The organism is Bradyrhizobium sp. AZCC 1577, assembly GCF_036924575.1.
In the GTDB taxonomy this organism is placed as follows: Bacteria; Pseudomonadota; Alphaproteobacteria; order Rhizobiales; family Xanthobacteraceae; genus Bradyrhizobium.
Genome location: NZ_JAZHRQ010000001.1, coordinates 1083260 through 1140930, shown reverse-complemented (window position 1 = coordinate 1140930; position 57671 = coordinate 1083260). Strand labels below are relative to the sequence as shown.

At 63.5% G+C, this 57671-nt stretch carries 49 protein-coding genes, 3 pseudogenes and 1 riboswitch (2 of these 53 running past the window's edge); of the genes and pseudogenes, 33 read left to right on the top strand and 19 right to left on the bottom strand.

Translation table 11 applies throughout. The annotated features are described in order from the left end of the window. From soxX to V1278_RS05215, 8 genes are all read left to right on the top strand, one after another. Nucleotides 1-50, top strand: the end of a protein-coding gene (gene soxX, locus V1278_RS05250; protein WP_334369055.1) for a sulfur oxidation c-type cytochrome SoxX. 271 nt of this gene lie to the left of the window's left edge; 50 of the gene's 321 nt are visible here — the last part of the coding sequence; the start codon falls outside the window, past its left edge; it ends in the stop codon at nucleotides 48-50. A 56-nt stretch (nucleotides 51-106) separates the two neighbouring features. Then, a complete protein-coding gene (gene soxY / locus V1278_RS05245) occupies nucleotides 107-601 on the top strand; it encodes a thiosulfate oxidation carrier protein SoxY (RefSeq protein WP_334379924.1) in 495 nt (164 codons plus the stop codon). A gap of 16 nt (nucleotides 602-617) precedes the next feature. After that, on the top strand, nucleotides 618-929 hold the full coding sequence (soxZ, locus tag V1278_RS05240; RefSeq protein WP_057841279.1) for a thiosulfate oxidation carrier complex protein SoxZ: 312 nt from the start codon (nucleotides 618-620) through the stop codon (nucleotides 927-929). Next, the gene (soxA, locus tag V1278_RS05235) at nucleotides 926-1792 is read left to right on the top strand and encodes a sulfur oxidation c-type cytochrome SoxA (RefSeq protein ID WP_334379923.1); all 867 of its coding nucleotides are present in this window, start codon (nucleotides 926-928) and stop codon (nucleotides 1790-1792) included. Before soxZ ends, soxA begins: the two co-directional genes overlap by 4 nt. After that, nucleotides 1789-2106 carry a hypothetical protein gene (locus V1278_RS05230; RefSeq protein WP_334379922.1) on the top strand — a complete coding sequence of 106 codons (318 nt, stop codon included), beginning with the start codon at nucleotides 1789-1791 and terminating at the stop codon, nucleotides 2104-2106. The genes soxA and V1278_RS05230 overlap by 4 nt, the downstream gene beginning before the upstream one ends. A 26-nt stretch (nucleotides 2107-2132) precedes the next feature. Continuing rightward, nucleotides 2133-3881: a thiosulfohydrolase SoxB gene (gene soxB, locus V1278_RS05225; RefSeq protein ID WP_334379921.1), complete on the top strand. Its 1749-nt coding sequence runs from the start codon at nucleotides 2133-2135 to the stop codon at nucleotides 3879-3881. Next, entirely contained in the window at nucleotides 3878-4339 is a 462-nt protein-coding gene (locus V1278_RS05220) for a DsrE family protein (protein WP_442893686.1), read from the top strand. Before soxB ends, V1278_RS05220 begins: the two co-directional genes overlap by 4 nt. Nucleotides 4340-4462: 123 nt before the next feature. Further along, complete coding sequence (locus tag V1278_RS05215) at nucleotides 4463-5503, top strand: MBL fold metallo-hydrolase (RefSeq protein ID WP_334379920.1); 1041 nt, start codon at nucleotides 4463-4465, stop codon at nucleotides 5501-5503. Nucleotides 5504-5543: 40 nt separating this feature from the next. Here V1278_RS05215 and V1278_RS05210 read toward each other — a convergent pair whose 3' ends face one another. The 4 genes from V1278_RS05210 to V1278_RS05195 form a co-directional block, all read right to left on the bottom strand. Next, a complete protein-coding gene (locus tag V1278_RS05210; RefSeq protein WP_334384105.1) occupies nucleotides 5544-6788 on the bottom strand; it encodes an IS4 family transposase in 1245 nt (414 codons plus the stop codon). Between the two features lie 418 nt (nucleotides 6789-7206). Continuing rightward, on the bottom strand, nucleotides 7207-7947 hold the full coding sequence (locus V1278_RS05205) for an ABC transporter substrate-binding protein (protein WP_334379919.1): 741 nt from the start codon (nucleotides 7945-7947) through the stop codon (nucleotides 7207-7209). 93 nt (nucleotides 7948-8040) lie between these two features. Further along, entirely contained in the window at nucleotides 8041-8823 is a 783-nt protein-coding gene (locus tag V1278_RS05200; protein ID WP_334365435.1) for an ABC transporter ATP-binding protein, read from the bottom strand. After that, complete coding sequence (locus V1278_RS05195) at nucleotides 8820-9863, bottom strand: FecCD family ABC transporter permease (protein WP_334365436.1); 1044 nt, start codon at nucleotides 9861-9863, stop codon at nucleotides 8820-8822. The genes V1278_RS05200 and V1278_RS05195 overlap by 4 nt, the downstream gene beginning before the upstream one ends. Nucleotides 9864-9997: 134 nt before the next feature. Next, a riboswitch (cobalamin riboswitch) is annotated at nucleotides 9998-10197 on the top strand. Between the two features lie 113 nt (nucleotides 10198-10310). Here V1278_RS05195 and V1278_RS05190 point away from each other — a divergent pair. The 10 genes and pseudogenes from V1278_RS05190 to V1278_RS05150 all read left to right on the top strand — a co-directional run bounded on the left by V1278_RS05190 (nucleotide 10311) and on the right by V1278_RS05150 (nucleotide 18308). Then, nucleotides 10311-12605 carry a TonB-dependent receptor gene (locus tag V1278_RS05190; protein WP_334379918.1) on the top strand — a complete coding sequence of 765 codons (2295 nt, stop codon included), beginning with the start codon at nucleotides 10311-10313 and terminating at the stop codon, nucleotides 12603-12605. Nucleotides 12606-13016: 411 nt separating this feature from the next. Then, nucleotides 13017-14060 carry a methyltransferase gene (locus V1278_RS05185; protein WP_334379917.1) on the top strand — a complete coding sequence of 348 codons (1044 nt, stop codon included), beginning with the start codon at nucleotides 13017-13019 and terminating at the stop codon, nucleotides 14058-14060. 23 nt (nucleotides 14061-14083) lie between these two features. After that, on the top strand, nucleotides 14084-15262 hold the full coding sequence (gene pobA, locus V1278_RS05180; protein ID WP_334379916.1) for a 4-hydroxybenzoate 3-monooxygenase: 1179 nt from the start codon (nucleotides 14084-14086) through the stop codon (nucleotides 15260-15262). Nucleotides 15263-15699: 437 nt separating this feature from the next. After that, nucleotides 15700-16044, top strand: a pseudogene (locus V1278_RS36825) (ABC transporter substrate-binding protein); the annotation flags it as partial. 32 nt (nucleotides 16045-16076) lie between these two features. Beyond that, complete coding sequence (locus V1278_RS05175; RefSeq protein WP_334379915.1) at nucleotides 16077-16505, top strand: ABC transporter substrate-binding protein; 429 nt, start codon at nucleotides 16077-16079, stop codon at nucleotides 16503-16505. Between the two features lie 94 nt (nucleotides 16506-16599). Next, nucleotides 16600-16782: a methyltransferase gene (locus V1278_RS05170; RefSeq protein WP_334379914.1), complete on the top strand. Its 183-nt coding sequence runs from the start codon at nucleotides 16600-16602 to the stop codon at nucleotides 16780-16782. After that, on the top strand, nucleotides 16739-16966 hold the full coding sequence (locus tag V1278_RS05165; protein WP_334379913.1) for a methyltransferase: 228 nt from the start codon (nucleotides 16739-16741) through the stop codon (nucleotides 16964-16966). Before V1278_RS05170 ends, V1278_RS05165 begins: the two co-directional genes overlap by 44 nt. Before the next feature lie 191 nt (nucleotides 16967-17157). Further along, nucleotides 17158-17397, top strand: a complete 240-nt coding sequence (locus V1278_RS05160; protein WP_051379883.1) for a hypothetical protein — start codon at nucleotides 17158-17160, stop codon at nucleotides 17395-17397. Between the two features lie 6 nt (nucleotides 17398-17403). Beyond that, complete coding sequence (locus tag V1278_RS05155) at nucleotides 17404-17694, top strand: hypothetical protein (protein ID WP_334365442.1); 291 nt, start codon at nucleotides 17404-17406, stop codon at nucleotides 17692-17694. 452 nt (nucleotides 17695-18146) lie between these two features. After that, nucleotides 18147-18308 carry a hypothetical protein gene (locus V1278_RS05150; RefSeq protein ID WP_334365443.1) on the top strand — a complete coding sequence of 54 codons (162 nt, stop codon included), beginning with the start codon at nucleotides 18147-18149 and terminating at the stop codon, nucleotides 18306-18308. Between the two features lie 103 nt (nucleotides 18309-18411). Here V1278_RS05150 and V1278_RS05145 read toward each other — a convergent pair whose 3' ends face one another. Further along, nucleotides 18412-19713: a hypothetical protein gene (locus tag V1278_RS05145; protein ID WP_334379912.1), complete on the bottom strand. Its 1302-nt coding sequence runs from the start codon at nucleotides 19711-19713 to the stop codon at nucleotides 18412-18414. Nucleotides 19714-19887: 174 nt separating this feature from the next. Between V1278_RS05145 and V1278_RS05140 the strand changes: the two genes are divergently transcribed. Beyond that, entirely contained in the window at nucleotides 19888-21102 is a 1215-nt protein-coding gene (locus tag V1278_RS05140; protein ID WP_334379911.1) for an MFS transporter, read from the top strand. Nucleotides 21103-21204: 102 nt separating this feature from the next. After that, nucleotides 21205-22947: pseudogene (locus tag V1278_RS05135) on the top strand (N-acyl-D-amino-acid deacylase family protein). 165 nt (nucleotides 22948-23112) lie between these two features. Here V1278_RS05135 and V1278_RS05130 read toward each other — a convergent pair. Continuing rightward, on the bottom strand, nucleotides 23113-24399 hold the full coding sequence (locus V1278_RS05130) for an MFS transporter (protein WP_334379910.1): 1287 nt from the start codon (nucleotides 24397-24399) through the stop codon (nucleotides 23113-23115). Between the two features lie 257 nt (nucleotides 24400-24656). Between V1278_RS05130 and V1278_RS05125 the strand changes: the two genes are divergently transcribed. From V1278_RS05125 to V1278_RS05110, 4 genes are read left to right on the top strand one after another with little or no spacing between them, the layout of a single operon-like run. Continuing rightward, on the top strand, nucleotides 24657-25343 hold the full coding sequence (locus tag V1278_RS05125) for an ABC transporter ATP-binding protein (RefSeq protein ID WP_334365448.1): 687 nt from the start codon (nucleotides 24657-24659) through the stop codon (nucleotides 25341-25343). After that, on the top strand, nucleotides 25340-27802 hold the full coding sequence (locus V1278_RS05120; RefSeq protein ID WP_334379909.1) for an ABC transporter permease: 2463 nt from the start codon (nucleotides 25340-25342) through the stop codon (nucleotides 27800-27802). The genes V1278_RS05125 and V1278_RS05120 overlap by 4 nt, the downstream gene beginning before the upstream one ends. Further along, entirely contained in the window at nucleotides 27792-28877 is a 1086-nt protein-coding gene (locus V1278_RS05115) for a lipocalin-like domain-containing protein (protein WP_334379908.1), read from the top strand. Before V1278_RS05120 ends, V1278_RS05115 begins: the two co-directional genes overlap by 11 nt. A gap of 30 nt (nucleotides 28878-28907) precedes the next feature. Continuing rightward, a complete protein-coding gene (locus tag V1278_RS05110) occupies nucleotides 28908-29300 on the top strand; it encodes an MAPEG family protein (protein ID WP_334379907.1) in 393 nt (130 codons plus the stop codon). 164 nt (nucleotides 29301-29464) lie between these two features. Here V1278_RS05110 and V1278_RS05105 read toward each other — a convergent pair whose 3' ends face one another. The 3 genes from V1278_RS05105 to V1278_RS05095 form a co-directional block, all read right to left on the bottom strand. After that, nucleotides 29465-30658, bottom strand: coding sequence for an ABC transporter substrate-binding protein (locus V1278_RS05105; RefSeq protein ID WP_334379906.1), 1194 nt, complete (start codon nucleotides 30656-30658; stop codon nucleotides 29465-29467). Between the two features lie 119 nt (nucleotides 30659-30777). Further along, nucleotides 30778-33957 (bottom strand): efflux RND transporter permease subunit, encoded by a 3180-nt coding sequence (locus V1278_RS05100; protein WP_334379905.1) that lies wholly within the window; start codon nucleotides 33955-33957, stop codon nucleotides 30778-30780. Then, nucleotides 33954-35165, bottom strand: coding sequence for an efflux RND transporter periplasmic adaptor subunit (locus tag V1278_RS05095; RefSeq protein ID WP_442893783.1), 1212 nt, complete (start codon nucleotides 35163-35165; stop codon nucleotides 33954-33956). The genes V1278_RS05100 and V1278_RS05095 overlap by 4 nt, the downstream gene beginning before the upstream one ends. 402 nt (nucleotides 35166-35567) lie before the next feature. Here V1278_RS05095 and V1278_RS05090 point away from each other — a divergent pair, with 402 nt between their 5' ends. From V1278_RS05090 to V1278_RS05060, 7 genes are all read left to right on the top strand, one after another. Next, complete coding sequence (locus V1278_RS05090) at nucleotides 35568-36722, top strand: iron-containing alcohol dehydrogenase (RefSeq protein ID WP_334379903.1); 1155 nt, start codon at nucleotides 35568-35570, stop codon at nucleotides 36720-36722. A 16-nt stretch (nucleotides 36723-36738) separates the two neighbouring features. Further along, on the top strand, nucleotides 36739-38289 hold the full coding sequence (locus V1278_RS05085) for an AMP-binding protein (RefSeq protein ID WP_334379902.1): 1551 nt from the start codon (nucleotides 36739-36741) through the stop codon (nucleotides 38287-38289). 292 nt (nucleotides 38290-38581) lie between these two features. Next, nucleotides 38582-40183 (top strand): ABC transporter substrate-binding protein, encoded by a 1602-nt coding sequence (locus tag V1278_RS05080; protein WP_334379901.1) that lies wholly within the window; start codon nucleotides 38582-38584, stop codon nucleotides 40181-40183. A gap of 182 nt (nucleotides 40184-40365) precedes the next feature. Then, nucleotides 40366-41313, top strand: coding sequence for an ABC transporter permease (locus V1278_RS05075; protein WP_057841301.1), 948 nt, complete (start codon nucleotides 40366-40368; stop codon nucleotides 41311-41313). Nucleotides 41314-41317: 4 nt separating this feature from the next. Then, a complete protein-coding gene (locus V1278_RS05070) occupies nucleotides 41318-42211 on the top strand; it encodes an ABC transporter permease (RefSeq protein ID WP_334365458.1) in 894 nt (297 codons plus the stop codon). Next, a complete protein-coding gene (locus tag V1278_RS05065) occupies nucleotides 42211-43224 on the top strand; it encodes an ABC transporter ATP-binding protein (RefSeq protein ID WP_334365459.1) in 1014 nt (337 codons plus the stop codon). Before V1278_RS05070 ends, V1278_RS05065 begins: the two co-directional genes overlap by 1 nt. Then, nucleotides 43221-44213 (top strand): ABC transporter ATP-binding protein, encoded by a 993-nt coding sequence (locus V1278_RS05060; protein ID WP_334365460.1) that lies wholly within the window; start codon nucleotides 43221-43223, stop codon nucleotides 44211-44213. The genes V1278_RS05065 and V1278_RS05060 overlap by 4 nt, the downstream gene beginning before the upstream one ends. Before the next feature lie 140 nt (nucleotides 44214-44353). Here V1278_RS05060 and V1278_RS05055 read toward each other — a convergent pair whose 3' ends face one another. The 9 genes and pseudogenes from V1278_RS05055 to V1278_RS05015 form a co-directional block, all read right to left on the bottom strand. Next, nucleotides 44354-46315 carry an acetyl/propionyl/methylcrotonyl-CoA carboxylase subunit alpha gene (locus tag V1278_RS05055; RefSeq protein WP_334379900.1) on the bottom strand — a complete coding sequence of 654 codons (1962 nt, stop codon included), beginning with the start codon at nucleotides 46313-46315 and terminating at the stop codon, nucleotides 44354-44356. A gap of 11 nt (nucleotides 46316-46326) precedes the next feature. Then, nucleotides 46327-47943: an acyl-CoA carboxylase subunit beta gene (locus tag V1278_RS05050; RefSeq protein WP_334379899.1), complete on the bottom strand. Its 1617-nt coding sequence runs from the start codon at nucleotides 47941-47943 to the stop codon at nucleotides 46327-46329. Between the two features lie 92 nt (nucleotides 47944-48035). Beyond that, a complete protein-coding gene (locus V1278_RS05045; RefSeq protein WP_334379898.1) occupies nucleotides 48036-48902 on the bottom strand; it encodes a 3-keto-5-aminohexanoate cleavage protein in 867 nt (288 codons plus the stop codon). A gap of 63 nt (nucleotides 48903-48965) precedes the next feature. Continuing rightward, entirely contained in the window at nucleotides 48966-49787 is an 822-nt protein-coding gene (locus V1278_RS05040; protein ID WP_334379897.1) for an AraC family transcriptional regulator, read from the bottom strand. 113 nt (nucleotides 49788-49900) lie between these two features. Next, nucleotides 49901-50557, bottom strand: a complete 657-nt coding sequence (locus tag V1278_RS05035; RefSeq protein ID WP_334379896.1) for a glutathione S-transferase family protein — start codon at nucleotides 50555-50557, stop codon at nucleotides 49901-49903. Between the two features lie 87 nt (nucleotides 50558-50644). Further along, nucleotides 50645-51862, bottom strand: a complete 1218-nt coding sequence (locus tag V1278_RS05030; protein ID WP_334379895.1) for an ABC transporter substrate-binding protein — start codon at nucleotides 51860-51862, stop codon at nucleotides 50645-50647. 181 nt (nucleotides 51863-52043) lie between these two features. Next, nucleotides 52044-52199, bottom strand: a pseudogene (locus V1278_RS05025) (acyl-CoA dehydrogenase family protein); the annotation flags it as partial. A 16-nt stretch (nucleotides 52200-52215) separates the two neighbouring features. Further along, complete coding sequence (locus V1278_RS05020) at nucleotides 52216-53376, bottom strand: acyl-CoA dehydrogenase family protein (RefSeq protein ID WP_334379894.1); 1161 nt, start codon at nucleotides 53374-53376, stop codon at nucleotides 52216-52218. Between the two features lie 142 nt (nucleotides 53377-53518). After that, the gene (locus tag V1278_RS05015) at nucleotides 53519-54673 is read right to left on the bottom strand and encodes an acyl-CoA dehydrogenase family protein (RefSeq protein WP_334365467.1); all 1155 of its coding nucleotides are present in this window, start codon (nucleotides 54671-54673) and stop codon (nucleotides 53519-53521) included. 192 nt (nucleotides 54674-54865) lie between these two features. Here V1278_RS05015 and V1278_RS05010 point away from each other — a divergent pair, with 192 nt between their 5' ends. Continuing rightward, complete coding sequence (locus V1278_RS05010; protein WP_334379893.1) at nucleotides 54866-56413, top strand: acyl-CoA synthetase; 1548 nt, start codon at nucleotides 54866-54868, stop codon at nucleotides 56411-56413. 228 nt (nucleotides 56414-56641) lie between these two features. On the opposite strand, the gene V1278_RS05005 is transcribed toward V1278_RS05010, so the two are convergent. After that, complete coding sequence (locus V1278_RS05005) at nucleotides 56642-57406, bottom strand: helix-turn-helix domain-containing protein (protein ID WP_334384104.1); 765 nt, start codon at nucleotides 57404-57406, stop codon at nucleotides 56642-56644. Between the two features lie 256 nt (nucleotides 57407-57662). On the opposite strand from V1278_RS05005, the gene V1278_RS05000 reads away from it, so the two are divergent. Further along, nucleotides 57663-57671 carry the 5' end (the start) of a marine proteobacterial sortase target protein gene (locus V1278_RS05000; RefSeq protein ID WP_334379892.1) on the top strand. 2262 nt of this gene lie beyond the right edge of the window, so 9 of the gene's 2271 nt are visible here — the first part of the coding sequence; it begins with the start codon at nucleotides 57663-57665; the stop codon falls past the right edge of the window.

Below are 57671 nucleotides of genomic sequence, written 5' to 3'. Positions count from 1 at the left end.
TGACCGAGAAGGAAATCGACGCGGTGGTGGATTTCCTGCAGACGCTTTAACGCAAGACGAGAGATCAAGCCTGTGACGTGCCAACGCAGGCTTTAGGAGATTTTCGATGAATAAGACTGATGTTGGATTTTCGGCCACGCGGCGACTGATCCTGCAGGGTGCAGGCGCAGTCGCGCTCATCGGCCTCGGCAACCTTCCCTTCGGCCTGACGCCGGCGCTCGCCACGGCCAACGACAAATACCCGGAAGAGGCGTTCAAGCAGAAGAGTGACGCCGACGTCATCAAGACGCTCTACGGCAAGACCGCTGAGCCATCGGACAAGGTCAAGATGGACGCGCCCGAAATCGCCGAGAACGGCGCCGTGGTGCCGATCTCGGTCTCTACAACCCTTGCCGACGTAACCTCGGTTGCGTTCCTCGTCAGCGAGAATCCGAACGTGCTGATCGCAAAGTACAACATCCCGGCCGGCACGCTGCCGAGCGTCGCCAACCGCATCAAGATGGCCAAGACCAGCAACGTGACCGTGCTGGTGGAAGCCGGCGGCAAGCTCTACAGCGCCTCTAAGGAAGTCAAAGTCACTGTCGGCGGTTGCGGCGGTTAAGGCAGGGAGAACTCACATGGCATCCACCATTCGCGTGCGCGCTTCTTCGAACGGCGATATCACCGAGGTGCAGGCACTGATCCAGCACCCGATGGATTCCGGGTTCGTCAAGAACGCCAAGGGCGAGACCATTCCGCCGCACTTCATCCAGCAGCTCACCTTCGAGCATGACGGCAAGAACGTGTTCGCCGCCGATTGGGGCGGTGGTATCTCCAAGGACCCCTATGTGAAGTTCGCGTTCAAGGGAGCCAAGAAGGGCGACGAGCTGAAGATCAGTTGGGTCGATAACAAGGGCGCGACCGACACCACTACGGCGAAGATCCAATGAAGCTGCGATCCGCGATCTTTCTGGCATCCGCCACGATTGCGCTGGCCGCGCTGACGCTGGCGGGCGCGCCGCTGTTGGCAGCTGACGACAAGATCGATCCTGTCGCCGACGCCAAGGCGTTCCAGAAGTTCTTCAGAGACAAATTTCCCAAGGTAAAGTTCGAGGACTTCGTCAACGGCCCCTATTCGATGAACGAGGACCTTTATCGGCAGTGGCAGGAGAAGGAACAGTTCCCGCCCTACGAGTTCTCGCTCGAAATGGGCAAGGAGATGTTCTCCAAGCCGTTCAAGAACGGCAAGACCTATGCGGACTGCTTCCCGAACGGCGGCATCGGCATCCGCCAGAACTACCCTTACTTCGACGAGAAGGAAGGCAAGGTCATCACGCTTGAATTGGCCTTGAACCGCTGCCGCGAGGCCAATGGCGAACCGCCGTTCTCCTATGTGAAGGACGAAATGGCGGCGCTGACCGCCTACATGGCCTTCACCTCGCGCGGCAAGCCGATGGACATCAAGATCCCGAACGATCCGCGCGCGCTCGCGGCTTACGAAAGCGGCAAGGAATACTTCTACACCCGGCGCGGGCAGCTCAACTTCTCCTGCGCCACCTGCCATGTGCAGAGCCCGGGCGAGCGCATCCGCGCCGAAATCCTGGCGCCCGCGCTTGGCATCGTCAACGCGATGCCGATCTACCGCTCGGAATGGAGCGGCATGGGCACTACCAGCCGGCGCTTCACCACCTGCAACAGCCAGATCCGCGCAGTGCCGCTCAGCCCGCAGGACGACGAATATCGCAACGTCGAATATTACCTGTCCTATGTCAGCAACGGACTGCCGATTTCAGGTCCGGGAGCGCGGCCATGAGGAACTTGATACAGAAATCCGCATTAGTTCTGGCGCTATTTGCCGCGGGTGCTGTGCCCGCGCTCGCCTTGGGCTCCGAGGACGAATTCAAGGCAGCCTACGCCGCGGCTGAAGCCGCCAACAAGGAGGCCGGCAAGCTACGCAACCAATGGACCACCACGGCGAACACGCTGGCGGCGGCGAAGAGGGCGGCGGACGCGGGTGATTTCGATAAGGCCACCGCGTCGGCCAAGGAAGCGGAGGCGCTGGCCAAAGCTTCGATCTTCCAGGCCACCAGCGAGAAGACCCGCTGGAAGGATCTGGAAATACGCTGACACCGTTACGACGCGCGAAGACCCGCATGACCATCCACCGCCGCGATTTTCTGACGCTAGCGGGCGCTGCCACCCTGTCCGGCAGCCTGCCACGGCTGGCGCGCGGCGCCGACAACGCAGGCGTTTACGACCTCGAGCGGTTCGGCAATGCACGCATCCTGCACATCACGGATACGCACGCGCAGCTTCGGCCGGTGTTCTTCCGCGAGCCGAGCGTCAATCTCGGCGTTGGACCGATGCAGGGCAACCCGCCGCATCTGGTCGGACGCGCCTTTCTCGATCGCTTCGGCATCCGCCCGGACAGTGCCGATGCCTATGCTTTCACCTGCATCGAGTTCGAGAAGGCCGCCGGCCGGTTCGGCAAGCTCGGCGGCTTCGCGCATCTGAAGACGTTGACTGATCGCATGCGGAGCGAAGCCGGCTCCGGCCGCTCGCTGCTGCTCGACGGCGGCGATCTCTGGCAGGGCACCGGTCTCGCTAATACCATGCGTGGCGTCGACATGGTGGAGGCCGCCAACCTGCTCGGCATCGAGGCGATGACCGGCCATTGGGAATTCACCTATGGCGAGAAGGCGCTGCGCGCCAACCTCGAACGCTTCAAGGGCGAATTCCTGGCGCAGAACGTCTATCTCACTGAAGAAGCCGCCTTCAATGACGCCAAGGCGTTCGACCCGGCATCGGGGCGCGTGTTCAAGCCATCCGTCATCAAGGAAATCGGTGGCCATCGAGTTGCCGTAATCGGACAGGCGTTCCCCTACGTGCCGATCGCCCATCCGAAGCGCTTTACGCCGGACTGGAAGTTCGGCATCCGCGACGAGGAGCTGCAGAAACTCGTCGATACGCATCGTAACACCGACAAGGTCGACGCCGTCATTCTGCTCTCGCACAACGGCATGGATGTCGATCTCAAGCTCGCCAGCCGCGTCACCGGCATCGACGTCATTCTCGGCGGTCATACCCATGACGCCGTGCCGCAGCCGATTGCCGTCACCAACGCAGGCGGCACCACGCTCGTCACCAATGCCGGCTCGAACGGCAAGTTTCTGGCGGTGCTCGACCTCGACATCGGCAAGGGCAAAATCAAGGATGTGCGCTACCGGCTGCTGCCGGTGTTTTCCGAATTGCTGAAGCCCGATCCGGCGATGCAGGCGCTGATCGACAAGACTCGCGAGCCCTATGCGGCCACGCTCAACGAGAAGATCGCAGCAGCCGACCGACTGCTCTATCGCCGCGGCAATTTCAGCGGCAGCATGGATCAACTGATCTGCGACGCGCTGCTCGGCGAATTGAACGCGGAGATCGCGCTGTCGCCGGGTTTTCGCTGGGGTACCACGGCGCTGGCCGGCCAGCCGCTGACGATGGAGGACGTGATGGCGCAGACCGCCGTCACCTATCCGGAGACCTATGTCCAGACCATGACCGGCGGCCAGATCAAGGACGTGCTGGAAGACATCTGCGACAATCTCTTCAACACCGACCCCTATTACCAGCAGGGCGGCGACATGGTCCGCGTCGGCGGGCTCGCCTACACCTGCACGCCGACTGAAACCGTGGGCAAGCGGATTTCCGAACTCAAGCTCGACAACGGCCGCACGCTGGAGGCCGACAAGCATTACAGAGTGGCGGGCTGGGCCTCGGTCAACGAACAGACCGGCGCGCCAGTCTGGGATGTGGTCGCAAGGTATCTGAGGTCGGGCAAACCGCCCAACCGCTCGCCGCCGGGCGTAACGCTGAAAGGCGTTGAAGGCAATCCGGGCATTGCGGGACAGGCATGACGGGCTTTTCGACCATCCTTCGCGCGATGGCCGCGGCGCTTCTGATCGCAACCGCCGCGCCCGAGGCCCGTGCCCAGCAGGCGCCACTGCAGGACAAGCCGTTCGCGGAGCACAAAATCGTGCTGCAGCTCTCCGACAACGATCCGCGCAAGCAGGGCCTCGTGCTCAGCGTCGCCAGCAACCTGATGAAGCATTACGATCCCGACAAGGTGGCGATCGAGGTCGTCGCGTTCGGCCCCGGCATCGACCTGCTGCGCCCGGAAAATCCCAACCGCAAGATGGTCGAGAGCCTGGTCGCGCAAGGCGCGCGTTTCGACGTCTGCCTCAACACCGTCGATACGCTCGAACGCGAGGCCGGCAAACGGCCGGAGTTCATCGCCGCGGCCACGCCGGTGCAGGTCGGCGTCGCACAAATTCTGTTTCTGACGGAGAACGGGTACACGCTGGTACGGCCGTGACCGCCTGCGAGCGAGCCGTAATTTCATCGCGCCCTCAGGCGTGGTAAAGTGGATGGAATTGCAGGAGCGGGCTGGAGCTACGTCCGGCCCTGATCGAACCTGAGTTAACGCGGACGTGTAGCCATGATCTTTCGTCAACTCTTCGACAGCGTGTCCGGCACCTACAGTTATCTGCTGGCGAGCCGCGCCGGCGGCGAGGCGTTGATCCTCGACCCCGTGCTGGAAAAGGCCGATCGCTACTGCCAGCTTCTGCGCGAGCTCGATCTGCGGCTGGTGAAGGCGGTCGACACCCATCTGCACGCCGACCACGTCACCGGCCTCGGCGAATTGCGCGACCGCACCCAGTGCATCACCATCATGGGCGAGCAGAGCAAGGCCGACGTGGTGTCGATGCGGGTGTCCGAGGGCGATAAGGTGACGATCGAGGGGTTGTGCCTGGATGTCATGTACACGCCCGGCCACACCGACGATTCTTACAGCTATTTGATGGGCGACCGCGTCTTCACTGGCGACACGCTATTGATCCGCGGCACCGGCCGCACCGACTTCCAGAACGGCTCTTCCCGGGCGCAATATGAATCGATCTTCAACCGGCTTCTGAAACTGCCGGACGAGACGCTGGTATTCCCCGCCCATGACTACAAGGGCGACACGGTTTCCACCATCGGCGAGGAGCGCCGCTATAATCCACGGCTGCAGGTACGCAGCGTCGACGAATATATCGAGCTGATGGCGAACCTGAAGCTGCCCAACCCCAAGATGATGGACGTCGCGGTGCCCGCCAACATGCATGTCGGCCTGCACCAGGAGGAGCTTGCCAAGCAGGGACTCGCGCTCTGTGCGCGCGACGCGATTGCGAGCCTTGGCCGGCCCGATATCCTGCTGGTGGATTTGCGCGAGACCAGCGAGCGCGCCAAGCATGGCACCATCTCGGGCGCGCTGCATGCGCCCTACCCCGGCATCGCCGAGAGCCTCAAGCCCGGCGGCATGCTGCGCGAAGTCGCCGCCGCCACCGGCCGCCGGGTCGTGTTCTTCTGCGCGTTCGGCGAACGCTCGGCGATGGCGGTGGCCGCGGCAAAGAACGCGGGGCTGGCCAACACCGCCCATATCGAAGGCGGGCTGGACGCGTGGAAGAAGATAGGTGGGCCGGTGGTGCACGAGTAGTCTTTATGGTGTCGTCGTCCCTGCGAACGCACTAGGGCATCTACACGCTTGCCGGGCCATATACGAGGAGTTGGAAGCGAGCCATTCCCATGTGGAAGGTGATTGGTCCAGGTGGGCGATGAGAGGCGTAACCGGTCCATCCGCCGAGCTTTGCGATGATCCATGCCGCCCAGGCGACAGTGTTGGGGCGATGGTGGTTCTTCTGGAGCTCGGTGCGGCCTTTCAGGGTTTTGTTGATGGCCTTGAGCGCTTCGATCTCGTCCGGCGTGAACACAAATTCGACCTGCAATTGTTCGCCGCCATTGCGGGCTTGAACGAGCTGGATGACGATACATGCTACTCTGGTGGCGATCGCCACGAGTTTGATCAGGCCTTCAGCGCTGTCGAGCTGACTATCCTCGATGCGCAGACCCTGGCTCTTCAGCGAGCGAAAGAGCTGTTCGATGATCCAGCGCTGCTTGTACCAGGAGACGATCCGCCAGGCATCGGCGGCGGTGACGACCGGATGAGTGGTCAGGAGCAACCAATGAATGGGCTTGGCGCTCTTCGGGGGGTGCAACTCGACGACCTCCACGAAGCTGACTTTGACGCCCTGTGGCAGGTCTTTCACGCCGGGGCGCTGCGGTCGTTTGAGCACAACGGTTCCGAGGCGCATGGAGAGGTGGGCCTGGCGACCGTGGCGATCCATTCGCTTTGGTAGATCGATCACCGCCTTGTCGCAGAAGCGGGCCCGCTCGACTGCCTGATAAAGCGTGCCGCCATCGACCAGCGCATGGTCGTGCATGGCGCGCGACAGGAGGTGGACATTGTCAGCGGGTGTCAGCGACCAGTGAGCAAAGAAATCCCCCTCGCGGTCGTTGACGACGGTGATCATACGAGCAGCGACCAGAACCTCGCAGCCTTGCTTAGCCGTCGTCACCCAGCGCGCCGATTCCTTGTCGGCCAAGGCGCGCTTCTCGTGAGCGATCCTGGCCTTGCGCTTGCGCGTCCACACCTCACCGCCGGTGAGCCCGAGACAGACCCCGCTATCGGCATCGACCGCCATCATGGCATGCAGCAGCACGCCGCGAGCATTGCCTTTGCCGACCTTGCCCAAGTCGCGCCGATGTCCCGGACGAGTGTGGAAGTTGATCTCGCTGGTGTCCTGGATCGACAGCACATGACGCCCGCTGACCGCCATCGACGTCTGCAGGCTCCAGCCTTCAATCAGCTTGTCGATCGTGACTTGCGGATTGTTCACAAACCGCCAGAACGCCATGTTCGCGGCCCAGTTGCCCTGCGCCATCTGGCGCAAACAGACACTGCGCGTGCAAAGCATAGCCCGGAGAAGCGCCGCCCCCTTTTATCGAGGCGAACGTCTCCAAACTTACCCAGGGACAAATCCGGTTCCTGCTGCATCTCTGGCGCTCCTTCGAATCAAAGCGCCAGAGAGAGAATCATACAAAACGCTGCGGCGAACGCACATCATGCCGCCCCGAGTCAATCTGTCGCGTCCCCAAGACGTGTAGATGCCCTAGTGCGAACGCAGGGACAACGGGATAGAGGCGAGAACCTCTCAACGTGTCGCCCCTGCGAACGCAGGGGCCCATACACCGCGGCCCGCGCAAAGGGCACAAGGGGCGACGGCTGCGCTTCAACAATGTAGGCTGGTGGTTATGGGTCCCTGCGTTCGCAGGGACGACGGCCCCAGTTTTACCCGGACATCACCGCCCCACCCGCTTCAACTCCGCCGTCAGCGCATCCAGCGCATCGGCCAACATGACGCCGCCGCATTCGGTCAGCCGCTCCGGAATCACGATGCGCCGCTCCGGCGGGTAGAAGCGCTCCAGCGCCGGATGGACCAGAAACGCCTGGCCGTCGTCTCGCGCATAATCGCCGGCGTTCGAAACCACGACGAAGTCGGGCCTCAGGGAAACGATCGCCTCCAGCGAGGCAAATCCGCCGAAGGTAAAGCCGAGATCGCCGGCGGCGCTGCGCAGCCCGACTTCGCTCAGCAGCGAACCGAGAAAGCTGTCGCTGCCCGCCACCCAGCCGCGCCGCGACAGCGGCAGCACGCGATAATGCCGCTCGGCGGCGGCACGGCGGGCGCGCGCCAGCGCGGCGTCGAGCCGCGCGATTTCGGCGGCCGCGCGATCGGGGTGCCCGGTCATGTCACCGACCTCGCGGATCTGCGCGCGGGCTTCTTCGAGGTTTCGCGGCACGGCGAGCTCGGCAAGATGAAGGCCCTTCGCCTTCAACAGCTCCCGCGTTGAGCGCTTGTCAAACGCACTGGCGATGACCATGTCCGGCTTGAGCAGCAGCACGTCCTCGGCCGCGCCTGACAGTACCGGATAGCGGCTGATGTCGCCCGCCTGCGATTGCCAGCCGTCGCGCGCGAAGCGGCTGAGGCCCAAAATCTGCTCGGGGTCGGCCAGTGTCAGCAGCAAACTGATCGCTGCACACATTCATCGACACCATACGCGGAGGGCCGGCCGCGAATACTGCGCCGCCTGACATGGCCAACGCGGCGATCGCGACAAGAAAGCCGAACCGTCGCATCAGATATCCGCCCAGGGCACGATGACCGCCTCGTGCTGATATTCCGCGCGATAGGCGCTGATCCGAAACACGTCCGCCATCACCCGCTCCGATAGCCCCTCGCCTGGCGTGCCCCACGACACTAGATTGCCTTCCTTCAGCACCAGCACATGGTCGGCAAATCGGGCTGCAAGCCCGAGATCGTGCGTCACGACGATGACCAGCACGCCCTTGTCCGCGGTCGCGCGCAAATTCTTCATGACGTCGATCTGGTGCCGCGGATCGAGCGAGGCGGTCGGCTCGTCGGCCAGGATGATCGGCGCCTCCACCGCCAGCGCACGCGCCAGCGCGACGCGGCTGCGCTCGCCGCCGGACAGCTCGGTGACGCGGCGATCGCTGAACTCCATCACGTCGACCGCCTGCATCGCGCGCAGCACGGCCTCGGCGTCCTTTGGCGACAGCCGCGCCGGATCGGTTGCGCCATGCGGGTAGCGGCCGAGCGCCACGATATCGCGCGCCGGCAGCGGCCAATGCACGAGATGCCCCTGCGGCAGATAACCGAAGCGTTTGGCGCGCTCGCGGAGCGGCAGCGAGGCCAGCGCATCGCCGCCGACCGCGATCTCGCCTTCGGAGGGGATTAGGCCGGCCAGCGCTCGCAACAACGTCGTCTTGCCGGCGCCGTTCGGGCCGACCAGCGCCACCAGGTGTCCGGCCGACAGCGCCAGCGAAACGTCCTTCAGCACGACGCGGCCGGCAAGCCGCACGCCGATCCCCGTTGCGGTCAGTAGCGCCGCCTCGCTCATGCGACGCCTCCACCGAGCGCGCGGCGTTCGCGCATGATCAGATAGAGGAAGAACGGTACGCCGATGATCGAGGTCAGCACGCCGACCTTGATGTCCGACGTCGAGGGAATGATGCGCACCGCGATGTCCGCCGCCAGCAGCAGCGCCGAGCCGGCGAGTGCGCTCGGGACCAGCAGACGCCCGGGGTCATGGCCGATCAGGGGCCGCATCAGATGCGGCGCAACCAGGCCGATGAAACCGATGGTGCCGGTGACGGCGACCGCGCCGCCGACGCCGAGCGCGACGCCCGAAATCACGAACAGCCGCAGACGCCCCACATCGACGCCAAGGCTCTGCGCGGTTTCCTCGCCCAGGCTCAGCGCCCGAAAGGCATGGCGCTGGCTGAACAGCATCAGGGCGCCGGCAATGATGAAGGGAAATGCCAGCATTACATGCTGAAAGCTACGATCCTCCAGCGAGCCGAGCAGCCAGAATGCGATCTCCAGCACCAAGAAGGGATTGCTGGAGAGGTTCATCACCAGCGCGGTGGCAGCGCCTGCAAAGCTCGAAATCGCCAGTCCCGACAGAATGAGGATCAGCAGCCCGGCGTTGCGGCCGGCAATCGAGAGCAGCACGAACACCGACGCGAATGCTGCGACGATCGCCGCGACCGGGAGCGCATAGGAGCGCACGTCGGCGAGCCCGAGCGCAATCACCAGCACGGCGCCGAACGCGGCCGATTGCGGCGCGCCGAACAGCGAGGGCGAGGCCAGCGGATTGCGGAGCAAGCCCTGCAGCGACGCGCCCGACAGCCCGAGAATGGCGCCGATCGCCAGCGCCAGCAGCGTCCGCGGCAGGCGGATTTCCCGCACGATCACCTGCGCCACCTCGCTGCCGCCGCCGAACAGCGCTTCCGCCACCGCAAGCGGCGACAGCCGCACCGGACCGATACCGAGCGAGATCAGCATCAAGAGCACCACGAGGGCAGCAAGCGCTGCCGTCGTGCCGATCCGCCGGCGCGCGGCTTCCTCATTGGTCACGGTTACGGCCTCAACACTCATCGATCGTCCTAAAGCAGGTTTACCCGCCCCGGTACAGGTGGCGGGCAGGCGTGCTCATGCGGCAAAAATAGCGCACTCGTCCAGTGAGGATCGCCGGACGCCCCGGGGCGCATTGACTCGGACTTTGACAAACTTCTACCATAGTTCCCGACGGTTCCCGTTTTGGGGATCAAAAGGGAATGCGGTGCGGGGAAATCCCCCAATTCCGCGGCTGCCCCCGCAACTGTAAGCGGCGAATCCTTCGTCATAAGCCACTGGGCATCTCGGTCCTGGGAAGGCGACGATGGGGTAACGACCCGCGAGCCAGGAGACCTGCCGTCAGCCGTGGTCACACGCGAAGATGTCGGTCGGGGAGTACAGACATTAGCTTCACCTGAGTTGCTGAAAGCACATGGTGAGACTTGGTTCGCTGTGACGTGCCACTGACGTCATACCGAGGTCCAAGTCATGTCTTTCACCAACACAGCCACGCGGCGCCGCCGCTTTTGGCTCACCAGCAGCTTCCTGATACCCATCTCGCTTGGCATTTCCGGCGCACAGGCGCAGCAAACGGCGCCCGAGCAACTGCCACCGATCGAGGTAACCTCGCCCACTGACGCGAACCGGACCCGCGCCAAACCGACCTACGATGAAAGATCGACCTCGCGCCGCATCGTGCCCGCGGCTGCGCCGTTGACCGGCACGCGACCTGCGGCGGGGACCGGCTCGAACGTCGCATCGCAAAGCGCCCCGCAAGGCGCGGGCGCAGGCGGCGGACGGCAGTTCTCCGGCATCGTCGGCACGGCGTCGACCGTTATTACCGCCGAAGAGATCGCGCATTCGCCCGCACAAACGTTGCAGGAAATCATCGCGCAAACGCCGGGCGTGCAACTGACTAGCCTGTTTGGCGGCGTCAACGGCGCCAAGACCAGCGTCGACCTCCGCGGTTTCGGCGCTTTCGCGACCTCAAATACCCTGGTGCTCATCAACGGCCGAAGGCTCAACGACATCGACATGGCCGGCGTCGATTTTTCGACCATTCCGCGCGATTCGATCGAGCGGATTGAAATCACCCGCGGCAACAGTGGCGCGGTACTGTATGGCGACAACGCGGTCGGCGGTGTCATCAATATCGTCCTGAAGAACGGCGTCGGCGGCCCACCAGTCGCCATTCGAAGCGAGGCCGGCGTCGGCTCGTTCAATCAACGACTTGCGAATCTCTCGGCCACGACCAATTACGGACCGTGGTCGACATCGTTCTATGGCAACGCAATCAAGTCCGACGGCTATCGGGAAAACAATGCGCTCGACCAGCGCAACGGGGTCGGCAATCTCAATTACTCCACGCCCGACCTCAAGGCCTTTCTCACGGTGACCGGTGACGACCAAAAGCTCGGATTCCCCGGCGGCCGCTTCGTCGATCCCTCGATCGGTCTCAACGAACTGGTCACGAACCGCCGGGGCGCCGCCACGCCGTTCGATTACGGCAATCAGCAGGGCGCCAGCGCCACCGCCGGTTTCACAAAAACGCTGTGGAACGGCGCCGAACTCATCGTCGACGGCGGCGTGCGGAAGAAGGATACGCAAAGCGGTTTCTTCGGTGCGGTACCGTTTGCTTCGCCGCTGCCGAGCTTCTCCTCGACCTATAACGATGCGGCACTGCAGACCTGGTCGATCACGCCGCGACTGAGTGTCAAGAACTCGATACTCGGGATGCCCTCACAGATCCTGACCGGCATCGATTATTACGATGCGACGTTCAACCAGGAACGCGGGGCGTTCAAAGGCCTTCCGCCCACCCACATCTACGATCTGTCGCAACAGTCGGTGGCGGGCTATTGGCAGCAGACCGTCGGTCTGCTGCCGACGACGGATTTCTCCTACGGCGCCAGGATTCAAAATACCAGCCTGAGTGCCCGGGATCGGTACGACCCCAACGCGCCCGGTTGCGCCATGTTCTTTAACTGCAGCGCTCAGGCCTTCCCGTTGGACAGCAACGAAACGCAATATGCGCTGCATGCTGGCCTCGAGCATCGCTTCAATGGCGTATTCTCGGTGTTCGGCCGCGCCGCACGCGCGTTCCGCACCCCGACCGTGGACGAGCGCGTCGCCTCGGGTCCGGCATTCGACCCCTTCTTCACCCCGCTGCCCGGCGACTTCAATCTGAAGACCCAGACCTCGCACGACATCGAGGGCGGCTTCCGCATCAAGAGCGGTGCCTTCCAGATGCAATCGAGCATCTACAACATGGACCTCGAGAACGAGATCCATTTCAATCCCGTGCTGTTCCACAACTTGAACCTCGATCCCACCCGCCGCTACGGCTCCGAGACCAGCGCTTCGCTGCGCGTCAGCGACAGCGTGCTGCTGCGGGGTGGCGTCGCCTATACGCGCGCTGTCTTCCGCGAGGGTGCGTTTGCGGGGAACGACGTGCCGCTGGTGTCGCGCTACACCGCGAGCGGCGGCGTGACCTGGAACATCTGGCAGAACTATCTGGTGTTCGACGCCACGGTGCGCGCCTGGAGCGAACGCTTCATGGACAACGACCAGGCCAACACCCAGCGCCGCATTCCGGCAGACGCCACCGTCGATTTGAAACTGAGCGGCGCCTACGATCGTTTCTTCTGGTCGGTGGGCGTGAACAACCTGTTCAACGCGCTCTATTACGACTACGCCATTGCGAGCTCGTTCACGCCCGGCCGTTTCTCGGCCTATCCGCTGCCCGGCCGCACCTTCATGGTGAAGGCTGGCGCGACGTTCTGACCGATACAGCCGGTTCGGCTTATGTCGAACTCGACATAAGCCGAACTATGTCGAGCACGAAGTTATGTTGCGACGGCCATCCGGCCCCTGACCGTTAAGGGTCAAAGGGGCAGGTCGCTTTACATAACTAATTGCCTGCTGCCGCTGTCCCCGTGAGAATATTCGCGTGGAGCTTTCGCGGACAGCGCCTCCGGCCAAGCATGCAAACGTCCAGCCGATTGCCGCCGCGCCCGAGCTTTCTTCCGTCGCTCCGCTGAAGGCGCAGCGACGCCAAACGAGAATTGGACTGGCCGAGAATCCATGAATTGGCACTTCTACCAGTCTTGTAATTTCTTACGATACTAGGATGGCAATGTTCGCCAACACGGTCATGCAAGCCACGGTCCTTAGTCTGGAACATGGGAGGCCGAAATGCCTCGAACAAAAACTCTTGCCCCCAAGCTGGAGCTTCCTTCCGCCGTCCCGCTGATGGCGCTTTCGACCGGTTTCTGGGCCTTCAAGACTCTGGCCGCTGCGCACGAGTTGGACCTCTTCAGCCGCCTTGCGGGCGGCGCCAGCATCACGGTTGCCGGGCTGGCGGAAGCCCTCGGTCTGCATCCACGTCCGGCCGAGATGCTGTTGACCGGCTGCGCTGCACTCGGGCTTTTGGAGAAAACGGACGGCCGTTATCGCAATACGCCGTTAAGCGAAGCCTATCTCGTGCGCGGGAAACCGTATTACTTCGGTGGCTTCGTGCAGATGGCTGACAAGCGGCTCTACGCGGGCTGGGGGAGGCTTACAGAGGCGCTGCGCACGAACCGGCCAACCACGTGGGACCCGGCAGTGCAATCCTCGATGTTCGACGGCGAGGATCCGACGATGCTGGCACTCTTCTGGGAGGCGATGCATTCGCTCTCCACGATGACCGCGCGCAAGCTCGGCGAAGCCGTGGATCTCAGTCATTTCCGCCGCCTTCTGGACATCGGCGGTGGATCCGGCGCGTACGACATCGAGCTTTGCAAACAGTATGGGGCGCTGCGTGCGACCGTGTTTGACTTGCCGCATGTGGCCGCGATCGCCGCGGGAAAGATTACCGAGGCCGGCTTGACCGACCGCATCGAGACCGCCGGCGGCAACTTCTTCGAACAGCTTCCCGGGGATCACGACGTGCATCTCCTGTCGATGATCCTGCACGATTGGGACGAGGCGAAGAACCGCGCCCTGCTGCGCCGGTCCTTCGAGGCTTTGCCGAGCGGCGGCGCAGTCGTCATCAGCGAGCTTCTCGTCAATAACGAAAAGACCGGGCCGGCGCCGGCTGCGCTGATGAGCCTCAACATGCTGATCGAGACGGAAGGGCGGAACTACACGCCGGCCGAATATTCGGCGTGGCTCGAGGAAGCCGGATTCCGGGACATCGAGACGGTCTGGTTCGACGCACCCGCCGCAAACGGCGCCGTGATCGGCCGTAAGCCGTAACTCAAGGGAGGCCTCATGCGGCGATGACGCGAACGCAGGTTGCCATCATCGGCGGCGGTCCCGCCGGTCTACTACTCTCCCACATGCTCGCCCGCAACGGCGTCGACAGCATCGTGCTGGAGCGGCAGAGCCGCGGCCATGTGCTCGAGCGCATCCGCGCCGGGGTGCTGGAAGCGGGAACGATCGAACTCTTGCGCGAGGTCGGCCTCGGCGCGCGCATGGATCGGGAGGGACGTGTCCATGACGGCTCGGGCATCGCGTGGGAAGGCAAGCTGCACTTCCTCATCGACACCCGCAAGTTCACCGGCCGACCGATGATGTCCTATGGCCAGACCGCGATCACCGAGGATCTCTATGCCGCGCGCGACGCCGCTGGCGGCGTCGTGATCGATGACGCGGCAAACGTAGCGCTGCACGAGCTGACGTCGGACCGCCCGCACGTGACCTACGAAAAGGGCGGGCAGACCCGCCGGATCGATTGCGACTATGTCGCTGGCTGCGACGGCCACCATGGCGTGAGCCGGCAATCGATCCCGGCGTCGGTGCTGCGCACGTTCGAGCGCGGCTATCCGTTCGGCTGGCTCGGCATCATGTCGGAGACGCCGCCCTATCCGGAGATCTGCTATTGCTATCATTCGCGCGGCTTCGCGCTCGCCTCGCAGCGCAGCCCGATGCTGAGCCGCTACTACATCCAGTGCGATCTCGACGCCCGCATCGAGGACTGGCCGGACGACCGCTTCTGGGAGGAATTGAAGGCGCGCTGCCCGAAGGACATGGCCGACAGCATCGTGACCGGTCCCTCGATCGAGAAATCGATCGCGCCGCTACGGAGCTTTGTCGCCGAGCCGATGCGCTATGGTCGCCTGTTTCTGGCGGGCGACGCAGCGCACATTGTCCCTCCCACAGGAGCGAAAGGTCTCAACCTCGCGGTCTCCGACGTGTTCTACCTCTCGCGCGCGTTGACCGAGGCCTTGAAGGCCGGCCGCACCCACTATCTCGACGGCTATTCCGATATGGCGCTGCGCCGGGTGTGGAGCGCCGAGCGCATGTCGTGGTGGCTGACCACGTTGATCCACCAGTTCCCTAATGAAGCGCCGTTCGACCGGCGCATGCGCGAGAACCAGTTCGATTACCTTCTTGCGTCGGAGCGTGCGCAGGCATCGCTCGCCGAGCAGTATGTCGGCCTGCCATTTGAGAGCTGATGCCGCGAGCGCTACGCTTCGCTGCCGCAATCGCTCGCAGCGCCTTATCGGCAGCGGGGCCCGCACGAACTCTGGAATCGAAGGACACTGGCAACTCGTTGATTCCAGTGTGGCTTGGTTCAGAAGTCTGTGGCTTGGTTCAGAAGTCTGTGGCTTGGTTCAGAAGTCCGTATGTCCAACTCGCCGCGAGAATGGTGCGGACTTCTGAACCGCCACACTAGTGATGCACACGAAGCCTGTTGACCACATGCAGAAGAACAGCCGTCTTATGCGACTGCCGGCCGCATCTAGGAGTCTGGTGACCGGACTGATCGCCGCAGCCTCGACCGCCTTGATCCTCTCCAGCACCTGGGCACCTGCGCAGGAGGTGAAGGTCGGCGTTCAGTTGCCTTATACCGGCGTGGGCGCGGAGAACGCGCAGCAAATCGATCGAGGTCTTGATCTCTACCTCAAGCTCACCCCCCGACAAGGTCAAGCCATACACGATCAAGCTGATCAGACGCGACGCCAAAGATCTCGCCGGCGCCAATGCGCGTGTCGCGGTGCAGGAGCTGCTGACCCAGGACAATGTCGATATCCTCACCGGCTGGTACGATTCGCCGAGCGCGATCGCCAGCGCGCCGCTGGTCAACGCAGGAAAGAAGCTCGCGGCGATCCTGAACGCAGGCGCAGCGCACATCCCGAACCTTTCGCCCTGTTATGTCCGCGTGTCGTTCAGCAATTGGCACGCTGGATTCTCCATGGGCGAGGCCGCCGCTAAGACACTGCAGGCGAAGACCGCGGTGGTCGGCTATAAATCAGCCAGGACAGCAGGTTGCAAAGGATGGGAGAGGCAGCGGCCGGTCTTGTCACCGCCTACCACTACAATGCCGATCTCGACCACGCGGAGAACCAGCGCTTCGTCGCGGCATGGAAGAAGGAATACGGTGCCGACGCAGTTCCGGACTTCTTCGCCGTCGGCGGCTACGACGGCATGGCGGCAATCGTGCACGCGATCCATGCAACGAACGGCAAAAGCGACCCAAGCGAGGCGCTTGCGGCGCTCAAGGGCTGGACGCATGACAGCCCACGCGGGCCGATCGAAATCGATCCGGTTACGCGTGACGTGGTGATGAACGAGTATCTCTCGGAGGTGATCATGCAGAACGGTCGTCTGCATCAGAAGGTGATCAGGACCATCGAGCGCGTCAAGGATCCGTGCAAGGAGCTGAAGATCGATCCGTGCCGCCCCCGCCCCCATTGAGCACGTTGCGCAGCGATGACTGCGTTGGGTATCGGTCCGTTTCAGCCGTAACCGATTGTCCGAATCCCGAAATCACCCCGTTACCGAGGCCGGCTTGACCGACCGCATCGAGACCGCCGGCGGCAACTTCTTCGAACAGCTTCCCGGGGATCACGACGTGCATCTCCTGTCGATGATCCTGCACGATTGGGACGAGGCGAAGAACCGCGCCCTGCTGCGGGTCCTTCGAGGCTTTGCCGAGCGGCGCAGTCGTCATCAGCGAGCTTCTCGTCAATGACGAAAAGACCGGGCCGGCGCCGGCTGCGCTGATGAGCCTCAACATGCTGATCGAGACGGAAGGGCGGAACTACACGCCGGCCGAATACTCGGCGTGGCTCGAGGAAGCCGGATTCTGGGACATCGAGACGGTCTGGTTCGACGCACCCGCCGCGAACGGCGCCGTGATCGGCCGCAAGCCGTAAGGCTCAGCTTCATCGAGCCGCCCATCGAAGACCGGCTCAACCTGCCGTGTTCCCGCAACCTTTCATATCAAGGCAGATTCTGTCAGAAACTGCGCCATTTTCGACCGAAAATAACATCCTCTGCGCGCCGATCCGTGGTAAATGGGCCACAGACCGCTCGACGATATCAGTCGTGATTTCAGAGGTATGACATGAATGATGAGCCGAAGAGCGCCGCCGAGCTGAAAGAAATGAGGCTCAACCGCAAGCGCGCCCAGGAAGTCGACGGCATCAAGGCGATGGCCGAGATCGCGGCTGCCGATATTGCGATCCGCCAGCGAACCGAGAAGCTGCGCGCGCTGCGCCTGGCAAAGGAAGCGGCCGACCGTGCAAATCCGCCGGAATCGAAGGTCAAGGGCAAGACCAAAGCCAGGATTGCGAAAAGAGGCTGACTTGAAATGACGAAAGAGGATCGCGATCGCGCCCAGGCGCGCTTCGACAAGGCGGCCAAGGCCGTTCAGGACGCCAAGTCCGGCAAAGCCGAACGCGACGCAGCGGCGAAAGCCGTGCTCGACAATATGGCGAAGCTGAAGGCGTTGCGGCTTGCGCGCGAAGCAGCCGAGCCGCAACGTGCGCCCGCCGCAAAGGCCGCAAAGAAGGCGCGCAGCAGCACAAAGCGGGCCGACGAGAAGCCGGTGGCCCTGTCCGAGTGGCTGGCGAGCCAACAGAACGGCGGACGGCGAACCTGAGATCGGCCGATCGAACTCGAAGATTCGGCGTTACGCCGGCCCCGGCCAATCGATCATCGATCGCGTCTTGTTCTCGGCATCGTAAACCTGCACCTGAAGCATCTGGAAGCGGTTCTTCAACGCCATGCCCGCTTCCTCAGCCGCCTCCACCGTATCGTGATGCGACTTGAAGTGGCCATCCACGACCAGCGAATAACCGGCGGTCGGAGCCTTGTCGGCGCGGAGGATCTTGCGCGCTGTTGCGGTTCATCGAGCGCAATGCGGGGCTTCTTCATACTGGCTCCATGTGATGCCCTTCGAGCTGAAGCCGCAAAAAGGGCGGGAAGAAACGTTTGACCGGCGCTAGGATATCTTCCGGGCGCGATTAGATTGAGGTCATGCCGTTACCCTGAGTCGGCATGCAGCGCAAACGCCGATTGATCCGGCGAGAATCATCACTTTGGTGAAATCATATGGGCGGAACAGGCAGGAAGAACAGCGAGCCTCCGAAACAAGGCGATGCCAAGCCGAAGAAGCCACCGCGCCCGCCGGTTGAGGAGGAGGAGGACTACGAGGACGGCGACATCGCTACGCCGAAGCGGGACCGTTATGGCCCCGACGATGAGCCGTTGTAGCCTCATAAAAGTTGTCATCGCCCGCCAACGGGTCGCGCGAAGGCGCGCCCGATGACAGGCTCCGGGCGGGCGATCCAGTACGCCACGGCCTTTCTGCAGAACATCAGCGCTGCGGAGTACCGGATCGCCCGGTCAAGCCGGGCGATGACGAGCTGTGTTGGTAGAAGCCTTCGCTTTCAATCACCCGAATACTCGCTGCATCGAGCAGATGCGCGCCAAAGCCGCCGCGTGCTAGTTTGACCGCCAGCTTCGGCGAAACCAGCAGCGCGGCTGCCGTCAGCGCCAGCGGCACGGCGCTGATCCAGTCCGACTGCACCGGTGTGAGTTCTTCGCTGCTGCTGGCATAAGGCCCGCGCGCCGCAGCGAGATGCAAGCATTCCCTGAGAATGTCGGGTCGCGTTCCGCCGCGCGCCGCACATCCGAGCAGCGCCTGCATCGCCAGGTGCGTGAGCACGCCCTCGCGGCTTGCAAGCAACGGAGCCGGCGTCTCGCCCAGCGAGATCAGAAGCAAAAGTCCGACGAGGTCGACGCCGGAGCGATAGGCATTCATCGGCTCGACCAGCCGCGGATTGCAATCGATCAGCAATGGCGCGGTATCGACGTCCGGCATGATGTAATCGACCGACAGCGCGCCGTGCCAATCGAGCGCCCGGCCGATCTGCTCGACGTAAGCGCGAACGACCGGCCGGCTCACGCTCTGCTTGATCGCCTCGCCGCCACCAACGCCCGCCGCGATCTGCCGATAGGCATGAAAGCCGAGCATCCGGCCGCGGCAGAATACCGATTGCGCCTTCTCGGTAGTGCCTGCGACGAGGTCTTGCACCAGCACCTCACCGGCGAATGCGTCGCTGTCCTCGAGATCGTGCAGCGCGCGCATCAGATCGTCCGCGCAACGCACGAACCAGATGCCCCGGCTGGCGGTGCCGACAGAAGTCTTCACGACGGCCGGATAGCGAACCGCATCGCGCACCCCTTGCGCGGATTGCACGATGCGCGTCGGCGGCTGCGGCAATCCCAACCGATCGAGCAGCCGGCTGAAGCCGGCCTTGCTATGCGCTTCGCGATAGCTCTCGAAGTTCGGCAGCGCGAGACCGGCGCGGCCTTCGATGCGCTGCGCGACCCGCGCAAACAAAAATCCCTGCTCGTGCGTCGGCAGCAGCACGTCGAATTTTCCGCCGGCCAGTCGCTGCTCGACGAAGGCCAGGTAACCGGCGGGGTCGCCCCGCAGTCCAGGGCAGCGGTGAAATTTGCGGACGAAGCGCGAGAGCCGCGACAGACACCAGGGCGAGGGATCGCAGACCTCGACGTGATGGCCCGAAAGACCGAGAATCGTAATGGCCTCCCGGGCCGAAGTCGAGGAACCTTCGGAGACCAGTACCCGGAGCGGTGTTGCGGGATCAGGCATGCCGGATCATTGCCGCGTAAACCGCCTTTGTCTCCTGATTTAATGGCGGCATTTCGTGCGCCCTGCCCTGCGCCGGGGCAGCCATGCAGCGGCATTCATGGACAAATAACGGCCTGCCTATATTTTCAGCCCCGCCCAGCCGGGCCACAAGTTACACAGGATTTTTGAGCCGACATGGTCGACATTCTGGCCGCACCGCAACAAGCCAAAGCGGACACCTCGCTGCGCACGCTCGCGGCGATTTCGGTCGCCCATTGGGTCAGCCATTTCCATCTGTTTGTGTTGCCGATGCTGTTTCCGTTCCTGAAGGAGCAGTTGGGCGTCGGCTACATTGAGCTCGGCTTCGCGCTCACGGTGTTCGGCGTCGTCTCCGGCCTGACTCAGGCCCCGATCGGCTATCTCGCCGATCACATTGGCGCACGAAAAGTGCTGCTGATCGGCCTCACCGTCGGCGGCCTCGCGCTGGTCATGCTAGGCCTGCACCTGAGCTACGTCTCGCTGATCATCTCGGCCGCGCTGCTCGGCCTTGCCAACAGCGTTTATCACCCCTGCGACTATGCGATCCTGTCGACGCATATGGATGAAGCGCGGATGGGCCGGGCGTTTTCGGTCCATACCTTTGCGGGTTTCCTTGGCGGTGCGGTGGCGCCCACGATCATGCTCATGCTGGTGACAGCCGTCGGCGGGCTCGGCGCGCTGATCGTGGCCGGTGCGGTCGGCCCTGCGGCAGCGCTGCTATTGATCGCGGTCAAGATTCCCGATGCCAGTTCGGCCGATCGCAAGGCCGATGACCCTGCAGCGCCGCAGCAGAGCATCGTGACGCCTGCGATCATCGTACTGACGATCTTCTTCATGCTGCTCGGCCTGTCCAGCGCCGGCATCAGCAATTTCGGCGTGGTTGCGCTGATGAGCGGCTATGGTGTGACTTTCTCGGCCGCCAACGTCGCGCTGACCGCCTATCTCGGCGCCAGCGCAGCCGGCGTGCTCGCCGGCGGCTATCTCGCCGACCGCACCACGCGGCATGGCAATGTCGCGGCTGCGTGCTTTGCCATCAACGCCGTCATCATAACAATCATTGCGACGATCAATTTGCCGTCGGTGGTGCTGACCGCCGCGATGGGGCTGGCCGGATTCCTCGGCGGCGTCATCGCCCCTTCGCGCGACATGCTGGTGCGCAACGCGGCTCCTGCGGGCGCCGCGGGCCGCGCCTTCGGTATCGTCTCCACCGGTTTCAATTTCAGCGGCATACTCTCCCCGTTATTGTTTGGCTGGATCATGGACCAGAGCCTGCCGCATTGGGTGTTCGGCGCCTCTGTCGCCTTCATGGTGCTGACGGTCCTGCTGGCGCTGGTGACGGACCGCAAGCCGGCGGAACTCGCCAGGGCATAACTGCGTCGGCGATGCATTCCTGAGCCTCATCCCCGGCGGTTGACAGCATCTGACCGCATCGGATGATGCGGCAACAACAAAATCAGAACCGGGATGGAAGCCATGACCTCGACCCCCGACCTCGTGATCCGCGGCGGCACCGTTGCCGATGGCAAGGGTGGCGACTTGTTCGAAGCCGACGTGGCGATTGCAGACGGCCGCATCACCGAAGTCGGCAAGGTAGCGGCAAAGGGCAAGGAAGAAATCGACGCCAAGGGCAGACTGGTTACGCCAGGCTTTGTCGACGTCCACACACATTATGATGGCCAGGTCACCTGGAGCCAGGACATCACGCCCTCCTCGCAGAACGGCGTCACCACAGCGATCATGGGAAATTGCGGCGTCGGCTTCGCGCCGTGCCGACCGGCCGACCATGTCCGACTGATTCAATTGATGGAAGGCGTGGAGGATATCCCCGAGCCGGTGTTGAGCGCCGGCATCCCATGGGCCTGGGAGAGCTTTCCGGATTACATGGAGTGGCTGTCGAAGAGAAGCTTCGACATGGACATCGGCGCGCAACTGCCGCACGCGGCTTTGCGCGTCTATGTGATGGGCGAGCGCGGCGCGCGCCGCGATCCCTCGACATCAGACGACAACAAGGCGATGGCAGCACTGGCTGCTGATGCGGTGCGATCAGGCGCGCTCGGCTTCTCGACCTCGCGCACGCTCAACCACCGCACCTCGACCGGCGATTTTACGCCGACGCTGAAGGCCGGCGAGGACGAACTGACCGCGATTGCCGCTGCGATGCACGCGCACGGCCGTAGCGTCTTTCAGTTCGTCCTCGATCTTTCCGGAATCGACGAAGATCTGCCGATGATGCTGCGGGTGGCGGAGAACACGAAGATCCCGGTATCGTTCTCGATCACGCAGAACGACAGAGCGCCGCAGCGCTGGCGCCAGACGCTCGACACCATCAGGGATGCTTCGGCGCGCGGCCTGTCGATTACGGCACAGATCGCGGCCCGCCCGGTCGGATTGATGCTCGGCCTCGAATTGTCGCGCAACCCGTTCCAGACTCATCCGAGCTACCAGGCGATTGCACATCTGCCGCTCACCGAGCGGCTCGCGCGGCTGCGCCAGCCGGACGTACGCAAGGCGATCCTGAGTGAGCACGCCACCGCGACCGACGATCCGCTGTTCTTCCGGCCGAACTACGACAAAATGTACCTGCTCGGTGATCCGCCGGACTACGAGCAGCCGCCGGAAAACACGCTGGGCGCCTAGGCCCGTCGCCAGGGCAAGCAACCGGAAGAACTCGCCTATGATGCGATGCTGACGGATGACGGCCGCGGCATGCTCTACGTGCCGTTCCTCAATTATGCCGACGGCAATCTCGATGCTGTCAGCGAGATGCTGCGCGATCCCAATGCCGTGCCGGGGCTCTCCGACGGCGGCGCGCATTGCGGCATCATCTGCGATGCCAGTTTCCCGACCTATCTCTTGACGCACTGGACGCGCGACCGCACCCGCGGCGAAAAACTGTCGATCCCGTTCGTCGTCGCCGCGCAATCGCGCAAGACCGCGCTTTCGGTCGGCCTCTACGACCGCGGCGTGATCGCGCCCGGCTTCAAGGCCGACGTCAACGTGATCGATTACGACCGTCTGCATCTGCATCCGCCAAAAGTGCATTACGACCTGCCGGTCGGCGGCCGCCGCCTGATGCAGCAGATCGATGGCTATGACGCCACCATCGTCTCCGGCGTGGTGACGCAGCACGCCGGCAAAGCCACCGGCGCGCGCCCGGGCAAGCTGGTGCGCGGCGCGCAGGGCTCAAAGCCGCAGATGGATGCGGCGGCGAGTTAAGACGGCGCCGTTTCGTCGTACTCGGTGTCGTCCCTGCGAACGCAGGGACCCATACGCCGCGGCTCATCGTCCAGGGCGATGTGGCAGACGTCTCGCTTAGACAATCAGCATTCGTGGTTATGGGTCCCTGCGTTCGCAGGGACGACGGATGGATTTGTTATTTCCTCACGCGAATTTCGGTTGTGCCGCTGCTTGCGCCATCAGCCTTGCGCGTTCCGTGTTCGGCCACAGCAGCAACAGTCCGAGCAACCCTGACGCCGCCATGATCACGGCGTTGATGGTGAAGCCGGTCATGTAGCCGTCGAGCGGCACCGCCGCATTCTGAATCACGGCGCCCATCACGAACGGCGCGATCATTCCCGCCAGCGTGTAGATCGCGCCATAGATTGCGATCACGGCGCCGCGCTGCTGCACCGGGGTGAATTCGCCGAGCATCGGCGGACAGACCACATAGATCGAGCCGCACAGCCCGGACCCGACGACGAGGAACGCAATCTGCCATCCCGCGCCGTTGACATAGGGTAGCACGGCAAGAATCGCCCCGCCGACGATCAGCGGCACCGAGCCGAGCACACCGCGCGCACCGCGCGTGGTATAGCCGCGCGTCAGCATCACCTGCGAAACCCAGCCCGTCAGCAGCACGATGGCCGCGCCGAACACCCAGGGCAAAACCGAAATCCAGCCTGCGTCTTGTTGCGAGAAGCCCAGCCCCTTGACGATGAATGGCGTGAACCAGGTGAGGCCGAGCGACAGCGCCCAATAGGCGCCAAAGGTCGCGGCGCAGCAGCCGATAAAGGTTCGCGAAGTTAGAAGCTGGAGATAGGGAACGCGCGGGTCGGCAGCGGCCGTTGTAACGGTCTGAACCAGCGGTCCCTCCTTTCCCATGACCAGCCACGCCGCTGCCCACATCAGGCCGACGATGCCGAGCGCGCCGAACGCATAGTGCCAGCTATGATTGACGATGATCCAGTTCAGTGCGGGCACCGCGAGGATCACCCCGAACGCCGAGCCCTGCGAAAGGATCGCGGTGGGCAGCGTCCGCTTTTCGTCGGGAAACCACTTGTAGACCGCGTGCGCCGCTACCGCGAACGCAGGTCCCTCCCCTGCACCAAGGATGATGCGGCAGATCACGAGCGTCGTAAATCCGACGGTGCCGACCATCGGAAACTGCGCCACCGACCAGATCACCGCCATCGCGAGCAGCACCCAGCGGGTATCGATGCGATTGACGATAAAGCCCACGACGATGGCCGAGATGGAAAACAGGAAAAAGAACGAGGATCCGAGAAAGCCGAACTGTTCCGGCGAGAGCTTCAGCTCATCCATGATCGGCGCGCCGGCAAGCCCGACGACGATCTTGTCGGCAAAGTTCACCAGCATGAACAGAAACAGCAAGAAGGTAATTGTCCAGGCGCCCTTGGGCGTCCCCTTGGGCGTCGCTTGCGCGGTCATGGCTGGTTTCCCCGTATCTTTGCTGATTCTGTAGGATTGGCCGGTTTCGATGCTACAAGGGGGCTTGCGGGCAAGGCAACCGCGATTTCCGCAAATGCCCGCCGTGCAACTGCCGGCTGGTGCGACAGGCGCACGCCACAACCGGATCACGATCGCGGCGCGGCGCGATTGAGGCCGTGATCGGGGACGCGTGCCCTGATATGTTGCATGCCATCACGTCGGGGGATTTTCATGGTCAGATCGGTCCATCGTCTCGAATGACCAAATACAATCCCAGTGCGACCGGCCCCGTGCTGCACGTGGCCGGCCTGACCAAGAGCTACCGCACCGCCGGCGAAGAGGTCGCGGTGCTGCGCGGCGTGAACCTGACGGTCGCTGCCGGTGAGAGCGTCGCACTCACCGGCGAATCCGGCAGTGGCAAGAGCACGCTCTTGCACCTGATCGCCGGGCTCGATGCGGCCGACGGCGGCGAGATCAGGTTGGCGGATGCCGCAGTCGCCGAACTCAGCGATGCCGAGCGGGCGGAAATGCGCCGCGACCGGCTCGGCTTGGTGTTTCAGCAATTCAACCTGGTCCCGAGCCTCACCGTGGAAGACAACCTCGTTTTCCAGTCGCGCATCGCCGGTCGTCACGATGCGGCCTGGCACCACGAACTGGTGGAGCGGCTCGGGCTCGGCCGCTTCCTGAAGCGCTATCCCGAGCAATTGTCCGGCGGTCAGCAACAACGCGTCGCAATCGGCCGGGCATTGGCGGTCAAGCCGCTATTGCTGCTCGCAGACGAGCCGACCGGCAATCTCGACGAGGACACGGCGGACGAAGTGCTGGCGCTGGCGCGCGACCTGGTGACGCGCAGCGGCTGCGGTTTTCTGTTGGTGACGCACAGCGCGCGGCTCGCAGCAACGCTCGACCGCCAGGTCAACCTCCACGCCGGGGTGATCGCGTGAAACGCGCGCTGTGGACGCTGGCCGTGCTGCTGAGCCACTGGCGGCGGCACCCGATGCAGTTGGCGACCCTGCTGATCGGGTTGATCTCGGCGACCGCGCTGTGGAGCGGCGTGCAGGCGCTCAATCAGCAGGCGCGCACATCCTATGATCGCGCCGCCGCTACGTTTGGCGGCACGCGCACCGCCATGCTGGTCGCCCGCAACGGCGTAACTTTTCCGCAAGAACTCTTTGTCGAGTTGCGCCGCGCCGGCTGGCCGGTCTCGCCGATGCTCGAAGGCCGCATCCAGATCGAGGGACGGTCGTTGCGGCTGCTCGGCATCGAACCCGTTACGCTGCCCGCTGAAGTCGGCAACGCGCCGACGATCGGCAAAGCCGGCCTGCAATCCTTCATGACGCCGCCGGGCGAGATCCTGGTGGCGCCGGAAACGCTTTCCGACCTCAAGCTCGCGGAGGGCGCGCGTCCACGAGGCGATGGCGGCGCACCGCTGCCGCCGCTTCGCGTGCAGCCAAACCTGGTGCCCGGCGTGCTGGTCGTCGACATCGGCATTGCGCAGAACCTCCTGAAAATGCCGGACCAGCTTTCGCGGCTCCTGATCGGCAAGGCGACCGGGAGGCACGCGCCGCTTGAAAGCGTTGCCGGCGACAAGCTTCGGCTGGTCGAAGCCGATGCGGAGACCGATCTCGAACGTCTCACCGACAGTTTTCACCTGAACCTGACCGCGTTCGGGCTGCTGTCGTTCTTTGTCGGCCTGTTCATCGTCAATTCGGCGATCGGGCTCGCCTTCGAGCAGCGGTTGCCGACCTTGCGCACCTTGCGCGCCTGCGGCGTCTCGGCGCGGATGCTGAACGCCGTGCTGGTGCTTGAACTGGTGGCGCTGGCACTGGCCGCGGGGCTGATTGGACTCGTGTGCGGTTACTTCATCGCCGGCGCGCTACTGCCTGACGTCGCCGCATCGCTGCGCGGGCTCTATGGCGCGCAGATTCCGGGACATCTCACGCTCAAGCCGCAATGGTGGATCGCGGGCATCGCCATCAGCATCTTGGGCGCGCTCGCAGCGGCGGCTGCCAGTCTCACCAAGGCGCTGCGGCTGCCGTTGCTCGCCACCGCCCAGCCCTTCGCCTGGCAACAGGCGCAGCGGCGCTGGCTCATTTACCAGAGTGCGCTGGCGCTCGTCGCGTTCGCAGCGGCCGGCGGCTTTTTGTGGTTTGGCGATTCCCTGATTTCTGGCTTTGCCGTGCTCGCTGCAATAATGCTCGGCGCAGCGCTGATCCTGCCGATGTTTCTGGAAATCGTGCTGTCGCTTGGCCAGCGCTATGCACGAGCCCCGCTCGGAATCTGGTTCTGGGCCGACAGCCGCCAGCAATTGTCGGGATTGTCGCTCGCCCTGATGGCGCTGTTGCTTGCATTGGCGGTGAATGTCGGCGTCTCCACCATGGTCGAGAGTTTTTCCCGCACGTTTCTGGTCTGGTTGGACGGGCGGCTGGCCGCAGAAATTTATGTCAACGCCGCCAACGACGCGCAGGCACACGAGATCAAGGCGTGGCTTCGCGAACGCCCCGAGGTCGAGGCGATCCTGCCCGGCGGCCGTGCCGATACGCAATTGGCGGGCGCGCCGATCGAGGTGCTGGGCCTGTCCGATCACGCCACCTATCGCGACAACTGGCCGCTGCTGCAATCGACTGAGGATGCCTGGGTCAAGCTTCGCCCTGGCGATGCGGCCCTTGTCAGCGAACAACTGGCGCGACGGCTGCATCTCTCCCTTGGCGACCGAATCGAAGTGCCCGCGTCAGGCGGAAACTGGACGCTCAACGTGGTCGGCATCTATGCCGATTATGGCAACCCCAAGGGCCAGATCGCGGTGAACTTCGCCGCGCTGACGCGGCGCTTTCCGGAAATCCCGCTGACGCGCATGGGACTGCGGGTCGCCTCGCCAAAGATCCCGGCGTTGATCTCGGCGCTGCAGGAAAAATTCGGCCTCGACGATCGCAATGTCGCCGACCAGGCGACGATGAAGGCGGAATCGACGCGGATCTTCAACCGCACTTTCGCGGTCACGGCGGCGCTGAACGCCTTCACGCTCGGCGTCGCCGGCGTGGCGCTGTTGACGAGCCTCTTGACGCTTGCCAATTCCCGCCTGCCGCAACTGGCCCCATTGTGGGCGATCGGCGTCACGCGGCGGCGGCTCGCGGCCATCGAGCTGTTGAAGACGACCTCGGTGGCGTTGATCACCACCATCTTTGCGCTTCCGCTGGGTTTGCTGGTCGCGTGGTGCCTGCTCGCGATCGTCAACGTCAAGGCGTTCGGTTGGCGGTTGCCGTTTCATGTCTTTCCGCTGCAATTGCTGTGGCTCACCGGCGTCGCGATGGCGGCAGCGGTTGCGGCTTCCGCGCTCCCCGTCATCAGGCTGGCGCGCATGCAGCCGACCAGCCTGATCAGGATCTTTGCCAATGAACGGTAGCGGTCTCATTACCCGCCGCTGCTTCATCGGCGGCGCGCTCTTCGCCGGATTCGGCGGCGAGGCACTCGCGCAGGGCTTTGCCGGGCTTGGCGATAGCGCGGATGGATTTGCGCCGGTCGTGCCGGGCAGGACATTTGGTTTTCCTGCCGACCACGGCCCACATCCGGAATTCCGCATCGAGTGGTGGTATGTGACGGCCAATCTTAGCGATGTCAGCGGAGCAGCCTACGGCGCCCAATGGACGCTGTTTCGCCAAGCGATCGCGCCGGGCGGACCGCGAGAGGGCTGGGCCAACCAGCAGATTTGGATGGGCCATGCCGCCGTCACCCGCGAAGATACTCATCGCTTCAGCCAGACGTTCGCGCGCGGCGGTGTCGGCCAGGCCGGCGTCGAGGCCAACCCGTTTCACGCCTGGATCGATGCCTGGGAGATGCGCGCCCTCGATTCCGTGAATGACGACAATATCGCACCGCTGGAACTGAAAGCATCGGGCCCCGACTTCAGCTACACGCTGCGCCTGGACGCGGATCGGCCGCTGGTGCTGCAGGGCGAAGGCGGCTACAGCCGCAAATCGCTGCGCGAACAGGCCTCCTATTACTACAGCCAGCCGCATTTTGCGACGACGGGCATCCTCACCATTGACGACAGGCCCATCGACGTCACCGGCATGGCCTGGCTCGATCGCGAGTGGAGCAGCCAGCCGCTGGCCGCGGATCAAAGCGGATGGGATTGGCTCTCGCTGCATTTCAACGCTGGCGACAAATTGATGCTGTACCGGATGCGCCAGACCGACGGCCAGCATTATGGCTCGGGCAAATGGATCGCGCCCGACGGCACGGCCGAGCAACTCGCCTCCGCGGATATCGCCATGACGCCGCTCGCGTTCACCGAGATTGGGGCGCGAAAAATTCCGACCACATGGCGCATCGAGGTTCCGAGCAAGGCGCTCAGAATCGAGTGCACGCCGCTCAATCCCAGGAGTTGGATGGGCACGAGCTTTCCCTATTGGGAAGGCCCGATTCGCTTCGCAGGCAGCCACACGGGGGTGGGCTATCTGGAAATGACGGGCTATTAAGCCCGCGCACGAAACAGGGGAGTTTCAGCGATGTATCATCTCACCGCGCTCGTCAGCTTGCTGGCGATCCTGGTCTACTTCTACTCGTCCGTTCGTGTGTCGCAGGCGCGCGGCAAATTCGGCGTCAAGCTGCCGGCGATCTCGGGCAATCCAGATTTCGAGCGCGTGTTTCGCGCGCAGATGAACACGCTGGAATGGCTGCCGATCTTTTTGCCGGCGCTATGGCTGTTCGCGATTTATATCAGCGACAGCATCGCCGCTGCGCTGGGGCTGGTCTGGGTGATGGGCCGCATTCTCTATATATTTGGCTACGCGAAGTCGGTCCCACAGCGCAGCCCCGGCTTTGCGACTCAGGCGCTGGCGACGATCGCGCTGTGGGTCGGCGCATTCGGCGCCATCTTGTGGCGGTTGGTGCAGGGGTGACGGACACGCTTCTCTCTCCCCACGTCGTCCCGGGCAAGCGCAGCGCGACCCGGGACCCATAACCACCGATGGCAATTGTTGCGCGACGCTGGGGCCATCGCCCGGCGCAACCAACAACCGCCTGTGGTTATGGGTCCCTGCGTTCGCAGGGACGACAAAAAAGCTTACTTCACCAGCGGGCAGCCGGAATCCTTCGCCGCCGGGAACGCCTTGTCGCCCGGCACCACGGTGAGCTGCTTGTAGTAATCCCACGGCTTCTTCGATTCAGATGGCTTCTTGACCTCGAACAGATAGAGGTCGTGCACCATGCGGCCGTTTTCCAGCACCTTGCCGCCTTGCGCAAAATCGTCGTCGACCGGGAGCTCCTTCAACTTCTTCGCCACCGCCTCGGTGTCCTTGGTGCCCGCCGCTTTTACCGCCTTCAGATATTGCAGCGTCGCCGAATAGGTGCCGGCCTGGATCATGTTCGGCATGCGGCCGGTGCGCTTGAAGAAGCGTTCGGCGAGATTGCGGCTCTTGGCGTCTCGGTCCCAGTAGTAGCCTTCGGTCAGCACCAGGCCCTGGGCGGCGTCGAGGCCGAGGCCGTGCACTTCGGCAAGCGTCAGCAACAGGCCGGCGAGCTTCTGGCCGCTCTTGACGATGCCGAATTCCGCCGCCTGCTTGATCGAGTTGGTGGTGTCGAGGCCGGCATTGGCGAGACCGATGATCTTGGCTTTCGAACTCTGCGCCTGCAGCAGGAAGGAAGAGAAGTCCGACGAGTTCAGGGGAATGCGGACTGCGCCGAGCACCTTGCCGCCCTTCGCCCTGACGAAATCGCCGGTGTCTTTTTCCAACGCATGGCCGAAGGCGTAGTCGGCGGTCATGAAGAACCAGGTATCGCCGCCGGATTCCACCAGCGCACCGCCGGTGCCGTAGGCGAGCGCGTGCGTATCGTACGCCCAATGGAATCCATACGGCTGGCAGGAATCGCCGGTGAGGCGCGAAGTCGCAGCACCCACGACGATGTCGATCTTCTTCTTCTCCTTAGAAAGCTCGTGAATCGCGAGCGCGACGGAGGAGGTCGTCAGCTCCGTGATCATGTCGACGCCCTCGACCTCGTACCAGCGCCGCGCGATCGCGGTGGCGAGATCCGGTTTGTTTTGATGGTCGGCGGAGACGATTTCGATCTTGTGGCCGAGCACCTCGCCGCCAAAATCCTCGATCGCCATCTTGGCCGCTTCGAACGACCACTTGCCGCCGTAATCGGCGTAGACCCCGGACTGGTCGTTCAAAATGCCGATCTTGACGCCCTGCGCCGATGCCGGCGCGGCGAGCAAAAGACCAACTGCCGCAGCGGCGGCCAACAATCCCGACTTCATTCTTTTCTCCAGGAATTTTTTGTCAGAGGAACCTCGCGACTTTATTCAATAACCCCGCGAGTGCCCATCCATTTCAGATCAGCCAAAAGTATTGGGGAACTTTGATCGAAACTGCGCCGTCATTGCGGGGCGCGACGAGCGCGAATTGACACCGCCGCCCGCTTCTTGCCCTTGCCCTCGGCGAGGTTGCGCACGATGACGTAGAAGATCGGCGTGAACACCAGGCCGAATAGCGTGACGCCGATCATGCCGAAGAACACGGCGACGCCCACCGCCTGCCGCATCTCCGAGCCGGAGCCCGACGAGATCACCAGCGGCAACACACCGAGGATGAAGGCAAACGACGTCATCAGGATCGGCCGCAACCGCAGCCGGCAGGCTTCGATCACGGCATCCAGGCGCGCCTTTCCTTCGAGTTCGATATCGCGCGCGAACTCGACGATGAGAATGGCGTTCTTGGCCGCCAGCCCCACCAGCACCACGAAACCGATCTGGGTCAGGATGTTGACGTCCTGCCCCATGATCCGCACACCGACGGTGGCAGCGAGCAGGCACATCGGCACGATCAGGATGACCGCGAACGGCAGGCTCCACGAGCCATATTGCGCCGCCAGTACCAGATACACGAACAGCACGCAGATCGGGAATACATAGAGGCCCGCGCTGCCGCCGGTAACCTGCTGGTAGGACAGATCGGTCCATTCGAACGAGAAACCGCTCGGCAGCGTTTCTTCGGCCAGCTTCTTCACGGTCTCGATCGCGGTCGCCGAGCTGGTCCCCGGCAACGTGTCGCCCTGCAGCTCGGACGCCGGATAGAGATTGTAGCGCGCGACGCGGTCGGGGCCGGAGATGTCGCTGAAACTCACAACGCTGCCGAGCATCACCATGTCGCCGGCGGCGTTACGGGTGCGCAGGCGTGCGAGATCGGACGTCTCCTTCCGGAACGGCAGATCGGCCTGCGCCGTGACGCGGTAGGTGCGGCCGAACAGGTTGAAGTCGTTGACATAGGACGAGCCGAAATAGGTCTGGATCGTATCGTTGATGTTCGCAATCGGCACGCCGAGCTTCTGCGCCTTGACGCGGTCGATGTCGACGAACAGTTGCGGCGTGTTGGCGGCAAACGGCGAGAACACCTGGGTCAGGCCGGGCGCCTTGCGCGCGGCGCCGACCAGTTCGTCGGTTGCGGCCGCGAGCATTTCCGAGCCGCGGCCCTGACGGTCCTGGATGCGCATGGTGAAGCCGCCGCCGGTACCGATGCCGGGCACCGCGGGCGGCGGAATGACGATGATGAAGGCACCCTGGATGCTCGCCAGCCGCGCGCGCAGATTGTTGGCGATCGCGCCTGCGGAAAGCCCCTTCTTGTGGCGCTCTGCCGGATCTTCGAACACGGGGAATAGCGCGGCGGCATTGCCCGCCTGCGTCCGCGTTGCGCCCGAGAAGCCGGCAAATGCCGCGACACGAATGATGCCCGGCGTATCCAGCGCAATCCGCTCGATCTCGCGGACCACTTCGGTCGTTCGCGCCAGCGAGGCCGCACCCGGCAATTGCACGGAAACGATCACGTAGCCACGGTCCTGCGCCGGAATGAAACCTTGCGGCGTCGTCATCAACAGCCATCCGGCGCTGCCGATCAGCGCCGCATAGAGCACCAGCATCACTACCGCGTGCCGGATCACGAAATCGGCGGTGCTGGCATAGCCATGTGCCAACCGGTCGAAGCCGCGATTGAACACGCCGGTAAAGGCGCCCCAACCGCGGGCGATGAAATTCCAGCGTGCCGGCGGCCTCTTGTCCTCATGCGGCTGCAGGATCAACGATGCCAGCGCCGGCGACAGCGTCAGCGAACAGAAGCAGGAAATCGCGGTCGCGACCGCAATGGTGACGGCGAACTGCTGGAAGAACTGCCCGGAGATGCCGCCGAGGAAGGCGGTCGGCACGAACACAGCGCACAGAACCAGCGCGATCGACACCAGCGCGCTGCCAACCTCCTGCATGGTGCGGAGCGCGGCGTCGCGCCGGCTCATGCCATGTTCGAGGTGGCGCTCGACGTTTTCGACCACCACGATCGCGTCGTCGACCACGATGCCGACCGCCAGCACAAGGCCGAACAGCGTCAGATTGTTGATCGAGAACCCGAGCGCCGCCATCACCGCAAAGGTGCCGACCAGCGAGACCGGAATCGCGATGATCGGGATGATCGCCGGCCGCCAGCCTTGCAAAAATACCAGCACCACGATCACGACCAGCGCCATCGCCTCGTAGATCGTCTTGATCAGCTCGCTGACGGACTGCGCGATGAATTCGGTCGGGTTGTAGCCGATGTTGTAGTCGAGCCCCTTCGGGAAGCTCGCCTTCAGTTTCTCCATCGTGTTGGAAATACTCTTGGCGGTCGCCAGGGCATTCGAGCCCGGCCGCTGCGTCACCAGCATGGCGACAGCGGATTTGCGCAGCAGAAAACTGTTGGTCGAATACGCCAAAGCACCGAGTTCGATCCGCGCAACATCGCGCAGCTTGACCGTGCGCCCGTCGGCGCCGGCCTTGACCACGATCTCCTCGAATTGTTTCGGGTCTTTCAGCCGGCCGGTAAAGGTGAGATTCGGCGAAAAGGCGCGGTCGCCGATCGGCGGCTCCGCAATCTGGCCACCCGCGATCTGCACGTTTTGCGAGCGGATCGCCGCCACCACTTCGCCCGCGGTCAGGCCGAGCGTAGAGATCTTGTCGGGGTCGAGCCACAGCCGCATCGAATAGTCGCGCGCGCCGAAGATCTGAATGTCGCCGACGCCGTCGAGCCGCAGCAACTCGTCCCGGACCTGCAGCAGCGCGTAGTTGGAGATGTAGAGCTGGTCGAACGTATCATCCGGCGACAGCATGAACACGACCATCAGGATGTCAGGGCTGTTCTTGCGGGTGATGACGCCGTTGCGCTGCACCTCTTCGGGCAACCGCGGCTGCGCGATCGCGACGCGGTTCTGCACCAGCACCTGGGCCTTGTCGAGATCGGTGCCGAGCTTGAAGGTGACCGTGATCGTCAACTGCCCGTTCGAGGTGGCCTGGCTGTAGAGATACAGCATATCCTCGACGCCGTTGATCTCCTGCTCGATCGGAGCGGCGACGGTGTCGGATACGGTTTGCGCAGAGGCGCCGGGATATTGCGTAGTGACCGTCACCGTCGGCGGCACCACTTGCGGATATTCGGAGACCGGCAGCGTGGTGTAGGCGATCGCGCCGACGATCAGAAGCACGATCGACAATACCATCGCCAGGATGGGCTGGTTGATGGAGAGGCGGCCGAGATTCATGTCTTGGCACCGGCCGGCTTGATCTCACCCGGCTGCGGGCTGACCTTTGCCCCCACCCGTGCCCGTTGCAGGCCGTCGATAATGACGCGGTCTTCCGGCTTCAGGCCTTCACGGATCACGCGCAGGCCTTCATCGAGCGGTCCGAGCGTCACCTGCTTCGCCTCGACCGTATTGTCGTCCTTGACGACAAAAACGATCTTGCGCGACTGGTCGGTCGCAACTGCCGTGTCCGGCAGCAGCAGCGCCTCATAAGGCCCGCTGCCGACGATCCGGACGCGGCCGAACTGTCCGGGCAGGATCGAGAGATCCTTGTTCGGGATCACGGCGCGGCTGCGCAGCGTACCCGTCGACACGTCCAGGCGATTGTCGAGGAAATCCATCTTGCCCTCATGCGAGGGCTTGGTTTCGCCGGTCAGCGTCACCTGGACCGGGTTCGGCGTGTCGCGCGAACTCGGCCGCCTGCCTTCGAACCAGAGCCGGCTGTTTCGCAAGTAAGTCGCCTCGTCGACATCGAAATAGATGTAGATCGGGTCGAGCGAGACGATCGAGGTGAGCAGCGTGGCGCCGCCCTCGGAGCCCTGCACGAGATTGCCTGGCGTCACGAGATGGCGGCTGACGCGGCCGGTGATCGGCGCCATCACATGGGTGAATTCGATGTTGAGCTTGGCGGCCTTGAGCGCGCCTTCGGCCTGCATCTCCGCGGCGCGCGCCGCCTGCAGGGTCTGGCGGCGCTGGTCCACGACGGAATCGGACACCGCCTGGGTTTGATTTAATGTCAGCGCGCGGTCGAGTTCGCGTCTGGCGAGTTCCGCTCTCGCGCGCGCATCGGACAACTGCCCGTCGGCCTGTTCGGCGACCGCCTCGAACGGACGCGCGTCGATCACGTACAGCAGATCACCTGAGCGCACGATCGCGCCGTCGCGGAATTCGACGCTGGTCACGAACCCACCGACGCGGGCGCGAACCTGGACCTCCTGGATGGCCTCGAAGCGGCCGGTGAATTCGTCCCAATCGGTAACGGTGCGTTTCACCGGCTGCGAGACCGTGACCGATGGCGCCGCGGCGGCTGGCTGTTGCGGCGGCTTGTCGCCACAGGCGGACAGCGCAAGCGCGAGCAATGGGGGCAACCATTTGAGACCGCGAAGTGAGTGACCATCACGGCTTGCCGCAGCCGGGCGTTTCAATGGCTCAGTCGTGCTCAATCCCATCTCCCCCTGCATTCTCAACATCCTGATCGATGGAAAAGCTTGCCGTGGAACTTAGTTGCGGAGGCCACAGATGTGATCGGTTCCCAGTCTCGTCAAGAACCGGCTGGGATCAAGCACAATCGTTATGCATCAGCGTAGTCAACGCTCTTCGCAACGCACGATTTCGCATTTTCGCATTGCGATGAAAGCGGAACCCGTTGCGACGAACGGCCAGCTAGTCGCCGCCTGATGACGAAAACGTGACATCGTGCAGAGACTCTCGCCCCGCCCCGCCCTCGTCATTCCGCGGCGCGCCTCTTGGCGCAGGCTTGCCGCCTTCAAGCATGACGTCGCCGATTTCCTCGGCTAACCTCGCCGCAAGGCCCGCCACAAGGGCCAGAAAAATGTCCGGGGAGGACAATCGTGCACAGAGGGCGTGTCGTATTCGGCGCCATGGACGAGGTCGTGTTCGGACGGCCGGCGTCCGAGGCGCTTGTCGCGCAGGTGGATCGGCTCGGCACGAGGCGCGCCTTCCTGATGGTCAGCGGCACGCTCAACCGCGAAACCGATGTGATCGATACCATCCGCCGTGCGCTGGGACCGCGCTGCGTCGGCACGTTCGACGCGATGCCGCCGCACACGCCGCGCTCAGCCGTGATCGCCGCCAGCGAACAGGCCCGCGCAGCGGATGCCGATCTCATCGTCACGATCGGCGGCGGGTCGATCACCGACGGCGCCAAGGCTGTGCAGCTCTGCCTCGCCAACGACGTCCGCAGCGCAGATGACATCGACCGGATCAAGGCCGGTCGCGGCGGCTCACCGCAACTTGCCGCGCCGACGGTGCGCCAGATCAGCGTGCCGACGACGATCGCTGGCGGTGAATTCTCCTCCACGGCCGGCGTCACCAACGAGAAGACGAAGGTCAAGGAAGCGCTGCGCCATCCGCTGCTGATACCGCGTGCCGTGATTCTCGACCCCTGGCTTGCCCAACACACGCCGGAATGGCTGTGGCTGTCGACCGGTATCCGCGCCGTCGACCATTGCGTCGAAGGCATCTGCTCGCGCGAGGCTCACCCATATGGCGATGCGCAGGCGCTGAAGGGCCTATCGATGCTGGCGCAGGCGCTGCCACGGGTGAAGGCCGCGGCCGGCGACCTCGACGCGCGGATGGATTGCCAGATCGGGACCTGGCTTTCGACCGGGCCTCTCGCTTCCGGCGTGCCGATGGGCGCCAGCCATGGCATCGGCTACGTGCTCGGCGCGGAGTTCGGAGTCCCGCACGGCTACACCTCCTGCGTGATGCTGCCGTCGGTGATGCGATGGAACAAGTCAGCGAATGCCGAACGTCAGGCGCTGGTCGCAGCCGCCATGGGCCATCCGAACGAGGACGCCGGCGACGTGCTCGATCGATTCATTCGCAATCTCGGCATGCCGCGCAGCCTGCGCGAGGTCAAGGTTGGGCCTGAGCACTTCGACCGCATCGCGCAACAAGCGATGGCAACGCCGTGGGTGCCGCGCAATCCGCGCAAGATCGATGAACCGGCGCAGGTACGCGAGATTTTGGACATGACCGCGTAAGGAGACCGAAGCCAATATGTACACCGGCACACATGCTCACCTTCGTCCGCTGCAGCCCGCCTTCATCATGGCTTCCACCGGAGAGGCCGTAACCTATCGTGAACTGGAGGCGCGCACGAACCGGCTGGCGCACTTGTTTCGCAACCGCGGACTCAAGCGCCTCGACCACTATTCGATCTTCATGGAGAACAACAGCCGCTACCTCGAGGCCTGCGGCGCCGGCGAACGCAGCGGGCTTTATTATACCTGCGTGAACTCCTACCTGACCGCGGGCGAGCTTGCCTACATCCTCACAAACAGCCAGTCGCGCATTCTCATCACCTCGAAGGCAAAGCTCGACGTCGCCCGCGAGGCGCTGAAGGAATGCCCCAAGGTCGACTTGTGCATTGTCGCGGACGGCGACGGCGAGAGCGACCGCATCGTCGGGCTTGAGCAGGCGACGGCAGGCCTCCCGAAGACGCCGAGATCGGACGAATGCATCGGCACCGCGATGCTCTATTCGTCGGGCACCACGGGCCGGCCGAAGGGCATCCTGCGGCCGCTGCCCGAACAACCTCCGCTTCAGAACCTGGCGATCTTCGATTTCCTGCACGGCGTCTGGCACTACCGCGAAGGCATGATCTACCTTTCGCCGGCGCCGCTGTATCATTCGGCGCCGCAGGCGGCGGTCAATCTGACGATCCGCGCCGGCGGCACCGTCATCATCATGGAAAGTTTTGATCCGGAAAGATATCTGGAGCTGGTTCAAAGATGGGGCGTTACCCACACCCAGCTTGTGCCGACGATGTTCTCGCGCATGCTGAAGCTGCCAGAGGATGTCCGCAAGCGCTATGACCTCTCATCGCTCGAGATCGCGATCCACGCTGCCGCGCCCTGCCCGGCTGCGGTGAAGGACGACATCATCAAATGGTGGGGGCCGATCATCCATGAATATTACGGCGCCACCGAAGGGCTCGGCTTCACCGCCTGCAACACCGAGGAATGGCTGGCCCATCGCGGCACCGTCGGCCGGGTGATGCTCGGCGACCTCCATATTCTCAACGAGGACATGCAACCCTGCCCCCTCGGCACGCCCGGCACGGTGTGGTTCAAGACCGCAACCCCCTTTGAATATTTCAACGACCCGGCCAAGACCCAGGAAGTGCGTTCGCCGGACGGCAGCATGAGCACGGTCGGCGACGTCGGCTATGTCGACGAGGACGGCTTTCTCTATCTGACCGACCGCGCGACCTTCATGATCATCTCCGGTGGCGTCAACATCTACCCGCAGGAATGCGAGAACCTCCTGATCACTCACCCCAAGATCGCCGACGCCGCCGTGTTCGGGGTGCCGAATGCCGACCTTGGCGAGGAGGTAAAGGCCGTGGTGCAGCCGATGCCGGGCGTCTCGCCGGGACAGGAACTGGCCGACGAACTGATCGCCTTCTGCAGCCAGTCGCTTTCGCGCCAGAAAGTGCCGCGCTCGATCGATTTCGAGGCCGAACTGCCGCGGCTGCCGACCGGCAAGCTCTACAAGCGCCTGTTGCGCGATCGCTATTGGGGCAACAAGACCTCGCGGATCGTGTGAGCATGCGACGATGTGAGATGGCCAACCCGAACACAGACGTCGCGACACCCGGTGGTGCGGTGCATCATCCGGCGAGACATTCCAGCGCGAGCCGCAACATGACGGCTACGCTGCAACCAATCCGCCGCTTTCGCAGCGAACGGCCGGTTGGCGCGCATGTTCCGCCGCACGGATTTCGATTAGTTCGAATTGCCGATCTGTGCATTGTCTTGGCCGGTTGCCCGGACGCGCGGGCATGCTATCGTCTGATGCAATCGGCCGTTTCGAGACCGAGCACATATGGGAGGGGATCATGCGGAGCGTTCATGCGCTTGCCGCCACAGCGTTGTTGTTGCTGCTGCTGCCGGCTTATGATGTTGCATCGGCCGGCGAGCCGAAGCAGGGCGGCATCCTCAGGGTCTATCATCGCGACAGCCCGGGCAGCGCCTCGATCCATGAAGGCGCGACCTTCTCGATCAACGTTCCCTTCATGCCGGTCTTCAACAACCTCGTCATGTTCAAGCAGGACGTCGCGCAGAACAGCGCAGACTCCATCGTCCCGGATCTGGCGGAGAGCTGGGCCTGGAGCGACGACGGCAAGAAACTCACTTTCAAATTGAAGCAAGGCGTCAAGTGGCATGACGGCAAGCCGTTCACCTCAGCCGACGTCAAATGCACCTTCGACATGCTGATGGGCAAGTCGCAACAGAAGTTTCGCCAGAACCCGCGAAAGTCCTGGTACAACCAGGTCGAGGACGTGACGACAAACGGCGATCTCGAGGCATCGTTCAGCCTGAAGAGGCCGCAGCCGGCGTTGTTGTCGTTACTAGCCTCCGGCTACACCCCGGTTTACCCCTGCCACGTCTCCCCGGCCGACATGCGTACCAAGCCGGTCGGCACCGGCCCGTTCAAATTCGTCGAGTTCAAGGCCAACGAATCGATCAAGCTCACGAAGAATCCCGACTACTTCAAGAAGGGCCAGCCGCACCTCGACGGCATCGAGTTCACCATCATCACCAACCGTTCGACGGCCATTCTCGGATTTGTCTCCGGGAAGTTCGACATGACTTTCCCGACCGAAGTGTCGATCCCGCTCTTGAAGGAGGTCAAGTCGCAGGCGCCGAATGCAGTATGCGTGGTCGAGCCGGTCAACGTCTCGACCAACATCATCGTCAACTCGTCCGCCCCGCCGTTCGACAATATCGACATTCGCCGCGCGCTGGCACTGGTGCTCGACCGCAAGGCCTTCGTCTCGATACTGTACGAGGGACAGGCCGACATCGGCGGCACCATGCTCCCCGCACCGGGCGGCTTGTGGGCGATGCCGAAGGAAATGCTGGAATCGATTCCGGGTTACGGTCCCGACGTCAACGCCAATCGGGAGGAGGCGCGCAAGCTGATGCAGAAGGCGGGCTATGGACCGGACAAGCGCCTCGCCGTCAAGGTCGCCACGCGCAACATCCCGATCTACCGCGATCCCGCCGTCATCCTGATCGACCAGATGAAGAGCATCTATATCGACGGCGATCTCGACGTCGTCGATACCGCACAATGGTTCCCGAAGGTCGCCCGCAAGGATTACTCGCTCGGCCTCAACCTCACCGGCAATGCCGTCGACGATCCCGACCAGTCATTCTACGAAAACTATTCTTGCGGCTCGGAGCGCAACTATACCAACTACTGCAACAGGGAAATCGAGAAGCTGTTCGACGAGCAGTCGATGGAGAAGGATGCCGCCAAGCGTAAGAAGTTGGTCTGGGAGATCGACAAGAAGCTGCAGGAAGACGTGGCGCGGCCGATCATCTTGCACGCCCGCCAGGGCTCGTGCTGGCAGCCTTATGTCAAGGGCATCACCATCATGGTGAACAGCTCCTACAACGGCTACCGTTACGAAGACGTCTGGATGGACAAGTAGCGTTCGGCCGAGAGAAGCCGGTGTGACGGTAAATTTCGAGCGCGCAATTTTGTGTCCGTCATTGCGAGCGAAGCGAAGCAATCCACCTCTCTGCACGAGGATAGATGGATTGCGTCGTCGCTATCGCTCCTCGCAATGACGGAGGGGTTCGAGAATGACGGATAGTCAGGGAGAGTAGCCGGGTGTTTGCTTATATCGTGCGACGCCTCGCCTTGATGCTCGTGACCCTGATCGGGATCTCGATCATCATCTTCGTGTTGCTGCGGGTCGTCCCCGGCAACATCGTCGACATCCTGTTCGACGCCGCCGGCTTCGTCGATCCCACCGACAAGGCCAACCTGGAAAAGGAACTCGGCCTCAACCTGCCGATCTACCAGCAATATCTGAACTGGATCGGCGGGCTGCTGCACGGCGATCTCGGCTATTCCTACGTCTCGGAAAAGCCGGCGCTGCAAGAGATCCTGCCGCGCATTCCGATCACCGCCCGGCTGGCGGCGCTGGCGCTGTTGTTCTCGGCCTCGATCGGCATTCCCTTAGGCGTTCTCAGCGCAGTCCACCAAGGCTCGCGGTTGGATTACACCCTCCGTGTCGTCAGCCTGAGCGGCCTGTCGCTGCCTTCCTTCTGGCTCGGGCTGCTTATCCTGATGGCCTCGGTTTCGCTGTTCGGCCACATGCCGATCTACAATCCGAACCCGGCAACCTGGACGGAGGCGTTCGCGATCTATGCCGTGCCGGCGATGGCGGTCGGCTTTCGCAGCGCCGCGCTGACCATGCGCATCACGCGCTCCTCGATGCTCGAAATTCTGCGGCAGGACTACATCCGCACCGCGCGCGCCAAGGGCGCGTCCGAGGCTTCGGTCAACTATCGCCACGCGCTGAAGAACGCGATTCTCCCTGTTATCACCGTGATCGGCATCGAGGCGGCGTTCCTGATCGGCGGGCTGATTGTCACCGAAACCGTGTTCAATATTCCAGGCGTGGCCCGCTTCCTGGTCGAGGCGTTGCGCTGGCGCGATTACCCGATCGTGCAGAATCTCGTGATGCTGATCGCCGTGGTCGTGGTGGTCGCTAACTTCACCGTCGACATGCTTTACGCCGCGATCGATCCGCGCATCCGGTATGGGGACTAGCCGCGTGACCACGATTAACTTCGAGAGCGAGTTGAGGCGGGCCGGCGCTCATTCGACGCATGGCTGGCGCCGGCTGGTGTTCCTGGCGCAGCGTTATCTGCTCGGCACGATCGGCCTTGTGATCATGGTGATGTTCGTCTGGATGGCGATCTCGGCCGACCTGATCGCCCGCTACGACCCGCTCAGTGTCGATTCGGCGCAGCGGCTGGCAGCGCCGAGCGCGGCGCACTGGATGGGAACCGATTCATTCGGCCGTGACGTCTGGAGCCGGATCATTCACGGCGCGCGCATTTCGCTCGCCGTCGGTATCGGCGCCACCGCGCTGGGATCGTCGATCGGCGTCATCGTCGGCCTCGTATCGGGCTATCTGTCCGGCTGGGTCGATCTGTTGTTCCAGCGCGTCACCGACATCCTGCAGGCCCTGCCCTTGCTGGTGCTGGCGCTGGTGATGACCGCGGCGCTCGGTCCCTCGCTGCCGAACGTGATCATCGCGATTGCGATCCCGTTGATCCCCACCGTCGCCCGCGTGATCCGTGCCAATACGCTGGCGCTGCGCGAGCAGCCCTTCGTCGAGGCCGCAAAATCGATCGGCATGAGCGAGACCCGCATTGCGCTGCGTCACGTGCTGCCGAACACGCTCGCGCCCTTGATCGTGCTGGCGACCGCGCAGCTCGGTTCCACCATCCTCACCGAAGCCTCGCTGTCGTTCCTCGGCCTTGGCATTCCCGAGCCCTATCCGTCGTGGGGCCGCATGCTGTCGGAATCGGCGGCCGAATATGTGCGCACCGCGCCGTGGCTGGTGATTTTCCCGGGCGTCGCCATCTCCCTTGCCGTATTCGGCACCAATCTGTTCGGCGACGCGCTCCGCGACATCCTCGATCCGAGGCAACGCGGCTGATGAGCGAGGCGCGCAAGGACGACACTATTCTCGATGTGAAGAACCTGCAGACGGTGTTCTTCACCAATTCCGGGCTGTTCCGCGCGGTCGACGACGTCTCGTTCACCGTCCGCCGCGGCGAGACGCTCGCGATCGTCGGCGAGTCCGGCTGCGGCAAGAGCGTGACCGCGCTGTCGGTGATGCGGCTGGTGCCCGACCCGCCGGGCCGCGTGGTCGGCGGCTCGGTGACGCTGGAAGGCACCGATCTGCTCAGCCTCGACGAGGCCGAGATGCGCGATATCCGCGGCAATCGAATCTCGATGATCTTTCAGGAGCCGATGACCTCGCTCAATCCGGTGATGCGGATCGGCGACCAGATCACGGAAGTGCTCCGCCTGCACCAGGAGATGACCGCGAAGGAGGCCTGGGCCAAGGCGGTCGAGATGCTGCGCCTGGTCCGCATTCCCGAACCGGACCGGCGCGCGCACGAATATCCGCATCAATTGTCCGGCGGCATGCGGCAGCGCGCGATGATCGCGATGGCTCTGGCGTGCCGGCCGGCGCTGTTGATCGCGGACGAGCCGACCACCGCGCTTGACGTGACGATCCAGGCGCAGATCCTGGCGCTGATCGTCGATCTGCAAAAGAGGCTCGGCACCGGCTTGATCCTGATCACGCACGATCTCGGCGTCGTCGCGCAGACCGCGCAACGCGTCATCGTGATGTATGCCGGCAAGAAGGTCGAGGAAGCGACGGTAGAGGACCTGTTCGAAAATCCAAAGCATCCCTACACGCGCGGGCTGATGGCCTCGATGCCGGCGGTGATCTCGTTTGGTGCCAAGACCGATGCGCGACTGAATGAGATTCCCGGCATGGTGCCGTCGCTGACCAACCTGCCGCCGGGCTGTGCCTTTGCGCCGCGCTGCCGCCTTGCCGTGGACCGATGCCGCGCCGAATATCCACCGCTGCAGGAAGTCGATGCCAATCATCTCGCGGCGTGCTGGCGCGCAACCGAATTGGTGGGCGCGCCATGAGCGACCAACGCCCCCTCCTTGAAGTCACCGACCTCGTCAAGCATTACGCGGTGCGCGGCGGCGTCCTGCGCCGGCGCGTCGGCACTGTGCATGCGGTCGACGGCGTCAGCTTCTCGGTCGGCAAGGGCGAGACGCTCGGGCTGGTCGGCGAATCCGGCTGCGGCAAATCGACGGTCGCACGCGCCGTGCTACGGCTGGTGGAGCCGTCCAGCGGCGCCATCAAGCTGAACGGCACCGACATCACCGGGCTCAGCAAGGCCGAGATGCGGCCGCACCGTCGCTCCATGCAGATCGTGTTCCAGGATCCGTTCGCCTCGCTCAATCCGCGCATGACCGCGGGCGATATCGTCGGCGAGCCGCTCGCCGTGCATGGGCTCGCGACCGGCCGCGCGCAGCAGGAACGCGTCGCGGAACTATTCGCGCAGGTGGGATTGCGGCCCGATCAGATGAAGAACTACCCGCACCAATTCTCCGGTGGCCAGCGGCAGCGCATCTGCATCGCGCGGGCACTGTCGCTCGGGCCGAGCCTGATCGTATGCGACGAGCCGGTCTCGGCGCTCGACGTCTCGATCCAGGCGCAGGTGATCAACCTGTTGATCGACCTGCAGCGCAAGAACGATTTTTCTTACCTGTTCATCGCCCACGATCTCGCCGTCGTCGCCCATATCAGCCATCGCGTCGCCGTGATGTATCTCGGACGCATTGTCGAAATCGCGGACAAGTCGGAATTGTTCGCCAACCCGCGGCATCCATATACGCAGGCGCTGCTGGCGTCAGTCCCGGTCGCTGATCCCAAGGCAAAGCGCCTCGCGCCGATGGTCGACGGCGACGTCCCGAGCCCGATCAATCCACCTTCAGGCTGCGCCTTCCACACCCGCTGCCGCTATGTGATGGACCGCTGCAAGGTGGAGCGGCCGGCGCTGGTGGAGGCCGGCGAAGGACATCAGGTAGCGTGCTGGCTGAACGACGGCACGGGACGACCGGAATAAGTCTATCGTCGTCCCTGCGAACGCAGGGACCCATAACCACCGCTGCTACTTACGAACCAAAGTTATTGCCCCAACTTCGCACAAATCGAACGTTCGTGGTTATGGGTCCCGGGTCAAGCCCGGGACGACAGAGATTTTTGTCACGCCGCCGCAATCTCCACGACGATCCGTCCCGTCGTCACCTGCTCGCCCTCGGTGACATCGATCGACGAAACCGTGCCAGCAACACCTGCCATGTGCACGTGCTCCATCTTCATCGCTTCCAGCGTCATAACCGGTTGGCCGACGGCAACCTGCTCGCCGGGCTTGACCAGCACCGCGACCACACGGCCGTTCATCGTCGCGCGCACCTTGCCGTCGCCGTCCGCCGCCACAGCGGAGGCCGGTGCAGCCAGCGTCAGATCGCGGGCGGCAATCGAGGCTCCGCGATGCAGGACATAGAGCTGGTCGCCATCGCGCAAGAATCTCGCTGACTCCATCATGCCGTCGGCACGGAAGCGGATCGTGTCGGGGCCGAGCTCGTCGATCTCGAAACGCCGCTCGTCGCCCTCGAAGCCCGCGACATAACTCCCGTCGCGGTTCCGAACGATATCAACCTCGAACGCACCGTGGCCAAAGTCGATCCGCATCGTCAGCGGAAAGGTTGCCGCCAGACTGCGTCCGCTGCGCCAGGGCGGCGCATGCGGGTTGGTGACGAAAAGCAGCAATGCCGCCAGTGCAGCTTCGGCCTTGTCACTCACGCGCGGCGCCAGCAATTCGTCGCGGTGATCACCGATGAAGGCCGTGGTCGCTTCGCCCCTCGCAAAGGCAGGATGGCGCAGGCAGGAAATCAGGAATCCCTGATTGGTGGTGACGCCGAATGCCGCGGTCTGCTCCAGCCCGCAAATCAGCCGCCCGCGGGCCTCGTTGCGGTCGGCACCATGGCTGATGATCTTGGCAATCATCGAATCGTAGAACGGCGGAATCTCCGAATCTGAACGCAGCGCGTGATCGACGCGGATGCCGTCGGGCATCTGCCACAGCTCTATTCGCCCCGATTGCGGCATGAAGTCATGGTCCGCGTCCTCCGAGCACAACCGCACCTCGATGGCGTGGCCGGAAAATTTGACGTCTTCCTGCTTGAGCCCGAGCGGCTGGCCGGCCGCAATGCGCAATTGCAGTTCGACCAGATCGAGCCCGGTAATCGCTTCGGTGACGGGGTGCTCGACCTGCAGGCGCGTGTTCATTTCCATGAAATAGAACTCGCCGGACGGATCGAGCAGGAACTCCAACGTACCCGCGCCCTCATAGCCGATCGATTTGACGGCACCGACCGCAACGGCGCCCATGCGCGCCCGCAAGTCCGGCGTCACTTTTGGCGAGGGCGCTTCCTCGATCAGCTTCTGGTGTCGGCGTTGCACCGAGCAATCGCGCTCGCCGAGATGAATGGCATTGCCGTAGCGATCGCCGAATACTTGAATCTCGATGTGGCGGGGATCGACGATCGCGCGCTCCAGGATCACCGTGGGATCGCCGAACGCGCCCTGCGCCTCCGACCTTGCGCTGCGCAGTGCATCGGGAAATGCCGCGGCGTCCTCGACCAGCCGCATGCCGCGCCCGCCACCGCCGGCGACCGCCTTGATCATCACGGGGAAGCCGATCTTCCTGGCCTCTGCCAGCATTACCGCGTCGCTCTGGTCCGCGCCCTGATAGCCGGGCACGATGGGCACGCCAGCCTCTCGCATGATGTCCTTGGCGCCGGCCTTGTTGCCCATCGCCCGGATCGCCTCCGGCGACGGTCCGATGAAGACCAGCCCGGCATCGCGGCAGGCCTGCGCAAAATCCTCGTTTTCGGCGAGGAAGCCGTAGCCCGGATGCACCGCGCCGGCCCCGCTGGCTTTGGCGGCGGCGATGATCGCATCGATCCGCAGGTAGGATTGCGCCGGCAGCGCCTCCCCGATCCGCACCGCCTGGTCCGCCTCACGGACATGCAGCGCGTCGCGGTCGGCGTCGGAGTAAACGGCCACGACGCCATAGCCGAGGCGGCGCGCGGTGCGCATGACCCGCAGCGCGATCTCGCCGCGATTGGCGACGAGAATCTTGAAGAATGGCGTTCGCTTCATCTCGATTCCGCTCATGGCCGGGCGACCGAGAATTGCATGCGCTGCGGCGTGCGGGCCTCGGCCTCGCGGCAGATCGCCAGCACTTCGGCAAGCACGCTGCGGGTATCGCGGGGATCGATCACGCCGTCGTCGAGCACCCGCGCGCTGGTCGAGAACACGTCCATCTGGCCGTCGAACACGCCCGTGATTTGCGCCTTCATCGCTTCCAGCTTTTCCTTCTCGATCGGCTTGCCCCGCCGCGCCGCCGCAGCCTCTGTCACGATCGCCATGGTTTCGGCGGCCTGCTCGCCGCCCATCACCGCGGTCTTGGCATTGGGCCAGGAGAAGCAGAAGCGCGGGTGGAAGCCGCGCCCGCACATGCCGTAGTTGCCGGCCCCGAACGACGCGCCGCAATAGATCGTGATCTGCGGCACGGTCGCCGACGTCACCGCCTGGATCATTTTGGATCCGTGCTTGATCATGCCGGCTTCCTCATAGGCACGGCCTACCATGTAGCCGGTGGTGTTGTTCATGTAGAGCAGCGGCGTGCGCGACTGGCAGCAGGCTTGGATGAAATGTGTCGCCTTGTTGGCACCGGGCACGTCGAGCGGGCCGTTGTTGGTGATGATCCCGACCGCCTGTCCTTCGATGCGGGCGTGGCCACAGACCGTCGCCGGGCCGTAATTCGCGCCGAACTCGGTGAAATCGGAATCGTCGACGAAGCGCGCGATAGCCTGGCGCATATCGACGGGACGCTTGTGGTCCATCGGCATGATGCCGAGCAGTTCCTCAGCGTCATAGCGTGGCGGCTTGAAGGACAGCGCCGAAGCCCTCGGCCGATCCCATTCCAGACTGGCCATGATATCGCGCGCGATGCGCAGCGCGTCGCGATCGTCCTCGGCGAGATAGTCGCCAAGACCCGAAATGGAGGTGTGCATCTCGGCGCCACCGAGTTCCTCCTCGGTTGCGATCTCACCCGTCGCCGCCTTCAAGAGCGGCGGTCCGGCCAGGAATGCGCGGGTGCGGCCGCGGACCATGACGATGTAATCGGAGAGCCCGGTCTGGTAGGCGCCGCCCGCCGTTGACGATCCATGCGTCACCGTGACAACGGGCAGCCCCGCGGCCGACAGCCGCGCGAGATTTCGAAAGATGTTGCCGCCGCGGATGAAATCCTCGACGCGGTAGCGCAGCAGATTGGCGCCGGCGCTTTCGACCAGTTGCACGTAAGGCAGCTTGTTTTCCAGCGCCAGTTCCTGCACCCGCAGCGTCTTGTCGAGGCCAAACGGCTGCAGCGCGCCGGCATCGATGCCGGAATCATTGGCGCTGACCATGCAGCGGATGCCGGAGACGAAGCCGATACCCGCGATCACGCCGCCGCCGGGAACGCTCTTCTCCGCGTCCGGCACGTCGAACATGTAGCCGGCGAGCGTCGATAGTTCGATGAACGACGAGCCGGGATCGAGCACCAGCGCCACGCGCTCGCGCGGCAGCAATTGCCCGCGCTTGTGGAAGCGATCTTTGGCTTGGGCCGATGCTGCGCGCGTGCGATCTTCCAGCGAGCGCATGCGCGCGATCAGCGCCAGCATGCCGTCGCGATTGGCCCTGTAGGCGGCACCGGAGGGGGAGATGGTGGATTCGAGGATAGCCATAAACTAACTCACTCCGTCATTCCGGGATGGTCCGAAGGACCAGACCCGGAATCTCGAGATTCCGAGTTCGCTTCGCGCCCCGGAATGACAGCTCAATGCCTTGTCCCAAATATCTGCCGCGCTTCAGCCGGGCTCGCGATCTCACGGCCCGCACGCCGTGCGCAGGCGGCGATGGCTTCGATCAACTGCCCGTTCGAGGTCACCTTGGTGCCATCGGCAAGATAAAAGGTATCCTCCAGCCCAGTGCGCAGATGTCCACCAAGATCGGCGCAGCGCTGGTGCAGCGGCCAGATTTCGGCACGGCCGATCGCAGTGACCTGCCAATGCGCTTGCGGCAATTTCAGCTTCAAGAGGATCGGCAGCAACTCCAGATCCGCCGGCATGCCTGACGCCACGCCCATCACGAAATTATATTCGAGCGGTCCGGAATACATGCCGGTCTGCACGTACATGCCGACACAGCGCACGATGCCGACGTCGAAACATTCGAACTCGGGAATCGTGCCCGCTTCCTTCATGGCGTCGAGATAGTCCTGCACCTTCTCGACCGCATTATCGAACATCATCGGCGGCCAGGCCCAGGTGTTGTCGGACTTCACCTTGAGATAGTTCAGCGAGCCGGCATTACACGCGGCAATCTCGGGCCTGGTTTCGCGCACGCAGTCGAGCGCTCCCTGATATTTCGGACCCGACGTGCCTGTCGTGTGATTGATGATGACGCCGGGGCAGGCTTCACGGATGGCTTGCTGGATCTCTTTGGAGACGTTGACGTCCCAGGACGGCAGATGCCCCTTGTTCGGCTCCTGCTGGCGCAGATGGATGTGCATGATGCTGGCGCCGGCGTTGACGGCGGCCCTGGCCTCACGCGCCATCTGCTCCGGCGTCACCGGCACGTTGTGCTGCTTCGGATCGGTCAACACGCCGTTCAGCGCGCAGGTAATGACGGCCTTGTCGCCCATGGATCAACCTTCGAAACGGGACGCGAGAGATCGCGAACATCCGGCGCGATCATGCGTGCCGCATCAGCCGGCTTCTTGCGTCAACCCGCTATTGTCGGCGCCGGCACGGCCGTGGCTATAGATCGCGAGATCGCGCGAGCCTGAAAAGATTGCGCGCGGCTTCAGCCCGTAGAAGCGGCGGATCGAGTGGCTGAAATGCGTCGAATCGGGATAGCCGATATCCTGCGCGAGATGCGCAAGGTTGATGTCCTGGTTGGCGAAATGCAGCAAATGCCGCGCGCGCTTCCAGGCGCGGAACGAGCGGAAGGATATCCCGGTCTGCTCTTTGAAGAGATGCAGGAACCGCGACGGCGATAATCCGGCCTCCGCAGCGCAGCTTGCCGCCGTCACCGGCTCGCCGGAGAATTTTCCGATCTGCACGATCGCGCGCGCCACGCGAGAATCGAGCTCACGTTGCGGCAAGACTTCGCCAAGGCACAGGCGATCGAATTCGGCACTGGAAAACTCACAGCCGGCGTGATGCTCGCGCAGTTCACGATAGGCGGCGCGAATGCGGCTGGCGAATGCCGCGCCCTCAGGCCCCGCGAGGCGCGTCGCGAGATCGTCGAGCACACCGGGACGAACGCTCTCCGGTTCGATGACGACGCTGAGCACCGAGCGATGATCGCTGGCGATGGTGTGCCTGACGTTCGGCAACAGAGCGACCATGTCGCCATGGGTTTCGCGGCCATCTGCCGTGGTGAGCCAGAGACCGCCCTCGATCGCAACATAGATGTTGAAGGCGCCCGAGCAGCGTTGCCGGGGCCGACCGAGCAGACCGGCGTAGAACACGCGTTCCGGGGTGATCAGCATCAGATGGCCGGATTTGTGGCCGGTACCGTCCATGGCTCGTCCTCCTCGCGCGGCTCTTTGGCCGCTGCGATGGGTCAACCATAGCGGAAATTCGTGGGCTGTCACCGATCGGCAAAGGTTAATTCGCGGCCCGAATTGGCTCCATTTCAAGCCCGTACCCGCGGCGCCACGTTCTGCTCGACGCCGGCCTTGCGTTCCGCCGCAACCGCGCGCTGGTAACCCTCGCGCTCCTGCAACCGGGCCCAATAGGCCCTGACATTCGGCCCGAAATCCTGGTCCAGGCCGATATTGCCGGCCAGCCGCAGCGCATAGCCGTTAACGATATCGGCCGCGGTGAAGCGGCCGGCGCACAGGTTTTCGGCATTGGCGGTCGCTGCCTCGACCGCGCGCAGCCGGCCCAGGAACCATTTCGCGTAATCGCCGGCAACTTGCGGGTTCCGCCGTTCCTCCGGCTCGAGCTGGCTGTATCTCAGCACCAGCGTTTGCGGAAAGGTCAGCGTGGCGTCGCTGAAATACATCCAATTCAGGAAGGCGCCATAGGCCGGATCATCCTGCCCTACCACCAGCGGCGTCGGTCCGTATTTGGTGCCGAGATAGTAGCAGATGCCGGAGGACTCCGTCATTTTGGTCTCGCCGTCGATCATGAACGGAATAGTGCCGAGCGGGTTGATCGCGAGATATTCCTTGGCGAGCACGCGCGGCGGGAACGGCAGCATCTTCAACTCGTAGGGCAAGCCCATCTCTTCCAGCATCCAGAGCGGGCGGAACGAGCGCGCGCCGTCGCAGTGATAGAGCGTGATCATCAGGCGTTCCCTCTTTTCTTGATTGGCAGTCTGGAACGCCGGCAGGCCGTCCGCAACGACATCCTTATACGTCCGGCGCGTGCCGCATCAGAGATCTGCCCCCTCGATGATATTGCCGAACCGGACATAACCTTTTCCGTCCCAGCGCTGCAACTGCATCTGACGCAACGGATGGTGGTTGGTAGGGCTGGTGTTGACACGCACGCCCGGCAACAGGGTCGGGACCTCGACGTTCCTGAGGTTGTTCGCCTCGCGCATGATGCTGTCGCGGCTGAAATTCCCCTTGCACTGCTCCAGCAATACGCGCAGCACTGATGTGACCGTATACCCGTACGCGTTGAGGAACTCCTTCGGATTCCCTTCGCTGTAATACTTCGCCATGAACTTCAAGTAGTCCTTGGTCGCGGGATCTTCCGCCCACGCCGGATCGGACGGATCCTTGATATACACCGAGGTGATGACGCCGACCGCGCGCTCGGGCCCGACCGGCATGATGGTCGAGGCCACCGAGGCGGCGCCGCTGGTGACGAAATGCATCGGTTTCCAGTCGAGTTCGAAGACCTTCCGGATCGACTGCGCCGCAAACTTCGCCGTGACGCCCGAGATCAGAACATCGGCGTTGCTGGCGCGCAGTGCGACGACTTGGGAATCGATCGTCGGATCGGTGACTTCGTAGGACACTGCCTTCACCATGGAATCGTAGCGCGGCCCCAGCACGTCGCGCAGGCCGTTGACGAAATCCTTGCCGAGGTCGTCGTTCTGGTAGAGCAAGGCAAACTTCGCATCGGGCTTCTGGCTCAGCGCGTATTTAGCAAAGATCTGCGCTTCGGTTCGTGAACTCGGCGCAAAACCCATGGTCCAGGGATAGTTCCGGTAATCGCCCCATTTGTCGCCGTTCACCGACAGGAACAGATGCGGCACCTTCTTCGAGTTGACGTACTTGACCACGGCGGAGTTCGGCGCCGTGCCGAGCATCGAAAACAGAAAGGCGACATCGTCGCTTTCGATCAGCTTTCTGGTTTGTTCGACGGTTTTCGCCGGATTGAATGCATCGTCATAGTAGATGAAGTTGATCTTGCGGCCGGCGATGCCGCCCTGATCGTTTATCATGCGGAAATAAGCGTCCGAGCATTTCGCGATCGTTCCCAACGCCGACACCGGACCACTCAGCGAAGTGGTGCAACCGATCTTGATCTCGGTCGCGGTAACGCCGGGAGTGTCTTCGGCACGAGAGGGGCCCGCAAGCGCCACAACACCTGCCGCCGCCGAACCAGCAAGTAGCGTACGACGGTTGAGCGAGGTCATGCCTTCCTCCCAGACTATGTTGCATCTCGGCTGCTTTGCGCAGGCGTTGGATAAAATGTAGGAGGACCACGTTCCGGGTCTTGCGTCTAAGCGCTGGTTGCCCTGTCGCAGCTTGGGCGCGCGGATTACTGAAGCGCTATGGCACACCCGAACGCAGGCGCAGCGCGAACAGACATCCGTCTTAAGCGTTGCTGTGTTTCCGCAGTTCAAGGCGGGCAATCTGATTGCGGTGGACTTCGTCCAGGCCATCAGCCAGCCGAAGCAGACGCGCGGTGGCGTAGGCCGCGGCCAAGCCGAAGTCATTGCTGGTGCCACCACCGCCGTGTGCCTGAATGGCCAATCGCGTTTCGCCGCTATTTCTGTTTCATGCCGGGCAGCGTGCCCATCATCTTGCATAGCACCGTCAGCATCACCTCGTCGGCGCCGCCGCCGATCGAGGTCAGGCGGCTGTCGCGATAGGCCCGGCTGACCGGCGTCTCGTTCATAAAGCCCATGCCGCCCCAGAATTGCAGGCAGGCATCGGTGAGTTCGCGCCCCAAGCGCCCGGCCTTCAGCTTGGCCATGGTAGCAAGCCGCGTCACGTCCTCGCCCGCGATCAACGCCTCAGCGGCGCGGTAGACCAGCGCGCGCAACAGCTCGACCTCGGTCTGCATCTCCGCCAGCTTGAAATGGACGGTCTGGTTGTCGAGGATCGACTTTCCGAACGCCTTGCGGTTGCGAGTGTACTCGATCGTCTCTGATATGATGAATTCATGCGCCTTCAGGCAGGCCGCCGCGCCCCACAGCCGTTCCTCCTGAAACTGCACCATCTGGTAGGTAAAGCCCTTGCCTTCCTCGCCGATCCGGTTGCGCTTGGGCACCCGGACGTTGTCGAAGAAGATCTGCGCGGTGTCAGATGAGCGCATGCCCATCTTGTCGAGCTTGCGCGCGACCTGCACGCCCTTGGTCTTCATGGGCACGCAGATCAGCGACTTGTTGCGATGGACCTGGTCGTCGCTGGTATTGGCGAGCAGGCAGATCCAGTCGGCCTGCACGCCGTTGGTGATCCACATCTTGCCGCCGTTGATGACGTAATCGTCGCCGTCGGAGCGCGCCTGCGTCTTGATCGAGGCGACGTCGGAACCGGCGCCCGGCTCCGAGACGCCGACGCAGGCCACCGCATCACCGGCAATCGCCGGCGCGAGAAATTCACGGCGCACCTCATCAGAACCGAACCGCGCCAGCGCCGGCGTCGCCATGTCGGTCTGCACCCCGATCGCCATCGGCACGCCGCCGCATTTGATGGCACCAAGCTCTTCCGCCATCATCAGCGCGTAGGAATAATCGAGTCCCTGGCCGCCGTATTCGACCGGCTTGTTGAGGCCGAGAAAGCCGAGGTCGCCAAGCTTCTTGAACAATTCATGCGCCGGGAAGATGTCGTTCTTCTCCCATTCGTCAACAAAGGGATTGATCTCGGCGGCGATGAATTTTTGCAAGATACGGCGGGGTTCGTCGTGGTCGGCGATGAAGAGCATGTTTTAATCTATCCTTCGTCATTCCGGGGCAGCCCAAAGGGCTGAACCCGGAATCCATTACGCGACAGTAGTTGCGGCCCAATGGATTCCGGGCTCGCTCGCTTCGCTCGCGCCCCGGAATGACCCGGGCTGAGCGAAATTGTCACAGCCCCATTTGCCGCGAGGCGAGATCCTTCATGATCTCCTCGGTGCCGCCGCCGATGGCGTTGACCTTGACCTCGCGATAGATGCGCTCGACCTTGACGCCGCGCATGAAGCCGGCGCCGCCGAAAATCTGGACAGCCTCGGAGGCACAGAACGCCATGGTTTGGGTCGCCTGGTTCTTCATCATGCAGATTTCGGCGACCGGGCTCTCGCCCTGCCCGAGCCGCCACGCCAACATTTCCAGCATCGCCTGCGAGGCCGTGACCTTCTGCGCCATGTCGACGATCTTGTGACGGATCACCTGGTGCTGCGCAATCGGCTTGCCGAAGGTCTTGCGCTGCTTGGCATAGGCCATCGCCTCCTCGACGCAGACACCGGCATAGGCCGTGCAGCTCGCCGCCATGCCCATGCGCTCGCTGTTGAAATTCTGCATGATGAGCTTGAAACCCTGCCCCTCCTCGCCGATCAGGTTCTCGGCCGGAACGCGGCACTCGTCGAAATGCAGGGTTGCGGTATCCGACGCCCACCAGCCCATCTTCTTCAGTTTCGTCCGCGACAGGCCCGGCGTATCGCCTTCAATCAGCAGCAGGCTGACGCCGCCCGGTCCCTCGCCGCCGGTGCGCACCGCGACCGTCAGGTAGTCGGCCCGCATGCCCGACGTGATAAAGGTCTTCTCCCCGCTGACGACATAATGGTCGCCATCGCGCCGCGCCTTGGTGCACAGATTGGCGACGTCGGAGCCGCCGCTCGGCTCGGTGATCGCGAGCGCCGAAATCTTCTCGCCCGACAGCACCTGCGGCAACACCCTCGCCTTGACCTCGGGCCGCGCGGCGCGCGCAATCGGCGGCGAGCCGATGGTGTGGCTCATCAGGCTGGAGCTGACCCCGCCCGCACCGGCGCGCGCCAGTTCCTGCGACGCCACGATCTTCATGAACTGGTCGGCGGCCACACCGCCATACTCTTCTGGAAAGCCGAGCCCGAGCAGCCCGATATCGGACGCCTTGCGATAGAGCTCGCGCGGAAATTCGCCGGCTTCGTCCCATTCATGGGCATAGGGCTCGATCTCCCGCGCCACGAAGCGGCGCATCACGTCGCGGAACGCTTCGTGATCCGCCGTGTAGAACGGGCTTTGCACCCTTGTGCGCTCCAGCATGGCTTTCCTCCGCAAGGATTACGATGCCCCGATTTGGCCCGCGCAAACTTGCGTTGAGCGGCTGCGGCCTACCTGGCGATGCGGCCAGCCACACAACGCAAGACATTACACCGATATGCCGGCTTCATCAGATAAAACGAGATAAGATCGCCGGTATCGAGCGGCGCAAGACCGTTCCACCCTGGAGGAAGTATGCCCTCGGTTCGCTATTACGACTGGATCGCCCATTTCGGCCGCCGCACGCCGGGCAAGATCGCAGCCATCGACCTCGCGAGTGACCGCCGCCTCTCCTACGCAGAGTTCGACGGCCGCATTTCGCGTCTTGCCACGCATCTGCGCGATGCGCTCGGCGTCAAGCGTGGCGACCGCGTCGCCGTGCTGGCACTGAACACCACCGATACGCTCGAAGTGCAGTTCGCCTGCGGCCGGTTAGGCGCGGTCTTCCTGCCCTTGAATACGCGGCTTACGGTTCCCGAATTGCAGTTCATTGTCGGCGATTCTTCGCCGAAGGTGATGGTCCATGACACGGATCTCGCGGAAGTCGCGCTGACCGTCGCGAAGCTCTGCAACGTTTCATCCGCGCTGCTGCTTGGCCCCGGCGGCTCCTATGAAGCGGCGATCGCGGCATCCAAACCGCTCGACCGGTTCGAAAGCGTCACGCACGACGACATCTCGACCATCATGTACACCTCGGGCACGACGGGCCAGCCCAAGGGCGCGATCATCACCCACGGCATGACGTTCTGGAATTGCGTCAATCTCGGTGGCCCCGCCTATGTCTCGCCGTCGACGGTTCTGCTCACGGTGCTGCCGCTGTTCCATACCGGTGGACTCAATTGCTACACCAATCCCGTGCTGCATGCCGGCGGCACCGTGCTAATCATGCGCGCGTTCGATCCCGGCCAGGCGCTGCAACTGATCAGCGACCCATCCTACGGCATTACGCAATTCTTCGGCGTGCCGGCGATCTACCAGTTCATGGCGCAGCATCCTTCGTTCGCGACCGCCGATTTCAGCCGCCTGGTGATCGGCGGCGTCGGTGGCGCGCCGATGCCGGTTCCGCTCCTGAAAGTATGGGAAGAACGCGGCGTCGCCCTGCAGCAGGGCTATGGCATGACCGAGACGTCGCCGGCCGTGCTGGCACTCGACCGCGAGGACGCCGCGCGCAAGGCCGGCTCGTCCGGCAAGCCGGTGCTGCATACGGAAGTGCGGATCGTCCGTCCCGATGGGACGGACGCGGATGTCGGCGAGCTCGGCGAGCTCTGGGTCAGGGGGCCGAACGTCACGCCCGGCTACTGGAACCGGCCGGACGCCAACCAGTCATCCTTCACCGACGGCTGGCTGCACACCGGTGACGCCACGCGCGTCGATGAGGAAGGCTTTTACTACATCGTCGACCGCTGGAAGGACATGTACATTTCCGGCGGCGAAAACGTCTATCCGGCCGAAGTCGAGAGCGTGCTGCATCAGCTCGAAGGCATCGCCGAAGCTGCCGTCATCGGCATTCCCGATGAGCAGTGGGGCGAGGTCGGCATGGCGATCGTGGCGGTCAAGCCGGGCCATACGCTGACGCCTGCCGAAATTCACGCGCACTGCGAGGCCAATCTGGCGCGGTTCAAATGTCCCAGGTTGATCGAGTTCGTCGATGCGCTGCCACGCAATGCGACGGGCAAGATTCACAAGCCGACGCTGCGACAGCAGTTCAACGCGCCGAAAGCGACTGACAAGCTGGCTTCGTGACTCTTCCGCGCCCACATCGTCATGCCCCGCGAAATATAGAAAACAACCCCATGCAAAGTAGCAAGTCGCACCCGGTGCAGCCTTCGGCCGGCCGGACGACAGGCTCCGGCGGGGCATCCAGTAAACACTGGCAGCGTGATTGAGCCGTGAAGCCGCGGCGTACTGGATCGTCCGCCCCGCGCAATTGCGCACAAGGCGGAAGACGACAGCGGAAAAAATTGGAGAGGGCTACCCCGGCAGGAACAGCGCGAAGGGTTCTTCCGTCGTTCGCCGCAGATGCTGGCGGTATTGCGCGTAATTGGGGTCATCGGCAGACACGCGGCCAAAGGTCGGGTTCGCGACCATCTTGATCGGGAGATAGGCGATTGGGGCCGCGATCGGCGTCAACAATGAGCCGCGGCCAGCAAGCAGCGTCGTGATGATGCCGTACATCTCGCCCGAAATCGCCAACCGCGCCACCGTGATCAGGCGATGCTGGCCGTGCCGGTTGGTGACGAGGTAGATGTGGCCGGACTGGTTCGGCACCGCCACTTCGCCGAACTGGGTGAACGCCGCGTCCTGCCGCTCGCTCTCGTGAAACACCAGGGAAGACGCCGCATCGTCCCATGAGATTTCGGTGCGGTAGGCAAAGATCGCGTTCTTGTCGCCGAACGAGGGACGCACCGTGACGTAGGTTCCCTCGATCCAGGCGACCGCGCGGCGCGAATAGGCGCCCAAGCCATCGGGTGCAACCTCGCCGTTGACGGCAGCCGGAGACACCGACGCCTCCGGCGTCTTGCGTAGGGAAACGCCGAGCGCCTGCTCGAGCCGGACGGTGGTGGCGAGGGTGAACGGGCGGCGGCCACCCAGCACTTTTTCCAGCGTCGATAGGCTGAGTTTTGCAAGCTCTGCCAGAGACTGCCGGGAGATGCGGCGGCGGGCGATCTCCTCACGAATCGTGTCGGCAATCTGCCGGCTTTGTTCGGCGGAAAGCTGCTTGTCCGGCGCTGGCATCGTCACCCCTGCTTGCCTCCTCTGGGCATGATCTTTTCCGAAAACCGGTACCCACTTTGCGCCAACGCGGCCCTTCGGGTCGGGATCATGCTCAGTGTAACAGACGCACAATCCATCACAAACCCGCACAAGGCCGCCTCGACCGTGGCGGGCCGCGCTGGCCGGCGGCGGAACAAGGCCGATCATTCCGCTCGCGCCAAATCGCTGAATTCCACACCCTCTCACGCGGCAAAATCGCCGTGCGGGAGAGAGCGACATGACGACA

Coding starts and splice junctions, on each gene's coding strand:
- V1278_RS05065 (WP_334365459.1), top strand. CDS start 42,211: ATGAGCGAGGCGCGCAAGGACGACACTATTCTCGATGTGAAGAACCTG.
- soxB (WP_334379921.1), top strand. CDS start 2,133: ATGACCATCCACCGCCGCGATTTTCTGACGCTAGCGGGCGCTGCCACC.
- V1278_RS05215 (WP_334379920.1), top strand. CDS start 4,463: ATGATCTTTCGTCAACTCTTCGACAGCGTGTCCGGCACCTACAGTTAT.
- V1278_RS05125 (WP_334365448.1), top strand. CDS start 24,657: ATGACCAAATACAATCCCAGTGCGACCGGCCCCGTGCTGCACGTGGCC.
- V1278_RS05230 (WP_334379922.1), top strand. CDS start 1,789: ATGAGGAACTTGATACAGAAATCCGCATTAGTTCTGGCGCTATTTGCC.
- V1278_RS05185 (WP_334379917.1), top strand. CDS start 13,017: ATGCCTCGAACAAAAACTCTTGCCCCCAAGCTGGAGCTTCCTTCCGCC.
- V1278_RS05130 (WP_334379910.1), bottom strand. CDS start 24,399: ATGACCGCGCAAGCGACGCCCAAGGGGACGCCCAAGGGCGCCTGGACA.
- V1278_RS05100 (WP_334379905.1), bottom strand. CDS start 33,957: ATGAATCTCGGCCGCCTCTCCATCAACCAGCCCATCCTGGCGATGGTA.
- V1278_RS05110 (WP_334379907.1), top strand. CDS start 28,908: ATGTATCATCTCACCGCGCTCGTCAGCTTGCTGGCGATCCTGGTCTAC.
- V1278_RS05205 (WP_334379919.1), bottom strand. CDS start 7,947: ATGTGTGCAGCGATCAGTTTGCTGCTGACACTGGCCGACCCCGAGCAG.
- V1278_RS05200 (WP_334365435.1), bottom strand. CDS start 8,823: ATGAGCGAGGCGGCGCTACTGACCGCAACGGGGATCGGCGTGCGGCTT.
- V1278_RS05080 (WP_334379901.1), top strand. CDS start 38,582: ATGCGGAGCGTTCATGCGCTTGCCGCCACAGCGTTGTTGTTGCTGCTG.
- V1278_RS05045 (WP_334379898.1), bottom strand. CDS start 48,902: ATGGGCGACAAGGCCGTCATTACCTGCGCGCTGAACGGCGTGTTGACC.
- soxY (WP_334379924.1), top strand. CDS start 107: ATGAATAAGACTGATGTTGGATTTTCGGCCACGCGGCGACTGATCCTG.
- V1278_RS05190 (WP_334379918.1), top strand. CDS start 10,311: ATGTCTTTCACCAACACAGCCACGCGGCGCCGCCGCTTTTGGCTCACC.
- V1278_RS05020 (WP_334379894.1), bottom strand. CDS start 53,376: ATGCTCTTCATCGCCGACCACGACGAACCCCGCCGTATCTTGCAAAAA.
- V1278_RS05085 (WP_334379902.1), top strand. CDS start 36,739: ATGTACACCGGCACACATGCTCACCTTCGTCCGCTGCAGCCCGCCTTC.
- V1278_RS05010 (WP_334379893.1), top strand. CDS start 54,866: ATGCCCTCGGTTCGCTATTACGACTGGATCGCCCATTTCGGCCGCCGC.
- V1278_RS05145 (WP_334379912.1), bottom strand. CDS start 19,713: ATGCCTGATCCCGCAACACCGCTCCGGGTACTGGTCTCCGAAGGTTCC.
- V1278_RS05155 (WP_334365442.1), top strand. CDS start 17,404: ATGACGAAAGAGGATCGCGATCGCGCCCAGGCGCGCTTCGACAAGGCG.
- V1278_RS05095 (WP_442893783.1), bottom strand. CDS start 35,165: ATGGGATTGAGCACGACTGAGCCATTGAAACGCCCGGCTGCGGCAAGC.
- soxZ (WP_057841279.1), top strand. CDS start 618: ATGGCATCCACCATTCGCGTGCGCGCTTCTTCGAACGGCGATATCACC.
- V1278_RS05005 (WP_334384104.1), bottom strand. CDS start 57,406: ATGCCAGCGCCGGACAAGCAGCTTTCCGCCGAACAAAGCCGGCAGATT.
- V1278_RS05030 (WP_334379895.1), bottom strand. CDS start 51,862: ATGACCTCGCTCAACCGTCGTACGCTACTTGCTGGTTCGGCGGCGGCA.
- V1278_RS05060 (WP_334365460.1), top strand. CDS start 43,221: ATGAGCGACCAACGCCCCCTCCTTGAAGTCACCGACCTCGTCAAGCAT.
- pobA (WP_334379916.1), top strand. CDS start 14,084: ATGACGCGAACGCAGGTTGCCATCATCGGCGGCGGTCCCGCCGGTCTA.
- V1278_RS05210 (WP_334384105.1), bottom strand. CDS start 6,788: ATGGCGCAGGGCAACTGGGCCGCGAACATGGCGTTCTGGCGGTTTGTG.
- V1278_RS05055 (WP_334379900.1), bottom strand. CDS start 46,315: ATGAAGCGAACGCCATTCTTCAAGATTCTCGTCGCCAATCGCGGCGAG.
- V1278_RS05115 (WP_334379908.1), top strand. CDS start 27,792: ATGAACGGTAGCGGTCTCATTACCCGCCGCTGCTTCATCGGCGGCGCG.
- V1278_RS05220 (WP_442893686.1), top strand. CDS start 3,878: ATGACGGGCTTTTCGACCATCCTTCGCGCGATGGCCGCGGCGCTTCTG.
- V1278_RS05015 (WP_334365467.1), bottom strand. CDS start 54,673: ATGCTGGAGCGCACAAGGGTGCAAAGCCCGTTCTACACGGCGGATCAC.
- V1278_RS05195 (WP_334365436.1), bottom strand. CDS start 9,863: ATGAGTGTTGAGGCCGTAACCGTGACCAATGAGGAAGCCGCGCGCCGG.
- soxA (WP_334379923.1), top strand. CDS start 926: ATGAAGCTGCGATCCGCGATCTTTCTGGCATCCGCCACGATTGCGCTG.
- V1278_RS05160 (WP_051379883.1), top strand. CDS start 17,158: ATGAATGATGAGCCGAAGAGCGCCGCCGAGCTGAAAGAAATGAGGCTC.
- V1278_RS05105 (WP_334379906.1), bottom strand. CDS start 30,658: ATGAAGTCGGGATTGTTGGCCGCCGCTGCGGCAGTTGGTCTTTTGCTC.
- V1278_RS05150 (WP_334365443.1), top strand. CDS start 18,147: ATGGGCGGAACAGGCAGGAAGAACAGCGAGCCTCCGAAACAAGGCGAT.
- V1278_RS05140 (WP_334379911.1), top strand. CDS start 19,888: ATGGTCGACATTCTGGCCGCACCGCAACAAGCCAAAGCGGACACCTCG.
- V1278_RS05050 (WP_334379899.1), bottom strand. CDS start 47,943: ATGGCTATCCTCGAATCCACCATCTCCCCCTCCGGTGCCGCCTACAGG.
- V1278_RS05035 (WP_334379896.1), bottom strand. CDS start 50,557: ATGATCACGCTCTATCACTGCGACGGCGCGCGCTCGTTCCGCCCGCTC.
- V1278_RS05040 (WP_334379897.1), bottom strand. CDS start 49,787: ATGGACGGTACCGGCCACAAATCCGGCCATCTGATGCTGATCACCCCG.